Raw genomic sequence first — 55608 nt, forward strand, 5'->3', positions numbered from 1 at the left:
AGCGGATCAGCTATATGATCGCCGACGCAAAACCCCGCGCGGTCATCACCACCGAAAACCTCATCCCCCGCCTGAAATCCCTCGGACTGCCAGAGATCGCGATCCTCACAGCAGAGGCCGAAACCGCAGATCCCAACACAACAGACACAAACCCCAATCCACCCGCAAACCAAGACACCCTCGCCTATGTCATCTACACATCAGGCTCCACGGGAAAACCTAAAGGAACTATGGTCGCGCAGGCCGCCGTTTTGCGACTGTTCGAGACCACCCAGCCCGGTTTTGCCTTCGGACCTGACGATATCTGGACGCTGTTCCATTCCTACGCTTTTGATTTTTCGGTCTGGGAAATCTTTGGTGCGCTGCTGCATGGCGGGTCGCTGGTCATCGTGCCCTGGCTGACCTCGCGCGATCCCGAGACCTTCCATCGCCTGCTGCTGGACGAGGGGGTGACGGTGCTGAACCAGACACCTTCCGCATTCGCCCAATTGGCTGCGCAGCGGCTGGCGCAGAAGGAGCCGGGAAAGCTGGCGCTGAAATGGGTGATCTTCGGCGGCGAGGCGCTGAACCCGGCCAGCCTGACCCCCTGGTTCGAGGCGCATGGCGATCAGGCACCACAGCTGGTGAACATGTATGGCATCACCGAAACCACGGTGCATGTGACGTGGCAATGGCTGCGGCATCCGGTGCAGACCACAGGTGCCATCGGCCAGCCAATCCCCGATCTGCAAGTGCGTCTGCTGGATCCGGACATGGAGCCCCTGCCCATTGGCGTTCCAGGCGAAATGTTCGTGGCCGGGCCGGGCTTGGCGCGCGGCTATCTGAATCGCCCCGGCTTGACGGCCGAACGTTTTGTGCCCGATCCCTATGGTCCGCCCGGTGCCCGACTTTATCGCAGCGGCGATCTGGCGCGCGGGTTGGAGGATGGGCGGCTGGATTATCTTGGCCGCGCCGATCAGCAGGTCAAGATCCGGGGCTTCCGCATCGAAACCGGCGAAATCGAGGCGGCGCTGACGGCCCTGCCGGGCGTGCAGTCCGCCGTTGTGCTGGCCCGTGACGGGCGGCTGGTCGCCTGGCATTGCTCCGCGCTGACCGAGGCAGAGCTGCGCGCGGCCCTTGCGGCCCGCCTGCCCGATTACATGGTGCCTGCGGCCTTTGTCGCATTGGAGGCACTGCCGCTGACGGCCAATGGCAAGGTGGATCGTGCCGCCCTGCCCGCGCCGCAGGCCGAGGCACCGCCGGATTACACTGCACCCCGCACGCCGCGCGAGGCGGCTTTGGCAGTGATCTGGGCCGAGGTTCTGGGCCGCGACCGGATCGGCATCCATGACAATTTCTTTGCTTCGGGCGGGGATTCCATGCGCGCGGTCACCCTGGCCGCGCGGGCGCGGGATCAGGGGCTGCGCCTCAGCCTGGGCAGTCTGTTCCGCCATCAGACCATCGCGGCCCTTGCATTGGCCGAGGACTTTGAGACAGCACCGGCCAGCCTGCCGCCCCTGTCTGCATCCGACCTTGCCCTGATGCCAATGGATGCCGAAACACTCTGGCCAATGACGCGGCTACAGCTTGGCATGGCCTTCCATGCCGAGGCCGATAGCGCGGCTGCCGTCTATCATGATGTGTTCAGCTTCCATCTGCGCCTGTCATGGGATGAGGCGAGTTTCCGTCAGGCGCTGGCGCTGATCGTGGCGCGCCATCCGATCCTGCGCACCCGTTTCGATCTGATGCGTTTCGAGCGTCCGATGCAGGTGGTGCAGCGCCATGCCGAAGTGCCCCTGCAGATCATCGATCTGTCGGCCCTGCCCGCCCCGCAGCAGCGCAGCCGTCTGGACGCGGCGATTGCCGCCGAGAAGGCACAGCCCATTGCGCTGGATGCGGCACCACTCTTGCGCATTCTGGTCCATCTTCTGGGCCCGGAGGAGCTGGAGATCACCCTGGGGATGCATCACGCCATTCTGGATGGCTGGAGCGTGGCCAGCCTTCAGGCCGAATTGCTGACCGTCTGGTCGCGCCTGCGCCGGGGCGAAAGCGTGACGCTGCCGCCGCTTGCCTCGGATTTTGCGGCCAGTATCGCGGCAGAGATGCAGGCGCTGTCCGACCCGGCGCAGCGCGCGTGGTGGCAAGACCGGCTGGAGGGGCAAAGCCCCCTGATCCTGCCGCCATCCCGACAGCCCGATGCGGCCTTCGCGCCGATCTCGATCACGGTGGATCACGATCTGCAGATGCGGCTGCGGGCGCTGGCCGACAGGTTTGGGCTGCCGTTGCGCAGCCTTCTGCTGGCGGTGCATATGCAGGTTCTGGCGCAATGGGGGGCCACGCAGGATGTGACCACCGGCCTTGTCAGCCATATGCGGACCGAGGCCCCTGACGCCGACAAGGTGTTGGGGCTGTTCCTGAACACCCTGCCCCTGCGCCTGCGGCTGGTGCCGGAAAGCTGGCACTCCATGATCCGCCGTCTGTTCGAGGCCGAGCTGGATCTGATGCGCCATCGCTTCTATCCGCTTGCGCAGATCATTGAGGATCGCGGCCATCAGCCGCTGTTCGATGTGATCTTCAACTTCATCGACTTCCATGTGTTGTCGCTGGTGCAGGCCGATGACAGCGGCGTGCAGGGCGTCAGCAGCTTTGAGGCCACCAATTTCGCGCTTGTGGTCAATGCCATTGCGCAGGGTGGCGGGCTGGTCATGAACTTTGCGGCAGACCCGAGGCGGATTGATCCCGATGCGGTGCGGCGAATGGCCGACTCTTATCTGCGCGGCCTGCAACAGTTGGCCAATGACCCCGAAGGCCCTGCCACTACCGCCCTGCTGCCCGAGGATCAGGCGCATCTCGCGGCCTGGAATGCCACGGCGCGCCCTGACCTGGATCCGGGCCAGACGCTGGTCACGCGGATCGAGGCCTGTATGGCCGCCCGGCCCGAGGCGATTGCCGTTGACTATGCGGGCGAAACGCTCAGCTTTGCCGCGCTGAATGCGCGGGCCAACCGTCTGGCGCATCATCTGCGGGCGCAAGGGGTGGGGGCCGATCATGTGGTGGGTCTGTGCACCGACCGCTCGGTCGAGATGATCGTGGCGATCTTGGCCATCTTGAAGGCGGGCGCGGCCTGGCTGCCGCTGCCGCCCGATGCCCCGGTCGAACGGCTGGCGATGATGATCGAGGATGCGGGCCCGGTCCTGACCCTTGTGGGTCCGGGAGCGGAAGGCATCCCCCTGCCCGGTCCGGTTCTGCCGCTGTCCACCCCCCTCACAGGCCCCGACAACAACCCCGCCCCGCAGGCCGGGCCCGAGACGCTCGCTTATGTGCTGTTCACCTCAGGCTCGACCGGGCGACCCAAGGGGGTGGCGGTGTCGCATCGGGCCATCGTGAACCGGCTGCTCTGGATGGCAGAGGCCTATGAGATCGGCCCCGCCGACCGCGTCGTGCAAAAGACGCCCTATGGCTTTGACGTATCCGTCTGGGAACTGATCCTGCCCTTGATGACCGGCGCGCGCATGGTGATCGCCCGGCCCGGCGGGCATCTGGACCCGACCTATATGGCAGAGCTGATCCGCGAACGGTCTGTGACCGTGGCGCATTTCGTGCCGCCGATGCTGGATGTGTTCCTGGCCGTCACCGACCCTGCGCAAAGCACCAGCCTGCGCGCCGTGATCTGTTCGGGTCAGGCGCTGACCCGCGCGACGCAGGATCGCTTTCATGCGGCCCTGCCGGGTTGCGGGTTGCACAATCTTTATGGCCCGACGGAGGCCGCGGTCGATGTGACTGCCTTCACCTGCCAGCCCGGCGACAGCGGCCAGACCGTGCCGATCGGCCGCGCCATCGCCAATGTGCAGATGCATGTGCTGGACGAGGGGCTGAACCCGCTGCCGCCGGGCGTGGCCGGGCATCTGCATATCGGAGGCATTGCTCTGGCACGCGGCTATGCGCGCCGACCGGACCTGACCGCCGCCAGCTTCGTGCCCGATCCTTTCGGCCCGCCAGGGGCGCGGCTGTATCGCACGGGCGATCTGGCGCGGTTCCTGCCTGATGGCAATATCGACTATCTGGGGCGGGCCGACGATCAGGTGAAGATCCGCGGAATGCGCATCGAACTGGGTGAGGTGGAGGCCGCGCTTTTGGCCAATGGCGTCGCCGAGGCCGTGGTGATGGCGCGCCCGGACCCTGCGGGCGAGGCCATGCTTGTGGCCTGGCTGACCGGCTGGGATGGCGAGGACGCGGCGCTGCGTGCACGTCTGGCGCGGCACCTGCCCGATCAGATGATCCCGGCGCATCTGGTCGCGCTGACATCCCTGCCGCTGAATGCCAATGGCAAGGTGGATCGCCGCGCCCTGCCCGATCCGCTGCCGCCTGCGGTCACCTTCCTGCCCCCCAGGACCGAGACCGAGCGGCTGCTGGCGCAGATCTGGGCCGAGCTTTTGCAGATGGAGCGGGTGGGGCGCGATACCTCCTTCTTCGCGCTTGGCGGGCATTCGCTGAATGTGCTGCGAATGCTGGCGCGGGTGCAGCGCGATTGCGGCGTCGTGATCTCCTTGCGCACCTTCCTTGCTGCGCCCGATATTGCCAGCCTCGCGCAGGCGGTAGAGGGGATCCGCGATACGCTGGCCCCCGATCTTGACGAGTCTGAAACGGATATGATCCTGCTATGAGCCTTGCCGATCTTCTGCATGATGCCCGCGCAAACGGGGTTCACCTTTCCCTGCGAGACGGGCGTCTGGCTGTTCAGGCCAAGGGGGGCGTTCCGCCCGATCTGCTGGCGCGGATCAAGGGGCAACGTGACGCGCTGGTGGATTGGCTGACACGGCTGGCCGAAGATGCGGGTCAGCAGGATACGGCGATCCTGCCTGCCGCAGCATCGGAGGCAGAGTCCGGGGCGGATCCGGGGCCAGAGCCCCTGTCCTATTCGCAAAGCCGGCTTTGGGTCATCGACCGGATGGAGAATGCCGCAGGCCTTTACAATGTGCCCTTCACCCTGCGCCTCACCGGCCCGCTGGATCTGGCGGCGCTGGAACAGGCGCTGGCCCGGTTGCTGGATCGCCACGCCGTCCTGCGCACGGTGTTTGACGAAGGCCCCGGCGGCGTGACGCAGCGCGTGCTGACCGATTACACCTTTGCATTGCCGGTGCATCAGATGACACCGCAGGAATTGGCAAGCCTGACCGCCGCCGAGGCGCAACGGCCCTTTGATCTGACCCGCGATCTGATGCTGCGGGCGGTGCTGGTCCGGCTGGCACCCGAGGATCACCATCTGCTGCTGACACTGCACCACATCGCCACCGACGGCTGGTCGAATACCGTGCTGCTGGAGGAGTTGATCGCGCTCTATCATGGTGCGGCCCTGCCAGCGCCCGCGCTGCAATTCACCGATTACGCCCGCTGGCAACGCCGCATGTTGGCCTCAAATGGTGCCGCGCTGGCCGAATGGTGGCGCGCCACGTTGCAGGGCGCGCCGGATCTGCATGATCTGCCCTGCGATCACCCGCGCCCGCCGGTGCTGAGTGCGTCGGGCGGGCATTTGGCGGACCGCGTGCCGCCCGCGCTTGCCACCAGGCTGCGCGATCTGGCGCGGGTGCAGGGGGTTTCGCTGTTCACATTGCTTCTGGCGGCTTGGGCTGCTTTTCTGCACCGTCAGACCGGCACCGAGGATCTGGTGATCGGCACGCCCGTCGCCGGGCGCGAGCGCGACGAGTTGAAACAGTTGGTCGGTTTTCTGGTGAATACCTTGCCCCTGCGCTTGCAGCCACTGCCGGACCAGCGTTTTGTGGATTTTCTGGCAGATGCCAACCGTCAGACGACCAACGCATTGGCCCATCAAAATCTGCCCTTTGAAATGATCGTGGAGCAGGTGAACCCCCCGCGCAGCCTGTCACATGCACCTCTGGTACAACTGGCCTTCACGCTGGTGCAGCCGCAGGCCGGTGACAAGATCGCGCCCGGCCCCCTGCAATTCGAGGCGGTCGAAACCGCGATGAACAGCGCCAAGTTCGAGCTGTCGCTGGGTCTGGTGGACAGCGGGACAGACATGGGTCTGGGCTGGACCTATGCAACCGATCTTTTCGCCCCCGCCACGATCGCCCGCTACAATCGCGCCTTCCTGTCGCTGCTTGAGGGAATCGCGGCTGCCCCCGAGACGGTGCTGACCGATCTGCCTCTGGTTTCGTCGGCTGAACAGGCGCAGCTTCTGGCATTGGGCAGCGGTCCTGTGCGGGATGACGGGCCGAACCCGCCCGAGCCTCATGCGCTGGTCGCGCATTTTGCCGAAACCACGCCCGATGCGATTGCCGTGGTCTGGCAAGGGCAGCAATTGAGCTACGCCACCCTCAACGCGCGGGCAAACCGGCTGGCCCATCACCTGCGCGCCCTTGGTGTTCAGGCCGGGGATGCGGTGGCGGTGGCCACCGGCCGCAACGCCGCAATGATCGAGGCCATTGTCGCGGTGAACCGTGCGGGCGCGGCCTTCGTGCAGATGCCGGTCGACGCCCCGATGGACCGGGTGACCGGCATCTTGCAAGACAGTGCCAGCCGCCTGTTGCTGACGCTGTCGGATCGCCCCGATCTGATGGCCTTGCCCGGCGCGCTGGCGCTGGATGATGACACCATGTGGCGCGACCTGCCCACCACCGCGCCAGAGCCCTGGCACAATCCGATCAGCTATATCGTTTATACCTCTGGCACCACCGGCGTGCCGAAGGGCGCGTTGAACACCCATCTGGGCCTTTTGAACATGTGCCGCTGGCAGGCGGGCGATTTCGGCATGGATGCGCGCTGCAGCCAGACCGTTGCCGCCAATCCGGCCTTTGACGCGATCATGTGGGAAATCTGGCCCGCGCTGAGCGTCGGGGGTCGGCTGATCCTGTTATCGTCTGAAGATCTGGCCGATGTCGGCGCGCTTCAGACCGCGCTGGACCACCATATGCCCAGCCATTTCTGGCTGCCGACCGGGCTGATGGAGGCGATGTGTGGCGCGGGCCTGCGCCTGCCTGCCTCGGTCCGGTCGGTCTCGACCGGTGGCGATAGGCTGTAGGGCTATTGCCTGCCCGAAGGCTGCGGGCTGCCGCTTGCCAATATCTATGGTCCCTCCGAGGCGGCGGTGATCACGGTCTGCGCAGTCTTGCAGCCGCATGAAACCACGCAGGCCCCTATTGGCCGGCCAGTGCCCAATACCTGCGTCTATATTCTGGATGAGCGCGGGCGCCTTCTGCCCGAGGGCGCGGTAGGCGAGCTGTGCCTGTCCGGCCCCTTCCTTGGGCCCGGCTATCTGGGCCGCCCCGATCTGACCGCACAGAAATATGTGGCCAATCCCTTTGCCAAACCGGGACATGAAACGCTGTATCGCACCGGCGATCTGGCGCGGTGGCGTCCCGACGGGCGGCTGGAATGTCTGGGCCGCACCGATTTTCAGGTGAAAATCCGGGGCTACCGGATCGAGCCACAGGAAATCTCGGCGGTGCTGCTGGCGCAGCCCGGCATTCAGGCAGCCTTTGTCGAAGCGGTCGATCAGGGCACCCGCCATCTGGTCGCCTTCGTGGTGGCCGAACCGGGACAGGACAGCGCCCTGATGGAACCCGCGCTGAAGGCCGCGCTGGCCAAGGTTCTGCCCAGCTACATGATGCCACATCGCTATGTCTGGCTGGCCGCCCTGCCCCTGACGGATCGCGGCAAGATCGACCGCCGGGCGCTGGTGGCGCTGGCACCGGAACCGGGCCGTCAGGTCAACACGGCCAGCCCGCGCGATGATCTGGAACTGCGGCTTTACAACATCTGGTCCTCGGTTCTTCTGCACCCGAATATCGGCCTGCGCGACAATTTCTTCGATATTGGCGGCACGTCGCTTTCGGCCATCAAGATCGTGCATCGCATCAATGCCGAACTGGGAACCGCACTGGCGGTAACCGAGATCATCGCCCACCCAACCATCGAGGATCTGGGTGGGGTGCTGCGCGCGGGGCGCGAAAGGCAGCGTCCGCAGAACCCGATCTGCTTCCGCAAGGGCGGGGGGGCGGTGAATGTCGTCTGTATCCACCCGGGCGGCGGCACGGCCTTCGCCTATCTGTCTCTGGCCAAGGAACTGCCCGAGGATCACGGCGTCTGGGGGATCCAGTCCGTCGGGGTCTATCCGGGGGACGAGATGCTGCCCGATATCGGCGCCATGGCCGATCATTATATCGGTCTGATCGGTGATCTGCTGGATCGGCCATTGGTGATCACCGGGGCCTCGTTTGGCGGGATGGTGGCCTATGAAATGGTGCGCCGCCTGCATCTGGCCGGGCATGACACCGCGACGGCGGTGATGCTGGATGCGCTTGGGTCCGACGATCCGGCGATCACCGAGAACGAGACCCTTTCTGATGCCGCAGAGTTCCGGTCCAAGCTGGTCACCTATAACGGCATGTTCCCCGGCATCGACGATGCACAGATCGATCAATATCATCGGATCTACAATCACAACACATTGGCCTCGCGGCGTTGGAACTTCCGCCGCAATGACGGGCGTGTGATCCTGATTCAGGCCATCCGGGGCCGCAATCGTGCTCAGCTGCGCTTTTTGCGCTTTTTCTGGCACATGCGGAGCAAGGGGCGGTTCCTGTTCAAATGCACGGCAGGCGATCATTCGACCATGCTGGAGGGCGATGACGTGCGCCGCATCGCACAGATCATCACCAAGGTCTTGGCGGGGCGGCTGATGCCGACCGGGGGGAAATGATGACGGGTTTGTTGCAGCAATTCGCGGCGCAGGTCGCCAAGGCCCCGGATCATATCGCGATTGATGAGGCCGCCGCAGGACGCCTGACCTATCGCCAGCTTGATGCCGCCAGCGATGCGCAGGCCCGCGCGCTGATCGCGCAGGGCCTGCGCCCGGGCATGGTGGTGGGGTTGCGGATGCAACGTTCGGCTGCGCTGGTCGTAGCCATTCTGGCCGTGCTGAAGGCACAGGCGCTCTATTTTCCGCTTGGCGTGGCGCAACCTGCCACACGTCTGGCCATGCTGTTGTCGCGCGCAGGCGCAGCGTTCGTGTTGTCGGATGCGGACCAGCCCGCGCTGCCGCCGGGCCCGTGGGCAGAGCTGCGCAATCTGCAGGACGCACCCGAGGTGGCGCTGCCTGCCATCGATATGGGTCAACCCGCCTGCCTCTTTCATACTTCGGGCACCACGGGCCTGCCCAAGCTGATGCGGATCGGGCAGCCGGGGATCCTGCGGATGGCGCAGGCACCGGATTATGTGACGATCACCGCGCAGGACCGCATCGCGCTTTTGGCAAATCCCGCCTTTGACGCGCTGAATTTCGAGATCTGGGCTGCCCTGCTGAATGGGGCCACGCTGGTACCTTTTGGCCGCGATGCGGGACTTGACCCCGATCTGCTGGCCGTGGGTTTGGGTGCGCGCAGGGTGACCGGCGCCTTCTTCACGACCAGCCTGTTTCACCTTCTGGCAGAGCTGCGCCCCGATTGCCTGCTTGGGCTGGATTGGGCAGTTCTGGGCGGCGAGGCCGCGAGTGCGGCGCATATCCACCGCCTGTTCGCCGCGCAACCGGGTAGCGCATTGGTGCTGACCAATGGCTATGGCCCGACCGAATGCACGACCTTTGCAGTGGCGCATCGCATGACGGCGGCAGATTGGGCGCGGGCCGATCACCCCGCCCTGGTGCCGATCGGCCAGCCGCTGCGCGACACCCCGGTTCTGGTGGTGATGCCCGATACATTGGTGCCGGTGGCATCGGGGGAATGGGGCGAATTGCTGATCGGTGGCAGCGGTCTGGCCGAGGGTTATTTGGATCAGCCCGACGAGACCGCCGCGAAATTTGTGCAGCTTGACGGGCGGCGCTATTATCGCAGCGGTGATCTGGCGCGCTGGCATGAAGGCGTTTTGCACTGCGGCGGGCGGCTGGATCAACAGGTGAAGATCCGTGGCCACCGGATCGAACTGGCCGAGATCGAGACGCGTCTGCTGGCCCATCCGCAGGTCAATCAGGCGGCAGCCGCCCTGCAACATGGCAGGCTTTGCGCCTTTGTGGTGGCAGAGCCCGGCCTAACCGCCGCCGATCTGCGGCGCGACCTGGCAATCAGCCTGCCGGACTATATGCTGCCGCAAAGCCTGACCTTCCTCGCCCGCCTGCCCCTGACCGCAAATGGCAAGCTGGACCGCCGGGCGCTGATCACCGCCGAGACCCGGCTATGGGAGGGCGAGATCCCGCCCGGCCAAAGCCTTTTGCAGCTTGGGGGTGACTCGCTCATTGCGGCGCGGCTGGTGACAGAATGGCGCGCGCGCGGCCTGCAGGTCAGCCTGAGCGAATTGCTTTCGGCCCGCCCGCTGGCCGATCTGCTGCAAGACGCGCAGGGCAATCGACAGGCCGTATCCGAAGCCACCCTGCCGCCGCCGCGCCAAACCTACCCCGCCGCGTCTGAGCAGCGGCGGCTCTGGCTGGCACAGGAAATGCAGCCCGCCTCCACCGCCTATTCCATCCCGCTGCGCTTTGATTTCGAAACTGCGCCGGATCAGGCTGCGATGCAGCGGGCATTGACCACGCTGTTTGCCCGCCATGCCGTGCTGCGCGCCCGCTTTGCCGAGGTGGATGGCGCGTTGCAGGTGCAGATCAATCCGCCCCGCCCCCTGGCATTGGAGCATCCCGAAAGTGAGGCAGCCTTCTTTGGGCAGGCTTTCGATCTGGCCTCGGGGTGTCTTTTGCGCGCCGGTGTGATCGGGTCACGCTTGTTGGTGCTGGTGCATCACATCGTGGTGGATGGTGCCGCATTGAACATCCTGTTGGCGGATCTGGCGGCGCTTTATGACGGGCAGGATTTGCCGCCCGCCCCTGACTATTCCGGCTATCCGCTTTTGCAGGCTGCGGTATATGGCAGCCCCGCCTATCAGGGCCGGCGGCTGGATCGGCAGCGCAGCCTTGGGGCCGCCCCTGACAGAAACACCCCGGCGCTGCATTTGCCGGCGCCAATGGCAGGCCGGTTGCGGCATGTCCTGCTGCCGCCTGCGGTGCTGACCGCCTTGCAGGATCTGGCCAGATCGCGCGGGCAGTCGCTGTTTTCCCTGCTGCTTGCCGCCTATGCCCTGACGCTGGCGCGTGCGGGTCATGGCCCGCGGCTGTCGATCGGCCTGCCGGTCGGCCTGCGTCCGCCGGGCTATGAGGCGGTGGTCGGCATGTTCGTCAATACCCAGATCTGTCGGCTGGATCTGGACCCCGGCCTACGGCCCGAGGATGTGCTGACCCGCGTCGATGCCGAGGTGCAGGCGATGCGCCAGGGGCATGATGTGGCCTATGATCATCTGGTGGCCGATCTGCGGGCGGCGGGCCAACACGGCGCACCGTTCGAGACGATGTTCGTGCTGGAAAACACCGACTACCACCTGCCGGGGCTGGCGGCGCGCTTTGTGGCACCCGAAAAGGTGGATCCGCGTTTCCCGCTGACCCTGTTTGCCACCGTGACCGAGGCAGGTCTGTCCTGTCAGATCGAACATGATCTGGCCCTGTTCGATCCGGCGGCGGTGGACCGGATCGAGACCCTGTTCACCCAAACCGCGCGCGCGCTGGCCACAGGTCTGCCCGATCTGGCACAGCTGGAAGATCCACCCGGCCTGATGGCGCGGATCGGCCGGGCCATCGCCCTTTGGCCCGATGCCCCCGCCGCAATATCGGGGACGAAACAGCTCAGCTTTGCCGAGCTTGACCTGCAATCTGCGGCGCTTGCCGCCGCCTTGCAACAGCAGGGCGCGCAGGCGGGCGACCGCATCGGCCTGTCGCTGCGCCCCGGCCTGCCGCTTTTGGTCGGGCTGCTGGCGATCCTGCGGCTGGGGGCTGCCTATGTGCCGCTGGATCCCGATTATCCGCCCGCCCGTCGCAATTTCATGGTGCAGGACGCGGGCCTGCGTCTGGTGATCGCGACCGATGCCGAGGATCTGCCCGAAGGTTTGCGCATCGTGCAGCCTTTGGGACATCCGTCGCAACCGGGCCCGCAGCCCTGGCCCGCCGAGAGGCCGGAGGCCATCGCCTATGTCATCTATACCTCTGGCTCGACCGGGCAGCCCAAGGGCGTTTGCGTCAACCACCATTCGCTGGCCAATTATCTGGACCATGTCGCCGCCAGCTATTTCGCCCCCTTCCCGTTGCAAGGCGCGGTTGTCAGCACCTCGCTGAATTTCGACGCGACGGTGACGAGCCTGCTTGGCCCGCTTTGTCAGGGCCTGCCTGCGATCATCCTGCCTGCCGCCGATATGGCGGCGCTGACCGATCTGGCGCTTGGGGCCGAGCCGCTTCTGTTCAAGCTGACGCCCTCGCATCTGGTGGCATTCCTGTCCTACGCAGCGGGGCGCCGCTGCGAGACCGCGCATTTGTTGGTGGTGGGGGGCGAGCAATTGCCAACCCATCTGGCGCAATCCGTGCTGGATCTGCTGCCCAATGCGCAAATCGTGAATGAATATGGCCCGACCGAGGCCACGGTTGGCTGCATCACCGCCTGGGCCAGCCGGATGGCGGGCGTGCCCGATTGGCGCGGCGCCATGGTGATCGGGCGCCCGATGCAAGGGGCCGAGATCCGCTTGCTGCACCCCGATGGGCGCGAGGCCGCGCCGGGTGAGGAAGGCGAAATCGTCATCCGTGGCGTTTGCGTCACGCAGGGCTACCTCAACCGCCCCGATCTGACCGCGAGCCGCTTTGCCCCGCTGGACGGTCATCCCTGCTATCGCACCGGGGATCGCGCCATGCGCCTGCCAAATGGCGATATGGCCTATCTCGGGCGGTTTGATGATCAGGTCAAGCTGAACGGTTTCCGCATCGAACCCGGCGAGGTGGAGGCGGCACTATGCGCCTTGCCTGATGTGCAGGCCGCCGCCGTGATGGTGCATGAGGGGCAGCTTCTGGCCTTCTATACCGGCACGGCTTTGCCCGCCGATCTGCAAGAGCCGCTTGGCCAAGCCCTGCCTGCGCATATGCGCCCGTCGCGTCTGTTCGCGGTTGCGGCGATGCCGCTGACCCCGAATGGCAAGCTGGACAAGGCAGCACTGATCGCGGGCCTTGCCGCGCCGATCAGCTCGCCGATCAGCTCTTTGCCCATCAGCGGTTCCAGCGACACCCGTGAACGCTTGAGCGCCCTGTTTACGCAGGTTCTGGGCCATGCATTGGAGCCGGAGCAACATTTCTTCGATGCCGGGGCCGGGTCGCTGGCCTTGATGAAGGTCCATGCCCTGGCCCGACAGGATCTGGCACCCGATCTGGCCCTGGTTGCGTTCTTCCGCCATCCGACGCTGGTCCAGTTGGCCGACCATATCGATGCACAGCGTCCAGCCCCGATGCCAACCGCCCCGGCGGTCATGACGTCTGACGACCGCTCGGGTGATATTGCCATCATCGGCATGGCTGCAGGTCTGCCGGGGGCCGAGGATCTGGCAGATCTGTGGCAGATGATCCGCGAGGGACGTTCGGCCATCCGCCTTGGCCCGGCCAAGGGCCCGGGGCATGTGAATGCCGTCTCGTCGCTGGCGCGACCGCTGGCCTTTGATGCGGAGCATTTCCGCATTCCGCCACGCGAAGCCGGGTTGATGGATCCGCAGCAACGCCATCTGTTGATGGGGGCGGTGCAGGCGCTGGATCATGCCGGGCTGGATGCCGCAGGGCTGCGGATCGGCCTGATCGTTGGCAGCAGCGAAAACACCTATCACCAGACATTGCAGCGCAATGGGGCCGAGGATCTTTCGGCCTATGCGCTGGCATTGTTGCAGGAAAAGGACTTTCTGGCCAGCCGCATTGCCCATCTGCTGGATCTGCGGGGGCCGGCATTGACAGTGCAGACCGCCTGTTCCAGCTCGCTGGTCGCCGTGCATCAAGCCTGTCAGGCGCTGCGTGCCGGCGAGGCCGAGGCCATGCTGGCGGGTGGCTGCAACATATCCTTGACCACGCTGGAGGGTTATCAGCACCAGCCCGGGCATATCTTCTCGGCCGATGGCCATTGCGCGCCGTTTTCCGCGGCGGCGAATGGCACGGTGCCCGCGAATGGTTGGGGACTTGTGGTGCTGCGACCCTTAGCGGCGGCACAGACGGCGGGTGACCGGGTGCTGGCGATCATCAAGGGATCGGCCATCAACAACGATGGCAGCAACAAGGTGGGCTTCACCGCCCCCTCCGCCACCGGACAGACCGAGGTGATCCGCGCGGCCATGGCGCAGGCGGGGATCGATGCTGACCGGCTGGGCTATGTCGAGACGCATGGCACCGCCACAGCCCTTGGCGATCCCATCGAGGTGGAAGCCCTGAGCGATGCCTATGGGCCGGGGCCGCAGGGTGCCATTGCCATCGGCTCGATCAAAAGTCAGATCGGCCATATGGGGGCCGGGGCCGGGGTGGCCGGGCTGATCCGGGTGGTTCTGGCCATGCTGCATCAGACTCTGCCGCCGACATTGGGTTTTGTGGCCCCCAGCCCCGCGATCGACTTTGCCCGCCTGGCGCTGCGCGTGCAGGGCAGCGCCGCGCCCTGGCCGCAAGATCGGCCCTATGCGGGTGTGTCCAGCTTTGGCATGGGCGGCACCAATGCGCATCTGGTGCTGTCACCTGCCCCGGATACTGCGGCCCCCGCTCCGACCGGCGCGCAGGTGCTGGTCCTGCATGGGCGCACGGCAGCGCTGGTGCGGGCGCAGGCGCAGGCCCTTGCATTGCGGCTGGAACAGGGGTCCAGCCTGCCCGGTCTGGCCGCCGCCTGCCTGCGCGGGGCGCGCGACAGCGCCTTCCGCGCGGCGATCTGCTGCACCAATGTCGAAGACGCCATCGCCCTGCTGCATGGGGTGCAGCCGGTCAGCCCCGCATCTCAGGACGGGCCTATGCCGCAAGGTGCCCGGGCCGTCGCCGATGCCTGGTTGAACGGGCTTTCCGCCCGCCATCTGCCACGCCCGGAGGTGCCTGCCGCCTGGGATCTGCCGCCGCGCGCCTTTGAGCTGACGGATCATCTGCATCCCGCAGCCCTGCCCGGTGCCATAGCGACGGCCATGCCGGTGGCCACGTCGCGCCGTCTGCCCTGGTCCGACTGGTTCCAGACGCCGGTCTGGCAGCGGGTGCCAGCAGCCCCCGCAGCGCCCACCAGCCAAGCCGGTCTGGTGCTGGATGTCGATGACAATTGGCCCGAAACCCTGCTCCCGCTGCTGCGCGACAAGGGGGCAGCACTGGCCCGCGTTGGTCAAAGCCTGACGCTGCGCGCCAGGCCTGATGCGGATGGCCAGTTGCCCCCGGATCTGGCGATGCTGTCGGGCTTTCTGCGCGCGGTCGCGGCAGAGCTGCCGGGGCTCGCGCTGCGGCTGGTGGCGACAGATGCCGCGACGCCCCTGCCTGCCCTGCAGGGCAGCGGCTTTGCGCATTACCTGCATCAGCGAGGCAAGCTATGGCAGGCAGGTCACAGCGCCGCCGCCCCCACCCCCGAAAGCGGGCTGGCGATCCGGCCCGGCTGTTACCTGATCACCGGAGGCAGCGGGGGCATCGCACAATCATTGGCGCGCGGATTGCTGCAAACCCCCGGCACCGAGGTCATTCTGGCATCGCGCAGCGGGCGGGCCCTGCCCGGCACCACGGGCCTTGCGCTTGACATCACAGATGCGGCGGCGGTGGCCGCATTCGCCCGCGAACGGAACGGCCAGCCGCTGGCAGGGGTGATCCATGCCGCAGGGCTGCCCGGCGGCGGGGCGGTGCAGCTGATGACGCCTGCGGCACTGGCCGCAACCCTGGCCCCCAAACGCCAGGGGGCCGAGGCGATCATTCAGCACCTTGCGCCCTTGACCCAGGATTTCATCCTGTTCTGCTCGTCTCTTTCCGCAGTGGTGGGTGTGGCGGGTCAGGCCGATTATGCCGCCGCCAATGCCTGGCTTGACGCCCGGGCCGAGGATTGGTCAGCCGCCAGCGGCCCGCGCCTGCTTTCGGTGAACTGGCCCGCATGGCGCGGGATCGGCATGTCGGGCAAGCTGATGCAGGGCAGCGGCAAGATGGCCGATCTGGCCCGCGCGCTCGATGAGGGCGCGCTGTCCGAGGCAGAGGGTTGGCAGGTTTTCCAGCACGCGCTTCGGCTCGGGCTGCCGCAGCTCATCGTGTCGCCTTTGCCGTTGGCCCGCCTGCAATCGGCCCCCGCCGATGCCGCGCCCACCGTTGCGGCCCCGGAAAGTGAGGCCCTTGATATTGCCGATGTCTTCGCCCGCTTCCTTGGGCTGGATGGGATCGACCCCGAGGTATCGTTCTACGATCTGGGGGGAGATTCCCTGCTGGGCCTTGATGTGTTGGAGGCATTGGCGAACCAGGGGCATGATCTGCCCGCCAGCCTGTTATCGGGGCCATTTTCGGTGAATGTGGTCAGGGCGGCGCTGGCCATCCCGGCGCCGGCACAGGGCCCGGTTGTCCTGCGCAATGGCCTCGGCCCGCCCTTGGTGCTGATCCATCCGATTGGCGGGGATGTGGTGTCCTATCGTGCGCTTGCATCGCAGGTGGCGCCTGGCCGCCCGGTTCTGGCCATCGAGGATGCGGTTCTTGCCGATCCCGACGCGCCGGACCTTGATATCGACAGCCGCGCCCGCGCCTATCTGCAACAGGTGGAGGGGCGGTTTTCGCTGGCGGGCTGGTCCTTTGGCGGGCTGGTCGCCTTTGCAATGGCCCGCATCGCCCCCGATCGCGTGCTGGATCTGACGCTGATCGACCCGCCCGCACCGCAAGGGCGCGGCCCCGTTGACCCGCGACAGGCCGAGGCCGATTTTCTGGCCGAGATCACCCATCGCAAGCATCTGGGTCTGCTGCCCGAGGATCTGTCTGGCGACGCACCCGCCGCCAACCCCTATCTGGCTCGGCTGTTGCGGGCATTTGCGCGCAACAGTCAGGCGATGGCGCGCTGGCAACCGCAGCCCCTGCCCCAATCCGCTCCGCCCACCTGCCTGATCCTGGCCGACGGTCAGGGCGAGGTCGCGCAGCGACAGGCCGATTGGCTGCATCTGGTGCCCAAGGCCCGCACCCTTCGCCTCGCCGGAGATCATTTCTCGATCCTGCAACCGCCTGAGGTGGGCGCCCTGACCGATGCGATCAACAGCCTGCACCCGATGCCGGAGGTCACCAGATGAGCGACAGCCACGACCTGTTCAATGCCAGCGCGCAGATGGATGCCGCCGAAATCGACCGGATCAACCGCGATTTCTATGGCCGCTTCAATTATCCATGGTTGCCGATGGTGTTGCCGCAGATTGGTGACCCCGGCTTTTTGCCGCGCTTCATCGCGCAGGAACTGGGCGACTTCAGCGGCACGCGCATCCCCTCTGATGGCCGGATCTGGGTGGCGGGCTGTGGCACCAATCAGGCGGTGCTGACTGCGTTGCGCTTTCCCGGTGCGCAGGTTCTGGGCACCGATGTTTCGACCCGGTCGCTGGAGGTGGCGCGCAACACCGCCGATCAGCTGGGCCTCAAGAACCTGACGCTGGAGGAGGCAAGCCTGAACGATCCCCGTCACGAGGCTTGCTTTGATCATGTGATCTGCACCGGCGTCATTCATCACAATGCCGACCCCGAACGCCCGCTGGCCACGCTGGCCCGCGCGCTGAAACCGCAGGGCGTGATGGAGTTGATGGTCTATAATTTCTACCATCGCCAGCACACCACGGCCTATCAAAAGGCCATACGGCTGCTGTCTGGCGCGCGTGGTCATCAGGGCCTGCTGGAGTCCGAGCTGGCCATGACCCGTGATCTGATCGCCGATGGCCGCCTGCCCGGCAGCATGACCGGCTTTCTTGCGGCCCAGCGCGACCTGCCGGAACCTGCGGTGGCGGATTCCCTGCTGCAACCTGTGGAATACAGCTACACCGTGCAAAGCCTTGCCGCGATGTGCGCGCGTGCGGGGCTGCAGATCCTGCAACCTTGCGTGAACCAGTTCGACAAATTGTCCGGCCAGTTCAGCTGGGACCCGCCTCTGCCCGACGGCCCCGTCCGTGAGGCCTTTGACGCGCTGGAGGATCTGCCGCGCTGGCAGGTCGCCAATCTGCTGATGCAGGAAGCCTCGCCCATGCTGTGGTTCTATGTCCAGCGGCAGGGCCCGCGACGCAGCCGCCCCGAAATTGACGCGGCCTTTCTGGATCAACGGTTCCGCCCCGCCATGACACCTGTCCGCAGCTTCGTGCTGGGCGCAGATCAACGCTATTCCGACAGTGGCAGGGCTAGCCAATGGCCGGTGCCTGCCCTGCCCGCCGATCCGCTGGCGCGCGCGGTCCATGCGGCCTGTGATGGCACAACGCCCCTGCGCACCATCCTTGACCGGCTGTCGCCCGCCCCGGATCGCAGCCCGGCCGGTGTCACCCGGCTGCGGCAGATGTTGACGACACCGGCCTTCCCCTATCTGGTGGCGGCATGATCCTGTTTCCGCTGCTGACTGAAAACCCGTTTGGCCTGCCTGGCCTGTTCTGGCGCGAAGGGCGGTTTCAACCCGGCCCGCTTGCCACGCCCCTCTCTGGTCAGGCACCCGAACTGCTGTATCTGGGCGACCCGCTGGGACCGGCGCGCGCGACGCTGCCCGAGGCATTGCACAGTGCCGTGCCCAAACGTCAAAGCGAATATCTGGCGGGACGGATCTGTGCCGCACTTGCCCTGCGCGCCGCAGGCCTGCCCGAAGTGCTGGGCCTTCAGGGACGGGCGCCGGTCTGGCCTGCGGGTGCCGCCGGATCGATCAGCCATAGCGACAGCCGTGTGGTGGCGGCGGTCAGCCGCGATCATGCCGCCCTTGGCGTGGATTGCGAAACCATCATGCCCGAAGATCAGGCCCGCACCCTGACCGGGATGATCATGACACCGGCCGAAACCGCGCTGCGCCCCGAGACGATCGGGCTTGCTGCCTTCCTCACCTTGGTCTTTTCGGCCAAGGAGGCGCTTTACAAGGCCATATCGGCCCGCCATGCGCGGATGCTGGAATTTCACGATGTGCTGTTGACCGGCATCGCCGGTGACCGCCTGCATATGGCGCAGGGCAAGCAGGACTTTCAGGCCCGGTTTCAACTGGACCGGACCGAGGTTCTGACGCTGGTTCTGGTGCAATCATGATGGCCTTGATGACCCATCTGTTCCGTGCCGCGCCCCGGCAGGCGGCCTTGGCGGTCTTTTTGGGGCTGGCAAGCGGCGGCGCTGCGGCGGCAATGGCTGTCCTGATCAGCCGCGCCCTGCAATCCGAGACACGCAGCGCCAGCCTCGCGCTGTGGTTCTTTGCCGCCGCCGCCGCGCAAATGGGCCTGCGCATCCTGGCAGAGACCCGGCTGATCGCCATCACCCAGAAGGTGGTTCTGGATCTGCGCCTGTCGCTGGGGCAGCGCCTGCTGGCCACGCCGCAATTGCGGCTTCAGCAGATCGGGCGGCAGCCGCTGCTGACCATTCTGACCCGCGATATCGATGCCTTTGCAGGCTCGGTGCAGCTGATCCCGCTGATCCTTGGCAACGCGCTGCTGACCATCGGCTGCTTCGCTTATCTGGCGCAACAGGATCTGGGGATCTTTCTCTGGGTTCTGGCCAGCCTGATCCTTGGCGCCACCGGCTTTCGTCTGGCGGAACGCAAACCCTTGCAACGCCTGGCTCAACTGCGCGGCCATATTGACGAGCTTTATATCCATCAGCGCGCCCTGATCGAGGGCAGCAAGGAATTGCAGCTTAATCATCAGCGGGGCGCGCAATTCCTTGGTCGTATTCTCAGCCCTGCGGCCAATGCCGTGGCGCGCGAATATGTGGGAGCGATGTCGTCCTATGTCTGGGTGACCAATATCGGCAACAGCCTGTTTTATCTGGTGATCGGGCTGGTGCTGTTCGGCCCGACCGGGCTGCCCGGGCCGGAAACCCTGTCGGTCGTGCTGATCCTGCTATATCTGGTGCGCCCGGTTGCCGAGATTCTGATCTGCCTGCCGCCCCTGCGGCAATCCGCCGTGGCCCTTGCCCGCATCTCGCAACTGTCCAGCGATCTGCCCGGCGGCACCGCCGCCGCGCCCGAGCCGATGCACCCCGAAGTGATCTCTTTGCAAGGCGTGACGCATAGCTACCGTTCCGAGGCCGAAGACGGTGTCTTTACCCTCGGGCCGGTGGATCTGACGGTGCGGCGCGGCGAGATCTTGTTCCTGCTGGGCGGCAATGGCAGCGGCAAATCCACGCTGGCCATGCTGCTATGCGGGCTTTACGCCCCCGATCAGGGCCAGATCATCGTGGATGGCACCCCCCTGCCCGATGCCGCCCGCCCGGCCTATCGTCAGGCGTTTTCTGCCGTCTTTTCCGATTTTCATCTGTTCGCGCAATTGCCCGGGCGGGACGATCCGGGGATGGAACAGCGTGCCACCCATTTCCTGCAACGCTTCAAGATGGCACATAAGGTGCGGGTGGAGCACGGCAGCCTCTCGACCACCGATTTGTCCACCGGGCAGCGCAAGCGGCTGGCGCTGGTTGCGGCCTATCTGGAGGACCGGCCCTTCTATCTGTTCGATGAATGGGCCGCAGATCAGGATCCGGCCTTCAAGGCGGTGTTCTATAACGATCTGCTGCCGGAACTGCGCGCGCGCGGCAAGGGCGTCATCGTCATTTCCCATGATGATGCCTATTTCGGTGTTGCGGACCGGGTGATCAAACTTGCCGATGGTCAGGTGACAGGAGGCGTCGCATGACCTCGCCATGGCTGATCCGGGTGCCGAAACCGGGGGCACGCACCCGGCTTTACGTCTTTCCCTATGCCGGCGGCAATGCGGCGGCCTTTCTGCCCTGGTCGGCCCGGCTTGGGCCGGGGGTGGAGCTGTCGGTGATCAGCCTGCCCGGCCGCGGGCAGCGCCGAGTTGAGGCACCCTTGCAAGACATGCGACAGGCTGCCCTGCAGATCGCCGCCGCGATATCGGCCGATGGGGCCACGGATTTCGCGTTTTTCGGCCATTCGATGGGTGCGGTTCTGGCGCTGGAGGTGGCACGGATCTGCACATTGATGCATCTGCGCCTGCCGCGGCTGATGGTGGCCTCTGGCTGTCGCTGGCCCGGGGCGCTGGACCGTGAGGCGCTGCATGACTTGCCTACCCCCGCCTTTCTGGAACGGCTGCGCGCCTTGGGCGGCACCCCCGAGGATGTGCTGGCCCATGACGAGCTGATGCAGATCGTGCTGCCCGCTCTGCGCGCGGATTTCGCGATGTTGCATGGCTATGCCTATCGCCCCGGTCTGGCGCTGAAGCCGACGCTGCATGTCTTTGCCGGGCGGCAGGATCACCGTGTCGCCCCCGATGAACTGGCCGGCTGGCAGCAGGAAAGCGCGGCTTTCGGGCAAGTCCATTGGTTCGAAGGCGGGCATTTCTTCCTGCATCAGCACGAGGCCGAAGTTCTGGCCACCCTGACGGGCATGTTGTCGGGGGCAGCGCCCGCCCCATTCCATCCTTCCCACCACTAAGAGGCATATCATGACGAACGAACCACAATATCTTGTCGTTAAGAATCACGAAGACCAGTATTCGATCTGGCCCGAAGGCAAGGAGCTGCCCGCAGGCTGGGTGGCCGATGGCATGCAGGGTGACAAGGCGGCCTGCCTGGATCATATCAACACGGTCTGGACCGATATGCGCCCACGGTCCCTGCGCGAAGCGATGGAGCGTGAGGGCCTGCCGCGCGGCATCTGATCAGCCCCGCCTCCCCTGCCGCCGTCCGGTCGCAGGGGTTTGGCATAGACGCCCCCCCGAAAGGCCGGGGTTTTCCCGGCCCATTTCCTTGGCATTGATTTGCGAGGTCATGCAGGATGCAACCATTCTCGACATATGCAATCTCGATGGTCGCAGTTGCAAAGTTCACGGCGTGATGATTCACTTTGCGATAACAGTTAGTTAGGCGGATGGCATGAGCCAGCACAATCCGCCCTGCTCCCGTCACAAGCACTGGCCCGCGTGCAACCGCTCTTGAGCCGCGCGGGTCTATGTCGATCCTGATCGACCTCGAGATTCACGGGCTCGTGGAGCCAGCCGACAAGACCGGTAGGCGTGCGGTGCTCTTGGAACGTGGCGATCCAGCTCTGCCTTTCCGCCAAGGTTCTGTTCAAACCCCCGCTGCGCCAGGCGGTCGGCATGGTGCCGACGTTCATGAAGCTTGCAGGACTGGACTGGCCCATGCCGGACCATACCACCCTGTGCAGCCGCCAGAAGTCACTCGCAGTCCAAGTCCGTATCAATCGGCGCGCAGAACTGACTCTCTATCGGCGTCCAATTTTGGGTTTGACTCAAAGTTGGTGCATTTTCTGGTTTACGCCGGGGCGAGTAGCCGTGCCTTGAGCAAATCGATGTTGGCACGACCTTACATCTGGCGTTTGAGAGCCTTCAGCCGATTGATCTGCCCCTCTGTCTGGCCGTCCGACCAAGGTTCGCGCAGGGCGGCAGCAACGGCGGCGTAGTCGCTGCGGAGACCTCGGACAAAAGACGCGATCATGCTGCCTTCCGCCTCATCGAGCCAGCTGGCCAAGATATCCTCACGTCCGTTTCGAACCATCTCCGTGAACCTGTCGGTGAGCGCCCAAGCGGTCGGCAGGGCGGGCAATGCCGCTTCGATTTGCGCGACCTGAAGCGCATCGGCTCTGGAATGGTGAACCCGCCCCATGGTCAGGAGCCGCGCAATTCTGCGGGCAGGTGGCGATTTCCCCATCCCCCTTGGCATACCTTGCTCGGCGCGGCGCTGGCGTGTTGCCCATTCTCCGACGACCCGGAGACTGCCGCGAAAACCATCCTCCCTCAGCCGGTGCCATTCCGGCAGCCGCCGTTCCACTCCCGATCCAGCCGTGGCAGCCAGGGTGTCAGACTGCTTTCGCGGATGCGGAAGAGATCTTCGCGTTCGCCACGCAGGATCTGGCGAACGAGCTTGCGGCTGAGGTCGGTCGCGCGGACGATATCCTTGATGGGGAGGTCCTCACCGGCCATCTTCCTCACCATCCGATTGGTTTGCTGGCGACGCCGAAAGCCTTCGTATGGCAGCCCTTCCGCTGCCGTCCGCAGCGCGGGATCGAGCGTCTTCGCCCCGATCGCCCTGCGGATGACGGGCATGCTGCGCTGTAAGGCCGCCTAGGAATGCGGCGCTTGCATTTTCCAGCAGATGCCAGCGATCGGCGACCTGAAGCGCCTCTGGCAGGGCACGGGTGGCGGCCCCGCCATAGCCGCCGTTACGGTCGCGGGCAGTGATCCGGATGTCGGGATGTGCGCGGAGCCAGGCTTTCACGGTGGCAGGCTCACGATCGGGCAGCAGGTCGATCACCTGCCGCCGTTCCAGATCGCAAATCACCGTGCCGTAACGCTGACCCTTGCGCCATGCCCAGTCATCGATGCCGATCACGCGCAGGGGTTCGGAGGCGGGGCCCACCATCGTCCGCGCCCCACGCAAGAACCTGTCCTTGCTTGCCGGCACAAGTAGGCGCCGGGCGAGCGCCTGAGCCGGTCGTCCGCCAAGGGCAAGACCGAGGTGACGCACAAGATCCTGCAAGCGCGAGGTGCGTCGCATATGTGGTCGGGTGATGCCGAGCGGGAACCGCTCAGCGAAGATCCGGGCCGGACAGCCGGGCGCGCGGCAACGAAGCGCCGAACCTGCAAGATAGTTTCTACGGCGCGCCCATGCGCAGGAACATCGGCTGGCCAACGTCGATACCCGCTGTGGACATGGTCCGAAATGCTTGTGCAGTGTGGACAGGCGGCTGCGGTCGACAAGGAGCGGACATGGATACGGATCGTATTGCCATCGAGCTAGACTTGATCGGCCGTAAGCCCTGCCGGCAGAAAATCTCGGCGTGAAAGCCATGACGACATCGGTAACCTCCCTGAAAGAAGGCCGAAATGTAGAGAGTTAGAAGCTCAACTGCACCAAATCCGCGTCAGGTGCAAGATCGCACGCCGAAACACAAACGGGAAAGCGGTGAAACCGTCACGAAACTGGAAACCCAGCCCAATCTGACGATGAAACCCGATCCAAAGATATCCCGAAAACTCGAAAATGGGCCGGATCTGGCAGATTACCGGTAGTCAGAACAGCGCGACGCCTCGATGACCCGTACTCAACCGAAGCAAGGGCGAGCGATATATAGAAGCAGCGAACCGACAAATCCGCCGCAGGGAGACGGCTTTGCCCCACCAGATCGGACTTGGCGCAACCTCTCGAAATGATCCGCAAAACACAAATGCGCGAGTGTTCGCACCGACAATATAGTATTATACGGTGGAAATGGTGGTTTTCAGGTGATTTTTAGGGATCTGGCATGTCTTCCGAACTCCCCAAGACCGTCCGCTCTGTTGAACGAACGCTGAAAATCCTCGAGCTGATGAACCGTATGCCAGTTGTCCGGGTGCAGTATCTTGCCGCAGAGGCGGATCTTCCCGCCCCCACTGTCGTGCGGCTGCTGGAGACACTGGTCGCGGCAGGATACGTGCATAAGCTGGGTCGGCAGTCGGGCTACAGCGTCACCGGGAAGGTAGCGGCCTTGGGGGCCGGGCATCACGGATTGCCACAGATCTTCGACCGCGCACGCCAGGCGGCAGAAGAGCTGACGCGGCGCACTCTCTGGCCCACGGCGCTGGCGACGCTGGATGTAGATGCGCTGGTGATCCGCTACAGCACGATCCCGCTCAGCCCGCTGTCGCATTACCAATCGACCATCAACCGGCGCATGACCCTGCTGGACTATGCCCATGGCAGAGCCTATCTGGCCTTCTGCCCAAAGGAGGAGCGCCAGCATCTGGTGTCCCTGCTGCAGCAATCGGCTGCAGATGAGGAGGAGGCCGAAGCCATCGCGGTCAAGGCAGAAGTCTTGGCCGCCCAGACCCGCGCCAGCGGCTTTGGCGAGCGGATGGGCAACATCCAGCCCGAGACGCATTCGCTGGCCCTTCCCCTGCGGCTGGGGGCCAAGATCGTGGGCACCTTCGGCATCACCTATTTCGCCCGGACGCAGGTCGATGTCGAAGCCTTGAAACGCGATCTTCGCACCACGGCCGAGGGCTGCATGGCGCAGAGCGGGCCGGCAGAGGCTCAGGTCATGGGATAGACCGTTCGGGCCCGGTGGTCATCCTTGCCCGAGGCGGTGATCCGCGGCACGGCATGGCGCAGGTGGTCGACATAAGCCTTGGCCGAGGCGGCCACGGCTTCGTTATCCAGCGCACGCACGCCGGTCAGGGCGAAATGCGGCAGGTAATGCATGCCGGTATGCTTGGCCATCAGCTCGAAGGGCGTGGTGATCTCCTCCAGCGTGCGGCCATAACGGCCATCAGGCGCATAGTCGCGGCCGTCCGAGCCGGTGGAGAAAGCGATGCCCAGCGTCTTCAGCCGCAGCGCCCGGCCACCAGGGCCATAGGCCCAGCCCCGCTTCATGATCTCGCCCTGCCAGCGCGACAGGAGCGGCGGGCAGGAATACCAGGTCAGCGGGAATTGCAGCACGATCCGGTCATGATCCATCAACCGCTGCCGCTCTGCCTCGCCGTCGATCTGGTCGTCAGGGTAGCGGGCATGCAGATCATGCAGCGTGATGTCCCCCGCCTTCAGGATTGCCTTGGACCAAGTGGCGTTTATCCGGCTGCCAGCCAGATCGGGGTGCGTCAGGATAACGAGGGTTCGGGTCATCTGGGTCTCCTCCGGCCTTACTGCTGTCACCGCGCGGAAGGGGGATCAAGCAAGCCACGGCTCAGTTCCGCCAGATGGAACGGCATCGGGTTTTCCGTGCGCCGCAGCCGATCCTGTGCGACCCCGGGCGCAGGAGAGATATAAGGAGCCCGCCATGTTCGATGACAGCGACCCGCGAAAGGCGCTTGCCCCCGCTCGCAAGGAACAGGGGTTTCCCGGGCCTTTTTGTGGGCCGGAGATTGGCGATCTGACCGGGACGGAACCGCAGGAACAGGGACCAGGATGGCAAGCCTGGGTTATGCGCTCCACCAACCTTGTCCTGCGGGTGGTCTCGCTGGACGGCACGGCGGTGTTCACCCGCAAAGGTCAACTTGACGAATACATGGTCTTCTCCACCGACCCCGGCCTGCGCTTCACCATCGGCACGGCGCAAGGATCGGTGGAGGACCATCCCGGCAACCACCTGTTCATCCTGCCCCCCGGTGACAGCCGCGTGGTGGTCTCGGGCAAAGGGACGGTCACCTTTGCCTTCACCACCCGCTCCGCCGATCTGGTGGCCCTGTGTAGCAACCCGGTGGTGGAGGCGAACTCGAACATCCCGCCCTTCCAGCCCTGGCCCGATCCGGTGGAGGGATTCCGCCTGCGCGCCTACGACCTGGACCTGCCCGAGGCACCGGGCCAATTCGGCCGGATCTTCCGCTGCACCACAATGATGGTGAACCTGATGCCCCCGTTTGCCGCCGCGCGCGATACCGGCCAGGTCTCGCCCCACCATCACGCCACATTCGAGCAGATCAGCCTGACCCTGACCGGCGATTTCGAGCATCACCTCCGCTGGCCCTGGACCCCGAACATGGCGCATTGGCGCGATGACATGCGGATCGCCTGCGCCAGCCCCTCGATCACCGTGCTGCCGCCACCCGCGATCCACACCACGCTTTGGCTGACGCCCGGGGCGCTGATCGTCGATCTGTTCTCCCCCCCCCGCATGGATTTCTCGCAGCGCGAGGGCTGGGTGCGGAACGGTCCGGACTATCCGACCGCAAGGACGGACACGGAATAGCTCACTCCGCCCCGATCTCTCCCAGGGCGGGCATGCTGGCAATCACGATGGTCTCATGCGCGATGGCGGGTAGGGCGGGAAGGGGGCGGTTGGCAATCTCATGCGCCACGGCGGGGGGCATGCCGAAGGACATCAGGATGTGTTCCGTGACCTCCTCGGGGTAGCGCGCAGAGGTGCCGCCCCGGGTGATCGACACCATGGCTGCTGAGACCGCGCCCATCAGGATGTCGCGCCCGATCTCGGCGGAAGAGATGTGGAACAGGCCCTCATCCCGTCCGCGCCGGATGGTGACCAGCGAGTTGTGCCAGACCGTCTCGCCAAAGGTGTGCCCCGGCGCGCTGGAATGGATCATTGCCCAGCCCCAGGCCGGGTTCTTCGCCGCCGCATGCAGGTAATAGCGGATCGCTACCGCGCTTTGTTCGGCTACGTTCTCCAGCCTTGCGAACATGTGGTGGACTGCGCGGTCGAACTCGCCGGTCATCGCTTCCAGCAGATTATACCGCAGCTGCTCCAGATCGTCGAAATGGTTGTAGAAGGTGCCCCGCGCCACGCCCGCCGCCTTGCAGACATCCTCGATCCGCACGAAGCGGCCGCCCTCGCGTCCGTAGCATTCGAAGGCAGCCGTCAGCAGGATATTGCGCGACTTCGCCCGCCGCGCCGCTCCGATCTGCGCCCGGCGCTCCAGATGGGCCATGCGGTATCCTATGCGGGCCATTGCCTCATCCGCCTCGGTCGCGCTTGACCTTTCTCCCATCGCCTCCCCCGACAACCTGCGGTTCCCTCCCCATTATGAAGGCTTCGCGCCGCAGGTTCCAGCCTGAGCCATCGCCAGACTCAAGAATTCCACATTGCGGAATAAGTAAAATGACCATTTGTGCAAATTACATCCTGTCATAATCTGATCCCAAGGCGGCAGGAGGGCCGCCCCAAGGCAGAATCGGCTTGGGAGAGCCGGAGGGAGAACCACAAGCATGACACCTGCCCCCTGGCCAGACCCGATAGGTCTAACCCAACGGAGCCATTCCGTCGTCTGACCCGGGGCGCCAGCCCTTTCATCCGAACCCGTATTCCCGGCGATGCACCGCATTCGCCGCCAGAAGATCCATTGCTTGCAGAAAAGGACCATCCCATGGGGATAAACCGCATCGACCATGCCGCAATCTATGTCGGCGATCTGGGCAAGGCGCTCACCTGGTATCAGGACGTCCTCGGCCTGACCGTCCTGTCGCGCTCCGAGGACACTGTCCACCTCGCCTGCCGGGGCAAGGCCGCCGACCTGACGCTCGTGAAGGGCGTCAAATCGCTGGAACACTTCACCTTCGGCGTCGATGACGAGGAAGATCTGGATCGCGTCGCCGGCATCCTGTCCCGCGAAGGCGTCAAAGCCGAGCGCCGCGCGGGCGACAGCCGCCCCGGCGAAGGTGCCACGCTGAAATTCCATCTGCCCTCGGGCCATGAGCTGCGGCTTTGCACCGGCGGGGCCGAGCGTCGCGCGGGAATTTCCGACTTCGACGCCAAAGGCTCGCATGTGCCTTCGGACATGGATCACATCAACCTTCTGGGAGAGGTCGAGCCCGAGGTGATGCGCGACTTCCTGATGACAATCGGCTTCAAATCGTCGCTGAACATCTCCGTGGGCGGGCAGCTGGCCGGGATCTGGCTGCGTGGCTCGGCCTATGACCATGACATCGCCTATATGAAATCCATCCGCCCGACAGACCGGCTGCATCACGTCGCCTTCGCGGTCGAGGATGGAAACCATTACTTCCGCCTGTCGGACCGGCTGATGGAAACCGGCCACCGCTGGGAGTTTGGACCGGGCCGCCACAATGCGGGCCTCGGCAAATCCACCGGCTTCGGGACGAACAACTACGCTGTTGAGTGACACCAATAACTGCAGGAACCCGGAAGACCCCGAAAGAACCCGGAAGACCTCGGAAAGCCCAATCAAATAAGGGCTTTACAGGAGGTTGCGATACGGGTGGCACGCTGTGCGCGATGTCTTGCAGTGGACCTGAAACCAGCCACTTATGGTGCGGTATCGGCGCGAGGGCGGCATTGGTGCCGGCCATGCGCTGCGCAGGGAACAGGGTAAGAAATCAATAAGTTAAAGCCACCGCGCGGCACCGAAACTGTGCAGGGTGATTATCGGAACTGGGACGTTTTGCGCCCGGTTCTCCGCGGGCGTCCCAGTTCGATGTATGTCTTTGGAAAGTAAAGAAATTCGGCATCCCGGCGGATTGAGGCGATCAGATCGAACCGGGACGCGATTTTCAGGTCATTCGATGGTTTGGACGGTTGGGGCGCAAGATTGGTTGTCAAACGTTCCGCTCGCTTTTCCGCGAACCACACCGCCGAATCCGTTCTTTGCCCGAAACATCATCAATATGGCATTCTGGCCATCCTCACGAACAGGCCATGTTCTGGTCTCGTCGTGCTCAAAGCTATCGGGGTCATTCAGTTGAGCTTTGACCGCAGCAACAAAGTCCCGATGGCTGCCATCCCAGCCACTAAGGCAGTGGAAACCATGCTTTGCTTCATGGGCCTTCTCAGCCGCCAGCTCTGCGGCTTGTGCCGCCTCAGTTGCGGCAAGCTGCTCGGCCTCTGCCCGCGCAGCAGCGTCAACTTCTACAGGTTCCACTTCACTTTGTGCCGCCACTTCTGCCGACACGACAGGTAAGACCTGCTCTGCTACCAGCTCTTCATCGCCGGTCAACCAATGCCAAGCAACGTAGCCAAGCACGAACAAGACCGCCAACCCTAGCATGCCATCTCGAAACTCTTGCAGTTTCGATTGTGGCTTCTTCTCTGGCATCTTGAAAATTGCCAACTCAGTCTCCTAAAAACAGCTTTCAATCTCGGTTTGTATGGCCCCACCACATCACTTTTCCAATGACTGTGATGTCGCTCGCGCGTGCAAATTGCGGCCCATAATCTGGGTTGTCCGACAGAAGCAGCAACTCGCCTTCGGCCGGTCGTTCTATCCGTTTGATCCGTGCGTGGCCGTCTTCCACGAAGGCGTAAATGGAACTTCGCCGCGCCTTGGTCTCAGTCTTCCGAACCGGCAAATCAGCCCTGGTTCGATCTATGAGTACGAGGTCCCCCGCCCAGATCGTCGGCTGCATGCTATTCCCATCGGCCCGAGCCAGCACCGCGCTTGACGGTGAAACTCCGACCCGGCGCAACCAGTCTCGTCGAAAGGCCAGATAGTCGATCACCGCTTCTTGGTGGTTCTCATGTCCGTGGCCAGCAGAAAGAGAGGCGGCGTGAAGAGGGATCTGGGCAAAGCTCTCGCCTCCCAGGGCGACGCTCTCGACCGGCCCCGTCTCTCGTGCCGGCCCAAAATAAAACTCCCAGCCGACAGCCGCGCATAAAGCTGCGAGCTTCTCGGCAGATGGGGACGACCCGCGCCGGAGCGCTTGGAAGGCCGAGTTGTCCGGCTTGCCAAACGCACGAGCGCCAACATCGGCTTGGGATAAGCCGAGTTCCAACCGCCTTGCCTCTAGGGCCTCATATATCTCGTTGGGTGTCGGCATGGTGTAAAAATGCACCAAATTAGGCCGCCGCACAAGTCGATGTAAATTTGCACAGTCTGTTTCCAAAATGATGTAAATTAGTATTGCCGTGATGATGCAAATATGCATTATTAGGGCATGGAGTATTCACACCTCACCAATCTTGCCACCCTGCTAGGTGAACACCTGGGCCGTTCGGACCTTACGGTTGCGAAATGGTGTGGCGTGCACTCGCGGCTCTTCCTTCGGCTGAAAGCCGGTGGGGGCTGCCGCGTGGATACGTTCAAGGAGGCCCTGCGGGCCTTCGATGCTCTGTGGCCGGCCGATCTGGAATGGCCACGCGAGATCCCCAGACCCTCAAAATCGAAGGAGGCCGCATGATGGCCATCCGTTCCATACCGCAGCGGTCGGTTGGCCCCTGCCGTGGCGGGAGCCGCCCTGATTTGTCCGGGATGGCAGCCCCGGCGGATCAGGGCGTGCCGCGCCGCTCGATCTGGCAGCGCCTGCGGGCGCTGGATGATCGGATCAACGACTGCTGGATCGGGGACCTTTTGGGCGTCGTCCTGCTGTTCCTGATCCTGTTCGCGACCCCGGTCGCACTCCCGATCCTTGTCATCATCTTTGGAGGTAACCCGTGAAGGACATCATCGAACCGCTGTCGAAGTGCGGGCAGCTTGAGGCCTTGTCTCACGCGATCCGTGACACGCGCGAAGCCATGGGTCGGGCCGATTCGGCGCGCCAGCTCGGTGAGGCCGTCGCAGGCGAGATCGCTGTCGAAGATGCAACGGAGGCGCTGGCCCGCCTGCTGGAAGCCTTCAGCACCGCAGAAAAGACCGGCCTCATGGACGAGTTGGCGGGCTATCTCGCCACCACCTATGGGGGCTGACATGACGGTCCTGCTTAGCACCTATCGCCCGCGTTATGAGGTTGAGCGCATCGGTGGCAGCTACTGCGTCCGCGATCCGAATGGCGCGTTGCTACCCGCCCGTTACGCGAGCCGTCAAGCCGCACTGATGAGCCGCGAGGACCTCCAGCGTGAAGCCGACCGTAAGGCCAAGCGCGGGCCGCGTGCCTGCATGTGCTGCGGTGCCACTTTCCAGTCTGACGGCATCCACAACCGTCTTTGCACAGACTGCCGCGCGCCCGGCTTTGCCACCTCGGCAACGGCAGGCAGCACCTCCACCGGAAAGATCCGCCGCGCCGCAAGGGCGTGACGGCAGAAGATCACAGGGGCCAAACCGTGAAACAACCGACCTTGATGCAACAAAACCGGGTGAAGGTGGCAGAGATTGATGCTCGCCAGCGCCTGCGTCCGGTATCGGAGGCAGGCGTGCAGAGCCTGATCGCGTCGGTCAACGAGACCGGGGTGATGAAGGATGCGATCCATGTGCGGCGCAAAAAGGATGGCAGCCTTGTCCTGATAGCGGGCGCACATCGTCTGGAAACGGCCCGGCAGCTTGGCTGGGAAGAGATAGAGGCGAAGATCTGGACAGACGTGACCGACGACTGGGCACGCCTGATGGAAATTGACGACAATCTGGCTGGTGCGGAAATGAACGCGCTCGACACCGCTGTTTTTCTGGCGGCGCGGAAGGCCGTTTACGAGCGTATGCACCCGGAGACCAAGCGGGGCGTGGCCGGTGGTCTGGCAAGGCAGGGCTTAGCAACCGACATCATGTCGTTTGCTGCCGCGACAGCCGACAAGTTTGGCTGCACCACGCGCCACGTAGAGCGCATGGTTGCAGCAGGCTCCCGCCTCGGCCCCGATCAGGTGCATGCCCTGCGGCAGGCCCCGCGACAGATCACGCTCAAGGACCTGACCGAGATTGGCAAGATCAGTGAACCCACAGCGCGCTATGCGGTTGTGGACCGGCTCGCGGCCGGCCGCGCGAAATCCGCCGCCGATGCCCAGCGCGGTTTGAAGGCGGAAGGTGCCGCTGAAGCCCCTGTTAAAGACCCGATTGAAGAGCAGTTTATTGCCGCCTTGAAGGTTTGGAACCGTATCGGAATGGCCGCGCGCAAGCGGATGGTGGCAGCGGTCGAGGGTGACCTCAGAGATATCCTCGCCGATCTGGACCGGGGGGACGCATGAACGCCGCACCTGAACAGGAATGGTGGAGCGCGCAAGAACTCGCATCCGCAGTGCTGCCGGATCTGCCCACGACAAAGCGCCGTGTAAATGCACTTGCAGAGCGGATGAGCTGGAATGCCCAGACCGGCCTCGCCCGCCGCCGTGCAGGTCGCGGCGGCGGCTGGGAATACAATTGGCGCCTTTTACCTGTCCGCGCGCAAAGCGCGCTTCTGAAGGCCATGCCCCGCAATCTTACCGGCGAAACCTCGGGCCGGATGGGCCGGGACGAGGCTTGGGCGTGGTTCGATGGCTTGCCCGAGAAGATCAAGGCCACCGCACGGGAACGGCTGGCCATCATTCAGCAGGCCGAAGGGCTGGAAGCCCCGATGGGCAAGAACCTCGCGATTGATACGGCCGCCCGTGGCGCGGGCGTTGCACAGCGCACGGTCTGGAACTGGGTGGCGATGATCGAGGGCGTCGATCCCGCAGACCGTTTGCCCTATCTCGCGCCGCGCCACCGCGCCGCCGCGCCCAAGCGCGAGCGCGCGGTATGCAGCCAGGAGTTTCTGGACCGCATTCGGGCAGACTATCTACGCCTTGGCGGGCCAAGCCTACGGTCTGCCCATCGCAGGGTCGCTGATTGGTGCAGCCGCCACGGCCACGCCTCGCTTGAATACCGAACCACATTGCGGTGGTTCGAGGAAAATGTACCGCGCGTTACACAGGTCTTCGCCCGTGAGGGAGAGAAAGGTCTTGCCCGCTGCTTTCCGCCGCAGATCCGGGATCGGTCCATGTTGACGGCGCTGGAAGGCGTTGTCGCGGACTGCCACAAGCTGGATGTGTTCGTGCAGTGGCCCGAAATCGAAAAGCCGGTGCGGGTGCAGATCGTCGCCTTCACCGACCTCTATTCGAACAAGATCCTGTCGTGGAAAGTTGACCTTGACCCGAACAAGGTGGCCGTCATGTCGGCCTTCGGTGAGTTGGTCGAGACTTGGGGCATCCCGCGCCATTGCCTTTTCGACAATGGACACGAGTTTGCCAATAAGTGGCTCACCGGCGGCACACCCACGCGCTTTCGGTTCAAGATCCGCCCAGATGACGCCCTGGGCGTGTTGCCGCAGATGGGCATCAAGGTTCACTGGGCCACGCCCGGCCATGGTCAGGCAAAGCCGATTGAGCGGTCTTTCCGCGACCTTGCGGATGATCTTGCCCGGCACCCCGCCTTTGCCGGGGCCTATGTCGGCAATCGCCCCGATGCCAAGCCCGAGGATTACGGCAGCCGCGCGGTGCCGCTGGCCGATCTGCTGGAGGTCACCGAACAGGTGATTGCCGCGCATAACGCCCGCCCGGGCCGTCTGACCGACAATGCCAAGGGCCGCAGCTTCGATGAAACCTTCGCCGAAAGCTATGCGAAATCGCGGATCATCAAAGCCACGGCGGAGCAGCATCGTCTTTGGCTGATGGGCCAAGAAGTCCGCAAGCTGCACAAGCAGCACGGTGCCTTCAAGCTGTTCGAAAACAGCTACTGGTCCGATTGGATGAACGAGCATGTCGGTGAAACGGTGGTCGCCCGCTTTGACCCTGAAAACCTGCATGCGGGTCTGTTCATGTACTCGCTCGCCGGTGAATTCCTTGGCGCAGCAGATTGCCGCGAGAAGGTCGGTTTCTTCGATCTGGTCGGCGCGCGCCTCGCCGCCCGGCTCAAGCGTCAACGCCGCGCGGCGGAAAAGAAGCTGCTGGACTTGCACCGCCCGGTCAGCGTCGGGCAGTGGGCCGCCGAATTGCACGCGGCACCGCAGATCGACACGCCGCTTGTCGAGGCCAAGGTGGTCGAACTGGCCCCGGCCCGCATCCGCAGGCCGGTGATCGAGCGCCCGCTGCCGGTGCCGGATACCACGGATGAAGAACGGCTGAAGGTCTTCACCGCGAATTTCAGCAGGCCAGTTGTGGAGGAACCCGCCCCGGAAAGCACCGCCGACCGCTTTCGGCGGATGCTCGATATCGAGCGCAGATCGGAGGCCGGTGAACCCGTGTCGGAGGCCGAGGCAGAGGAATGGGCACGCCTGCAGCGTCTGCCCGAGTTTCAGGCGATGCGCACCATGTTTGCCCGCTTCGGCGATGAATTTGGCGATGCGGCAATCGGATGAGGAAACCGCCGGGGGCGTGCAGGCCCCACGGCGGCTGGACGAAGTGAGGAAAGAATGATGGACGGAGCAGTCAATATCAATACCGCTGGCAGCGTCGCACCTTTGCGGAACGTGCTGCTTTTGAACGCCCTGATCGCGCGGGTGCAGAACCGGGACTTTGACTTGCCAGGGCTGGCCTGCTTTTTCGGGCCAAGCGGCTATGGAAAGACCAAGGCCGCGACCTGGAACGCGCAGGAGACCCGGGCATACTGGGTCGAGGTCAAATCGACCTGGAGCCGCAAGAAGTTTGCGGAAATGATCCTGCGGTCCATGGGCATCACGCCCGGTCGCACCATTGGCGACATGGTCGAGCAGATCGGGGATCAACTGAGCAAATCCGGTCGCCCCCTCCTGATCGATGAGGCTGACCTTGTCGCCAAGGACGGCATGATCGGCATCATCCGCGATATCTATGAAAGCAGCCAGGGCACCGTCATCCTGATCGGCGAAGAGAACCTGCCACAAACCCTGCGCCGCTGGGAGCGCGTGCACAACCGCATGCTAGACTGGGTTGCCGCCCAGCCAGCCGATCTGCGCGAGGTCGATCTGCTGGCCCGGATGAAGTGCCCCGGCCTCGAGATTGAACGCGAAGTCATGCAGCATGTGCTTGAGGTCTCGCAGGCGCGGGCGCGCCGTATCGTGGTGAACCTGCGCCAGATCGCGGAATGGGCGCTCACCAACAACACGACAGTCATCACGCCGGTTGAAGCCAAGAAGATCACCTTCTTCAGCGGAGAGGCACCGTCTCCCCGGAGGGGCGTGTGATGACCCGTAAACCCGTAGATCAGGCAGGAGCCCCGCGCGACGCCATCTGGGCCGCTGTGCGCATGATCGGTGGCGCCGGTACCGCTTTCACCGTGTCTGATATCGCCGCCCAAGCGCAGGCCAAGGATAAGACCGTGCGCGACTACCTGAAAGGCCTGACCGCCTCGGGGTATCTGCATCAAGACAACACGGTTGTCGGCTTCGAAGCCACGCGGTGGGTGCTGGCACGCGATATCGGAAATGAGGCACCCCGTGTCAGGGCGGATGGCTCGCCGGTGACACAGGGCACGATCACAGAGCAGCTCTGGCGCGGCATGTACATGCTCAAGGAGTTCACGTTCGAGGACCTGATCGAGACTGCAACAGTCGAAATCCCTGTCGATACCGCGAAGGCCTATTGCAAGATGCTGCTGACGACCGGCTACCTGCGAGTGTTGCGTAAGGCAGAACCCACGAGCGGCCGGATCGCACGATATCGCCTGATCCGTTTTAACGGGCCGAAGCCGCCGCAGATCCAGCGTGTGAAACGGGTCTATGACCCGAACTCGCGCGAGGTCTTCATGCCGGGGGCGCAGGCATGAGTGGCCCACTTGCCATTGCGCGCGCAGCTTGGGGCGACGAGATGCCGGACTATGTGCGGTGCCTCGCAGATGAATGCGCTCTTACGAGCCAGAACAAGGTAGCCCTGCGCCTTGGCCGCTCGGCCGCGCTTGTCTCTTGCGTGCTGCGCAACAAGTACAAGGGCGACATGGCGGCGGTGGAAGACCTCGTCCGTGGTCAGTTTATGAGCGCGACCATCCGGTGCCCCGCCCTCGGCGAGATATCCACGGCTGTTTGTCGCGGCTGGATGACCCTTGCAAAGACTTACTCCAACGAAACCAGCGAGCGGGTGCGCATGAACCGCGCCTGTCGTGCCTGTGCCCGTAACAAAGTCACCCCTCAAGCCCCTGAAAAGGAGACCCGAAATGTCTGATGAAATGTGGATCAACGGTCAGGGGCACCATGTTCCCGCCTCCATGGTCAGCGATGCTGACAAGATGAAAGAGGAGCTGGTCAACCGACTGCATGCGGGGGCCGATGCCACACAGGCTGTCCTCGCAGCCTTCAAAAAAGCGGCCTTCGACGAGGTCTATGCCGCGCGGGAGCTTCTGTTCGAGAAATACGGCGCCAAGGTCGGTGGTGCGAAGGGAAATTTCACGATCACGAACTTCGCTGGCACGAAATCGGTGGAGGTCAAGGTCTCTGACCGGATCTCGTTCGGGCCGGAGTTGCAGGCCGCCAAAGCCTTGATCGACGAGTTTGTCGAGGAAAACGCGGAGGGCGTGAACGACAATGCACGCGTATTGCTGGAGCATGCGTTCCAGGTCAACAAAGCAGGCCGGATCGACACCAACCGCGTTCTCGGCCTGCGGAAACTCCAGATCAAAGGCCCCGATGGCGGTGCGCACCCCAAATGGGAAGCGGCCATGCAGGCGATCACCGACGCGCTGCAGATCAACGGCACCTCGACCTATCTGTTGTTCAAGGAAGCGGATGAGCGCGGCGTGATGGTGACGAAGTCCCTGGACTTCGCGGCACTGTGAGGCCTAGTCCATGGATAGCATCAAGCAGAAGATCGCGGCACTGCTGAAGATGACCACGGCTTCGGGCTGCACCGAGGCCGAGGCGCTTGCCGCCGCCGCAAAGGCTGCGGAGCTGATGCGGGCACATGGGTTGTCCGAGGCCGATATCACCATCGGTCAGGCCTCGGCCGTCACCGCCAGCAAGGGTCGCAGCGTCCGTGATCCTCTTTGGAAGATTGTCGCCTATTGCACCAACACCGCCGCGACCTTCGCACATGTGCCCGGGAAACGCGGATCTGAGCTGGTCTTTATCGGCCGCGATCCCGGCCCCGAGATTGCGGCCTATCTGGTCGCGGTTTTCAATCGTGCGCTCGATATCGGGATTTCGGAATTCAAGGCTGGTGCGTTCTACCGCCGCCGCAAGACCGACGCGACCCGCCGTGCGGCTGTGAGGGATTTCACGGATGGTATGGTGACGCGGCTGTCGTCACGGCTGATCAACATCTTTGGCCCCGGCATTGATAAAGCGGCAAATGCCCTGGCGGTGGCCGCACGCGCGGAACGCTTCGCGGCATCGGTCCCGGTGAAGCAAAAAGACAGCGGAAAACCCCGGTTTGATGAGGCCACGTGGTCAGGCTGGTGCGCAGGAAGCAAGGTCGGCATCGCCCACGGTGTAACCGGTGCCGGTGCCACCCGTGCATTGGGTCGCCCCTGATGCCCCGGCCTCTCGATAGCCTCAGCCCTTTGCAGCGCATTCGCCGTGTTCGGCGGCTGGTGCGCGAAATGCAGGGGCAACGCGCCCTCTTGCAAAGCAGCCTGGAACCCCGCGATGCGGCGGATGCACGGACACGGCTGGTTGAGGCGTCGGGTGACCTCTTTGCCGAACTGATGTGGCTCGAAGGCGCCGGGATCATGGCGGCGGTCGAGGAATGCATCGTGACGATCTTCGGGTGCCATCGGCCTCCGGTGATCCCCTCTGAAACCGCATTTTAATACGAGGGTTAAATGGCCACCTCCGAGAGCCTCAGAAAACTGGTCCACCTCGGCTGTAAGCAGATCGGCCTGGACAATGACACCCGGCGCGACCTGCAATTGGTCGCGACTGGCAAGGCCAGCATGGCCGACATGACCGATGCGGATCTGCTGCGTGTTGTCGAGGCGCTTAAACAGCGCGGGTTCAAGGTCGGTTTTCCGGGGCGCAAGCCCGGTCGCCACCCCGTCGCGCCCCGCGCTGATTTGCGCCTGATCCATGTGCTGTGGTCCAAGCTGGGCGATGCTAACGCGCTGGAACGCCCAGGGCGCGATGGCCTGAACGCTTTCATCCGCAGCCGCTTTGAAGGCAAGTGGCAGGCCGTGCCCATTGATGTTGATACCCTGCGCGACAGCGATCAAATCAACGATGTCATCCGCGCACTGAAAGACTGGTGCAAGCGCAAGGAGGTGCCCTTGCAATGACCCAGCCTGTCGTCATCACGGATCACGCGGTCCTGCGCTATCTTGAGCGTGTGGGTGGCTTCCAGATCGAGGCGTTGCGTGCCGCCTTGGCCGCGCGCCTCCAGCCCGGTGCCGCCACCGGTGCCGGAGCGGTGGTCATCGACGGTTATGCCTATGTCATCGCCCGCCGTGATGACGAAGCGCCCGCTGTCACCACGGTCATCAAAGTGCCCCCGTACCCCAAATCCTTTTTGAACAGGGGGAAGGAATGACGACCTTTCCGGGGATCGCAGGCCAAATCGAGGAAGCCATCGGGGTTGAACTGACCACGCTGCTTCTGCGGCGCTGGGGCGGATGCGAGGTTTCGATCCCGAAACATGCCCAAGGCACGAAGCTGGCAGAGGTGATTGGGATGGAAGCGGCGGAAATCCTGATCCGTGAAATAGGCCACGGCAAGCTCGTCTTGCCTTGTGCCACCCTGCGCGGGGCAAAGCGCCGCCGTGCCGAAGCGATAGCGCTGCTGCGCCGAGGTATGTCCGCCTCACAGGTGGCGTTGGCCTGTGACCTTCACACCCGCACCGTCCACGCCTACCGCGCAGCCTTGACCGCCGAAGACAATGCCGCCCAATTGCAACTGCCGTTTGACATCTAGCCCGTCCGTCTGCGACAGTATGGCCTGCCCAAATCCAGCCCCGACGCGCCGCCCCTGAAACCCTTCAGGGGCGCTTTTGTTTGGCGCGCTTGCGACTGTTTCCCCAGAAAATAGCGGGGCAACAATGTCGAAACCTCACATCATTCAGATCCAGAACGGGCTTGCCGGGCTGGGCTATCAGCCGGGTGCGGCAGACGGTATTGCGGGGCCGCGCACGCTTGCGGCAGCGGCTGCCGCTCTGGCCAATGACCTTCGCCCTGCGGCGGCGGCCATCAAGCCCGAAACCACCTCCATCATCTATCAGGGCAGCGCGCGCTATCCGGTAGCAGAGATTGCCGTGCATTGCTCCGCCACCGTGCCCGACTGGATGCGCGACGCAGGACTTGCTGCCCAGAAGGCCGAGATCCGGCGCTGGCATCTGGCCAACGGCTGGCGCGCTGAAGGCTATCACTGGTTTGTCGGGCGCGAGGGTGACGTGCTGTCGGGCCGTGCGGAAACGGAGATCGGTGCCGGGATCGAAGGCCACAATCGGGGGGTCATTCATATCTGCCTGATCGGTGGTCACGGATCTTCGGAGACCGACCCCTTCAGCCGCAATTTCACGCAGCGGCAGGATGCGGCCCTGCGCCAGTTGATCCAGGGCATCGGCATGCGCACCCGCATCACCCGGATCAGTGGCCACAATGAATATGCCGCGAAATCCTGCCCTGGCTTCCAGGTGGGCGCATGGCTGAAGGAGGCCGCATGATGCAGCAGGTTCTGCAAGCCATGTATGCCGAACTCCTGCCGGTGCTGCTGCAACTGATCGCGGCGATCCTCGGCATGGTGCTTTTGCGCGCGGCCGAGGCTGCGCGCCGTCGCTGGGGGATCGAGATCGAGGCCCGGCACCGCGAGGCCCTGCATGCCGCGTTGATGACCGGGGTCAGCGCGGCATTGGCGCGCGGCCTTCAGGGCACCGCTGCCATTGACGCGGCCACGGTCTATGCCCGCACGAGCGTGCCGGACGCCATTGCCACGCTGAAACCTGACGCGGTGCTGATGCGCAATCTGGCTGCTGCCAAGCTGCATCAGGCCCAGCCCTTGCTGTTTGCGGAGGCAGCCCAGTGATCCCGCCGACACCCCCTGCCTTTGATCTTGGCCCCGCCTTGGCGTTGACCCTCGCGGCCCTGAACATCATCAACATCCTCTACACTTGGTGGCGCACCCGCGATCAGAATGTCGAGACCCGCTTCCGCGCCGGATCGGAGCGGATGGATCGGCTCGACCAGCGGTTGGCCAGTGTTGAACAGACCTTGCGGGCGCAGCCAACCAAGGAAGACATGCACGCCCTGCACCTCGCCATGAAGGAAATGCAGGGCGAGATGAAAACCATGGCGGCGGTGATGGAGGGCAACAACAAGATCATGTCGCGCCTTGAGGACATCGTTGCCCGCCACGAAAACCACCTGCTGGACGGAGCGAAGTGATGAGCGATTACGGCACCACCCTGCGCAAGCATCGGCGGCTGGCCATGCTGCGCTTCCTGAAGGACTGCGACGGCTACAGCGCCAACGGCTCGATCATCCGCGATGTGGTGAACGGGGTGGGCGTGACCTCGACCACCGATCAGATCACCACGGAACTGGCCTGGCTGAAGGAACAGGGTCTGATCACACTGGATGATCTGGGCGGCCTGTTGCTGGCCACCGCGACAACGCGAGGTGTCGAGATCGCGCAAGGGCTTGCATCCCACCCGGATGTGCAGCGCCCCAGCCCGAGGGCCTGACATGCCGCCGCCCCGCAAGATCGACCTGCTGCCCGCCGAAATGCGCGGGTGGTTGCAGGAGGAACTGCGCGCCGCTGGCTTCGCGGGCTATGAGGATTTGGCCGAAAGGCTGAACTTCCGGCTTGAAGCCGAGGGCCTTGAGCTGCGCATCCGCAAATCGGCGATCCATGCCTACGGCGTGGAATATGAGGCGATGGTGCGGGCGCAGGAAGAGGCCAGCGCTTGGGCGGTGGGCTGGATGCAGGACGAAGGGCTGGCTGATGAAGCCAAGCGCCATTCCGTCCTGTTCCAGATGATCACGACGCTCGCGTTCAAGGTGATGAAATCGCAAGCCCTGAAAGAGGGCGACGAGATCGACCCGAAGGAGCTGCACTTCCTCGGCAAGATGCTGAAGGACGTCATGTCATCTTCCGGCATCCGTGAGCAGACCATCGCCGCCGACCGCAAGGCGCAATCGGCCAAGCTCGAGGCCGCTGTTGCCTCTGGTGATATCGACGCCGAAGCCGCCGCCAAGGCGCGCAGGATCATGGGGTTTGCGTGATGGATGATCGCGCCACCGGCAATCTGATCCTGCTGGCCCAACTGAACTATCAGCGCGCGGGCTGGCAGACGCTGGCCCTCGCCTGGGCGCTCGGGCGCCATCGCATCATCCGGCATCTGGGTCGTGTCGGCCGCGTCAGCTTCTGGCGCGGTCAGCCCTACCTTCTCTCGTTTCGTGAAACCCTGTGAGGACAAATCCATGTTTCGACTGAGACCCGTTGACTTCCTGCTGGTATTGGCAGCCTTGATCGTCCTGACCCTGTGCCTGCTGGCACCGTCGCCGGTCGCAGCCCAGACCCTCGACATTGCGACCGGCAAGGCGAGCGGTGGTTATGACCGCCGAGCCAAACAGATCGTACAGCGCCTTGAACAGCGCGGCATCCCGACCACCCTGACCAATTACAACGGCTCCGACGAAATCTCGTTGGCGCTCTGTGGCGGGCGGGCCGGTCTCGGCATCCTTCAGATTGACGCCATCTATGCCCGGTCCCTTGAGGGCTGCCAGATGAAGGCGGTTGGCTCCTATGGCGCAGAGGCCGCGCTGATCCTGTTTCCGCCCCGTTCCGACTATGATGAACTGTCCGACCTTGGGTCTGGTACTGCCGTCCTGGTCGATACGGTCGGCAGCGGGTCCGATCTGTTCTGGCGCACGATCACCCGTGTTGAAACCGGCGAAGATGGATCTGGGGATGATTGGGCCTCGGCCCGTGTCGTCAATGATCCGCTCGAGCTGGCAAACACCTCGGCACAGATGGGCGAGATCCACGCGGTTGTTCTTGTCCGCAAGCCCGACAGCCCGGATGTGCAGATCCTGCTGGGGCAAGGCTGGACGATTGGCGAGCTTTGGGACCGCGATATCAATGCCCTCGTTTTCAACGGCGCCCCGCTTTACCGCTCTGCCAAGTTCATGGTGCCCACGCCGGGCGGCTCGACCGTCAAGGCATGGGCCTATGAGGTGCGCAGTTTCATCGCGGTGACGCGGTCCATTGCGGATGGCGACCGCCAGCGCTTTGCGGCTGTGACCGCCGCCGCGCAGTGACGACGCCGTGATCAAGCGCACAGGGGGCACCATGAACAAGATTGGCCTTACACTTGGCAGCGATTGTGAACGCGCTGCCTTTGACGCCGAGAAGATCGCGGCGGCTGGCTTGGATGATGCCACCCTTTGCGACCTGCTGACCCGATGCCTCAATCCTCTCGCCCGCCTTCTGAAGGACGGCTGCGGCGTCGGAGTCACGGTGAGTGCCGGGCAGGCACATATCTTTGGACTGGAAACGGCGGAGGTATCAGTACCGCCTGAAGCCGCCCGGCTATGAGCGCCCTAAACCCCACCTCGCCGGTGATCCGCTTCCTGCCTTACCAGAAGGCGTGGATTGCGGATCAGTCGCGCTTCAAGATTGGCATGTTCAGCCGCCAGACGGGCAAGACCTTCTCGACCGGGGGCGAATGCGCCGACGATTGCTTCACCGCATGGGCCGAGGATCGACGGGCGCGGTGGGTGATCCTTTCGCGCGGGGAACGGCAGGCGGCCGAGATGATGACCGAGGTGATCAAGCCGTTCACCAAGGCCTATTATGAGGTCTATAACACCCTGCTTAAAGGCGGCGAGCCGACCTTCCACGAAGGCGAGTTCCGCGCGCCCCAGGAGAAGGGGCCGGATGCGGTTTACAAGCAGCTCGAGGTGGCCTTCCCGAATGGCAGCCGTATCACCGCGCTGCCCGCAAATCCCGACACCGCGCGCGGCTTTTCGGCCAATGTGATCCTCGACGAATTCGCCTTCCACGCCAAATCGCGCGAGATCTGGGCGGCGCTGTTTCCGGTGATTTCCAAATCCGGCCTGAAGCTGCGGGTGATCAGCACGCCCAACGGCAAGGGTAACAAGTTCTTCGAGCTGATGACCGCCGAGGATACGGTCTGGTCGCGGCATGTGGTCGATATCTATGAGGCGGTGCGGCAAGGGCTGGACCGCGATATCGACATGCTGCGCAAGGGCATGGCCGACCCGGATGCATGGGCGCAGGAATATGAGCTGCAATGGCTGGATGAGGCCTCAAGCTGGCTCGACTATGACCTGATTGGTGCCTGCGAGCATCCGGCAGCCGGGCTGCCCGGGCTGTATCAGAGCGGGCCCTGTTTTGTCGGTGTCGACATTGCGGCACGCAACGACCTGTTTGTGATCTGGGTCATGGAACTGGTGGGCGATGTGCTTTGGACGCGCGAGGTCATCACGCGGCGCCGGGCCTCGTTTTTTGAGCAGGATCAGCTGCTGGCCGAGGTGATGCAGCGCTATCATGTGGTGCGCTGCCGGATGGACCAGACGGGCATGGGCGAAAAGCCGGTCGAGGATGCCAAGCGCCGCCATGGTGACAGCCGGGTTGAAGGCGTCCTGTTCTCGGCCGCCATCAAGCTGGACATGGCGACTGCACTGAAGGAGGCAATGCAGGACCGCAAGGCACGCATCCCGGCGGGCGATGTGCCGTTGCGCGCGGATCTGCATGCCATCAAGAAACAGGTCGGGGTGACCGGCACACCGCGCCTGATTGCGGACGGCGACACTGATGGCCACGCCGACCGCTTCTGGGCCGCCGCCATGGCGGTCTCAGGCGCCCAGGTCACCTATCAACCGTATGCGTATCAGCCTGTGCCGATGGGCGGCGGGCAGGATTTTGACCGCGAGATCGCCACCACGGGCGGGTTTCGTGTTGGGAAAGGACTATTCTGATGGCACTGCTCGATGCCTATGGGCGACCGATCCGGCCGCAGCAGCTGACCCGACCGCAGGCCGAACCGGGGATGACCGGCATCCGGCAAATTTGGAACGGCTCGACAGCGTCAGGCCTCACGCCACAGCGCATGGCGGCGATCCTGCGCGCCTGTGATCAAGGCGACATGCACGAGTTCCTGACGCTCGCGGAGGAGATGGAGGAGCGTGACGCGCATTACCAGTCCGTCATGGGCACCCGGAAGCGCGTGATCAGCGGCATCACCCCGATTGTTGTTCCGGGGGGCAAGGATGCGCAGTCGAAAAAGATTGCCGATGCGGTTCAGCGCGAGATTGCCGAACATGACGGCTTCCCAGATATGGTCGAGGATCTGCTTGACGCGCTCGGCAAATCCTTCTCCGTGGTCGAACTGGATTGGCTGCGCGAGGGGCGTGGCTGGTCGTTTGCCGAGTTCATTCGCCGCGACCAGCGCCACTTTACTTTTGACCGGGCGACCGGGCGCGAGCTGCGAATGCTGGATGAGGCGGCACCGGTCGACGGGCTGACGCTTGAGCCCGCCAAATTTGCCATCCATCGTGCCCGGATCAAATCCGGCCTGACCTATCGCGGTGGTTTGGCCCGCGTCGTCTCTTTTGCCTGGATGTGCAAGCAGTACACGATGAAGGACTGGATTGCCTTTATCGAGACCTATGGCCTACCGCTGCGCCTCGGCCGCTATGGGCCTGAGGCCACCGTTGATGACGTGCGCAAGCTGTTTATGGCGGTAGCCAATATCGGCACCGATGCGGCGGCGGTCCTGCCCAAGTCCATGGAGATCGAATTCCAGAACGGCACCGCCGTCACCGGCGACCGTCTCTTTGAAAACTTCGCACGCTGGGCGGATGAACAGATTTCAAAGGCGGTTCTGGGGCAGACCATGACGGCCGATAGCGGATCGTCCGAGGCCCAAGCCAAGGTGCATAATGACGTGCGCCACGACATTGCGGTGTCAGACGCGCGGGCGGTATCCGGCACGATCAACCGCGATATCGTGCGTGCCTATGTGGCTCTGAACTTTGGTGAGCAAGACATCTATCCGCGCCTGCGTCTGGTCATCGAGGAGCCGGAAGACGCCAAGGCAAAGGTTGACGGAGCGGTGGCGCTGGCCGGGATCGGCGTCACCTTCCGCGCGTCCGAGCTGCGCCGCACGCTGGGCTATTCTGATCCTGAGCCGGGGGAGGAGGTGGTGGGTGGGCCGCCTGCGCCCCCTGCACCTCCGAAGGATGGGGACGCCCTGAACCGTCTGCGCCAGACCCTGTTGGCGCTGAACACCCCGACCGCCCCTGACACGGCCGACCAGATCACCGATGAGGCGCTGGAAGATTGGGAGGATCTGGCCAACCAGATGCAGTCGGCCATAGCCACGGCGGTGGACGGCGCGCAAAGTTATGAGGAGCTGCTGGCGCGGCTGCCTGAAGCGCTGTCGCTTATGCCCACATCACTGACCGTTGAAACCCTCGTAAAGGGGCTGTTCAAGGCCCGGGCGCTTGGGGATCGGGTGGATGGCTGATCCGCTTGATCGCCCGGAATACAGCTTCAGTCCCGGGCCGCCGCCCGAGGCCAGCCGGTTCCTGAAGAACAAGGGGCTGCGGCCTTCATTCGGGTTTGAGGATGTTGAACCCGAAGAACATGCCGTCGCATTCGCCGTGGCCAAGGTTATGGAGGTCGATCTTCTGGAGGCCATGCAAACCGAGATCCTGCGCGCGTTGGATGAAGGCTTGCCGCTGGCGACCTTCCAGAAGAGCTGGCGCGCTAATCCGCGTCTCGCCGAGTGGTGGGGCAAGCGCGAAATGACCGATCCGCTGACCGGGGAAGTCAAACTGGTGCAGTTGGGCAGCCCCCGCCGCTTGCGCACCATCTATAATGCGAACATCCGCAGTGCGCGTGCGGCGGGGCAATGGGAACGGATCGAGCGCACAAAAGCCGCTTTCCCCTATCTGGAATACCGCACCGGCCCCAGTGAGCAGCATCGGCCGCACCACCTGGCGAAAGCCGGAACCATCCTGCCGATCGACAGCCCGTTCTGGGATGACTGGATGCCGCCGAATGGCTGGGGCTGCAAATGCTGGGTGCGTCAGGTGACCAAGGCGGAAGCCACGCGGCGTGGCGTATCGCCCGAACCGGATGTGCCGGATCGTGTGGTGCCGAACGAGCGCACCGGGGACACGCGCTTCATCCCGCTCGGCATTGATCCCGGCTGGCAGCGCAATCCCGGCAAGCTACGCCTGCAGCACATGGACATGCTGTTGCGCGAGAAGATTGAAAACCTGCCTGAAGCCGCGCGCAAAGTGGCATTGCGTGACATTGCCACCAGTTGGCGGGTCATGCGCATCTTGCGCGATGGCGCTCCTGGTAAAGCCCCGGTCGCCATGCTGGAGCCTGCGCTCACAGAGCGGCTTGGCGCCCGGACCAGCCTGATCGATGTATCCTCTGCCACCATCGAGAAGCAGCGCGGCCGCCATCCCGAGCTGACGCCGGAAGACTATGCCCGCCTTGTCGATCTGCTGGAAAAGGGCAAGGCGATTGCGCAGAGCGAGACGCACCTTGCATTCGTCGAACCGGCGTCCGACCTACCATGGGTCGCTGTTCTCAAGCGGACACTGGACGGGCGAGAGGTGTTTCTCGTCAGCCTCTACAAATCATCATCAATGCGCTACATCAGCCGTCTGATCGAGCGTGGCGAGATATGGAGGGAGTGAAGCGCCTGGGAGGACGTCAGATCCTCCGCGACACGAGGCCGGTTCGACGGGATACTTGGCTCAGGCGCATAGCCAATATGGTGCAAATCGGGGCGGATTTCAACGGCCCCGCTCTCACCCACCGCCGCCCCGCCGTGCAATAGGCGCGAACTGCCCCGTTAAATACCCTTTTAATACCCTCGACAGGTCACCGGGTCTCTCGATACTGTAGAGCGGCGGTGGCCCCTGAGCGGCCCGCAAAATCACCCCCCCCGCATACCAGCCCGACACATGCCCGCCCCTGAAAGGTATCAGGGGCGATCCCATGCGCGCGGTTTGCGATGGTGCGGGCATGAAACCTCGCGCCCCATTCCTATCCGCCATCGCCCTGAACGCTGCCGAAGGCGTGGCACCCGACTGGGTGCAATTGACCCCGCCCGGTCCGCAAATCCTCGGCCGTGACGGGCGGTGGTGGACGCTGACTGATCCGCAGGCTGTGGCCGCGCGCTTCGATCCGACGAAGGAGCCGCAGATCGACATCGAGCATGCCAGCCAGCTGCAGGCGCCGCAGGGGCTACCTGCGCCCGCAGTGGGCTGGATCAAGGAGATTGCGGTGCGGGATGCCGCGCTTTGGGGCCGGGTCGAATGGACGCCGGTCGGGACCGCACTCGTGACCGAGCGGGCCTATCGCTATCTCAGCCCCGCCTTCAGCTTCGATCCGGCAACCGGCGAGATCCTCGAGATCGTCTGCGCTGGCCTGACCAACACCCCCAACCTCGAACTGGCGGCGCTGAATGCCGCCCAACCGGAGACCTTTGATATGGACAAAGCGGTCCTTGAGGCCCTTGGCCTCGCGGCCACCGCCACGGCGACCGAAGCGCTGGTGGCGATCAATGCCCTCAAATCCGAAAAGGCGGTGGCGCTGAACGCAGCGCAACACCCCGACCCGGCGCAATTTGTGCCGCGTGCCGATCATCAGCTGGCGCTGAACCGGATCACGCAATTCGAGACCGAAGCCAAGGATCGCGGCGAAGCGGAAGCGGTGGCGGCTGTGGATGCGGCGATCACGGCTGGCAAAATCGCCCCGGTCTCGCGCGATTACCACCTCGCCACCTGTCGGGCCGATGGCGGCTTGCAGCGGTTTCGCGATTTCGCGGCCGCGCAGCCGGTGATCGCGCCGCCCTCCGGTCTTGATGGCAAGCCGCTGCCCAAGGCCGATGCCAAGACCCTCAGTTCCGAGGAACTGGCCGTCTGCCGCCAGATGGGCATGAGCGCCGACGACTTCATCGCGGCCCGTGCCGCTGAAAAGCAGGAGTAACGCACATGGCGCTTATCAACGCCGCAATCCTTCAGGCGCTCAATACGGGCGTGAAAAAGAACTTCCAGGACGGCTATGGCCAGATGCGCGCCGCGTCGTTCTGGGAAAAGGTCGCAACGCTTGTGCCGTCGACCACCGCTTCCAACACCTATGGCTGGCTGGGCGACTTCCCCAAGCTCCGCGAATGGGTGGGCGACCGTGTTGTCAAAGACATCAAGGAGGCCGGGTACACCATTACGAACAAGCTCTTCGAGGGCACGCTCGGGGTGCAGCGCACGCAGATCGAAGATGACCAGTTCGGGCATTACGCCCCCATCGCCATGTCGATGGGCCAAGAGGCCGCGCAACATCCTGACCGGCTTCTGCAGGCCCTGATCAACGGCGCGGGCGCTTCCCTTTGCTATGATGGCCAGTATTTCTTCGATACGGACCACCCGGTCGCGCCCAATGAGGACGGGTCCGGTGTTGCGGTCAGCGTCTCCAACTTTGTCACCGGCGCAAATCCGGCATGGTATCTGCTGGACTGCTCGAAGGTCTTGAAGCCGTTCATCTTCCAGGAGCGCACCAAGCCCGAACTGGAAATGAAATTCGACCCCTCGACCTCGGACTCCGTCTTCAAGTCGGATCGCTTCGAATGGGGCATCCGGTATCGCTGCAATGTCGGCTTTGGCTTCTGGCAGCTTGCCCGCAAGTCGCAGGCCACGCTGGATGCTGCTGCCTTCACGGCCGGACGGCAGGCTATGCGCGAACTGAAAGGCGATGGCGGGCGGCCGCTGGGCATTGTGCCCAACATCCTGATGGTGCCGCCCTCGCTCGAGGCCGCTGCGGACGCCATCGTCAGTGTGCGCACCCTGCCGCAGGGCGGTGACAACCCGAACTTTGGCAAGGCCAAGGTCGTGGTGATGGATTGGGCATGATCATGGGTCAGAAATTGTTGATCGCCGCCGTCGCTGCCATCAGTTTCCGCCGTTGCGGCCGGACCTTCCCCAAAGAAGGGGTTGTCGTCGATTACCCGGACGATTTTTCCGAAGAGGAATGGGGTGTGCTGCGGGCCGAGCCGATGCTGCATATCAGCGTGGCACCCGAAGAGGCAGAGATCGCCGCCGATGCCGCGAATGACCTGAAGGCGCAATTGCGCCGTGTTGTCGCCGGGCTGGCATCCGAGGATTTCGGCGAAGACGGCGCGCCACTGGCCGAGGCGATCCGCAAGGCTCTGCCCGGCACCAGCGGCATCACCAAGAAGCTCGTCGCCGAAGTCTGGGCCGAGCTGAAGGATCAACAGCCCTGATACCCCAAGCCCGCCGCGCGTGACGCGGCTGGCAAACCAGCCCGGGTCACTGCCCGGGCGCCTTGCAAGGGCGGCGCACTATCCCCGCCGCCCTTGTCCTTACCCGGAGCCGCCCATGCCCTATGCCAGTCAGTCCGATATCGTGACCCTCTACGGCGCCAATGCGCTCGTGGTGGCCGATCATGACCGTGATGGCGTGCCGGATACCGAGGCGGTCACCCGTGCCCTCGACCTAGCATCCGCTGAAATCGACACCTATATCGGCCGCCGCTACAACCTGCCTCTGCCGGTCGCCAGCACGCCCCACCTGATGCAGCTCTGCGTCGATATTGCGCTGTATCGTCTGGCGCTGTCGCAGGACGTGGCCTCCACCGAACACCGAACGCGCTATGAAGACGCAATCACCACACTAGTGCGGATTGCCGATGGCCGCGCCGCTCTGGTGTTGCCGGCCCAGCCCCCGGCCGAGGGCGAAGAAGGCCCCAGCCCCGAGGTCAGCGGCCCGCAGCCCATCGTCGCGGGCGGCCCCCCGCGTCTCTTCAGCCGCGAACAGATGAGGGACCTGTGATGACCGGCGTTGCAGTTGAAGCTGACTTTTCGGTTGCCGCCCGCGCGCTCGGCCGGTTGACCGACGAGCAACTGGCTTTGCTGGCCTATGAGATCGGGGCACTGGTTGAAGATCAGACCAAATTGCGCATCGCGGACGAAAAACGCGCGCCCGATGGCACGCCATGGGTCCCGTGGTCCGAGGCCTACGACAATACCCGCAACCATGCCAAGCACTCGCTGCTTGTCGGCGAAGGCAATCCCGGCCTGCTGGAAAGCATCCAGAATTATACCACCGGCTTGCAGGCGGTGGTCGGCACCCCGTTGATCTATGGCGCGATCCATCAATTCGGGGGGCCTGAGGGTGCCCGCGATCCTGACTTGCCTGACGGCGCTGCTGGCAGTGGCATCCCGGCACGCCCCTATCTTGGCCTCTCCACAGACAACCGCACCGCCATCGAGGATCTGGTGATCGGTCGCCTTGAGGATCTGCTTCAATGAGCCTTTACAACACCCCTGAAGACCTGCTTTCCGGGCTGCCCGACCGGGTGGCGGCCGAGATCCGCACCATCTTGCCGGGCCTGCGCACCTGCCGGGGCATGGCCGGTCGGCTGGACGTCAAGACCATCAAGGCGCTCGGCATCGCGGCACCCGCCGTGCTGGTGACCCGCCTGCGCCTGCGGCAAGACCAAACCCGCAGCGGCCCGCATCATACCTTCCGCGCGCAGATGGCAGCCTTCATCCTGTGCAAGGATGAGCTTGCTCTGCCGCGTGACGTTGGCGTGTCGAACATCGCGCAAGTCTTGCTGACACGGCTGCCCGATACGGATTGGGGCGCACCGGATCACCTTGGCCCGGCCGAGGCCATGACCGAGGAACCGCTTGTCAGCGCCGAGAGCCAAGGCCTTGCCATGGCGTTGACGGCCATCACCTGGGATCAGGTGATTGCGTTTGAGCCATGGCCTGAGCCGCCGTCGATCACACCCACCCTCTATCTGGGCCAGGCCCCGGCGATCGGCGCAGATCATGAGGCGGATTATACGCTGATCGGGGGTGGCCAATGACCTATTCGGCAGCCGAGACAGACCGCCAGATCGGAAATGCGCTGCATGTCGGTACGATTACCGCCATAGATAACGCGACCGGCCGCGCCCGCGTGCAGATCGGCGATCTTCTGACCCCTCCGATACAGATCATGCAACTGCGCTCGGGCACGATCCGAATGCACTGGATGCCCAGCCTTGGCGAGCAGGTCACGATTGCCGCCCCATCAGGCGACATGGCCCGCGCCTTCGTCATGGGGTCATTGCCTATCGACGGCAACATGGTTGCCCCCGATGAGGGCAGCCCGACCATGGACCTGGGCGGCGGCACCCTGCGGCTGATCGGCAACCTTTACATCGACGGCGATGTTGAAGTGACCGGCGATGTGGTCGCCTCGGGCATCAGCCTGGTCACGCACACCCATGGCGGCGTCATCCCGGGCGGTGCCAATACCCAGGAGCCAAACGGATGACAGAACAATCGTATATTGCGCGCGCAGCCGGATGGATTGCAGGCCGCCGCGTGAAAGCGGGCGAGCGGCTGACCATGACGCCTGCGGCCGCGCGCTATGAGCCGGTCGATATGGCACCGCAGGGCGCGCAGACCAAGCGCGCGGCGCGCAAGTCCAGTAGCCCGATTGCCGACGCACCCGCCGACCAGGGCGAAGCGGAATGACCGGCATGTCGAGGCTGACCGGCCGCAGCATTTCTGGCGGCAGCCATCTTGCGCAATCGATCACGGATATCCTGTCCACGCCCAAGGGCAGCCGCGTCTTGCGCCGTGACTATGGCTCCCGCCTGCCGGATTTGATCGATGCGCCGATGAACGGCGAAACTATGGTTGATCTGTTCGCGGAGACCGCTGAGGCGCTGGACCAATGGGAACCCCGCCTGAAGCTGCGCCGCGTCGAGGTGAGTGCTGCGCGCCAAGGTGAGCTGCGCATGGTGCTTACCTGCGATGTTCAAGGCGTAAACACGGCGGTCCAGGTGGAGCTGATGGCATGAGCACCCCGATTGATCTCTCTAGGCTCAGGACTCGTTGTGGATCATAGCCAGAACAGGACGATTGCGGCGAGGAGGATGGCCGAGAAGAAGGTCTGTGGACAGCGGTCGTATCGGGTGGCGACACGCCTCCAATCCTTCAACCGCCCGAACATGATCTCGATGCGGTTGCGCCGTTTGTAACGCCTCTTGTCGTATTTCACGGCCTTCTTGCGAGACTTTCGGCCGGGGATGCAGGCCTTTATCCCCTTGTCATTCAATGCTTCTCTGAACCAATCGGCATCATAGCCCCGGTCCCCCAGCAGCCACCCTGCCTTCGGCAGGCTACCCAACAGCGCCGCTGCGCCAGTGTAATCACTGACCGGCCCGGCGGACATGAAGAACCCGATGGGACGTCCCTTGGCATCGGCAACGGCGTGCAGCTTGGTGTTCATGCCGCCTTTGGTGCGCCCGATCTGGCGCCCGCGCCCCCTTTTTTAACCCCAAGGCTTGATGCCGTGCGGTGCGCCTTGAGATAGGTCGCGTCAATCATGATCGTCTTGTGTTCGGCGCGCTCTGCGGCCAGGCCGACCATGATCCTGGCGAAGACGCCGTTGTCACTCCAACGTTTCCAGCGGTTGTAGAGGGTCTTCGCCGGGCCGTATTCAGTTGGAGCGTCACACCAGCGCAACCCATTGCGATTGACGAATATTATGCCGCTGAGGACGCGGCGATCGTCGACGCGGGGCTTCCCATGACTCCTGGGAAAGAACGGCTTCAGGCGTTCCATCTGGGCATCGCTCAGCCAGTAAAGATTGCTCATCGATCAGGTCTCCTTGCGGAGCCTGAATCACGCCAAACGCCTGAAATCAATGGGTCTGGAGCCTAGAGAGGTTTCACGTCGTACACATGGGGGCGAGGCCGAACAGTGGGCGGCTGAAGCCGCGACACACCTGCGCTTCATAAAAAACGCGTGGAGAAATCAAGCTATGCATCCGCGCCAGACCTATGACGAGGACAGGGCTGTGGCGATTTTCGACAATGCGCGATCCTTTATGCAGCACATTTCCGAAAAGCTCAGCGAGGATGACTTGCTCGACTGAGAAGTCGCCAGATCTACTTCTGGGTTGCCCTCAGCGCGTGGCAAATTTCATTGAGAAGAGCACTCTGCCTCGCCACGCAAACCTCATGTTGTAACGAAGTCTCGTTCTGCGCTTCTGTGGGTGAGGTGATTCCACTTTGTTCAAGAAGGGAGGCGAGAAATGGCAGTTAAGGAAGTATTCGTGCGAGGCTATGGCGTCATAGATGAGGCACGTCAACTCAGCATGGAGAGACCGGACTGGCAAGATATCCGTTCGCGTCTCAACCGACAAATCCCCGGCACTCTAGCACATTGTTTCGGGTGTCATGAGCCAGTATTCCTTCGCGCCGGGAAACCAAATAGCTCAATGCGGCCTCACTTCTCTCACTTCAAGGACGGCGGGATAGGGTGTCCTTGGGGACAAGACACGACTAGACCGCTAGACCGAATCCGCGCTGGCATTTTCACAGGGAATCAGGAGTCAGAACTTCATCGGCACATGTGCGAGCGCGCCTTGGAACTGATCGAAGCAGATGCTCGATATGTTGCAGGCTCAGGTGCGGTTGACAGTTACATGAAGTCGAAAGACGGGTATCGGGGACGATGGCCGGACGCAAGTTTTGATATCGACGGGTTAGGAAAGTTCGCCATTGAGGTGCAGTTTGCACCGAGCTTGGCACCGGAAGTCATCGGCCGATCCGACTTCTACGCCAAAGAAGGCGTCAACCTGATCTGGCTTTTGCCGTGGTATAGCTTCGAACAAGTGCAGCGAGCATATGCTTCCGATATTGCGCAAGAAGCCCGTGGTAACTTCTTTGTCCTAGATCAAGAAGCAGAACGGGAATCTCGTGTCCGAGGCACCCTCGTAATTTGGGCAGCGTGGATAGGCGAACGTAGTTTTGAGAGGAAGCTCGTCTCTCTTGACGACCTGACATATCCTAAAGGCGGTCATCCCTTCTTCGTCGATGCAGTCACGCCTGCCATTTTTCGCACAGCAGAACGAAGACGACAGCAAATCTCACTGGATCTCTTGGAAACCAAGGACGACATCGTTCCCAAGCGCAAAGTTATCTTTGACCTCGATGAGCAGCCAGATGAAGAAGGATCGCGCCTGATACGCAGCGCCATCTCCATTTGGTCTGCAGCGAAAGGCGAGTATATCAACTATTCGGGTCATAGTGACAAACTCACTGGCCAAATTGATGCCTACCTCAACTCCAATGATGGCCGACGGCGTGCGGTGATCATCAATCAGATGCTTGTGTCAACCCAAGCAAGACCCTGTATCAAACGGTCCGTGTGGGAGAAAATAGAGCGAGCGGACCTCCACGACCAGCTCGACGATAGCGACCGTTGGGTTGCCTACGTCCATTCTCTGTTCCCAGAAGTGTTCCGTGTGGATCTAAGAAGTGAGGCCCTAGTCGCGGGCAGCCTTCCGACTTGGGCAATCCCCGCTGGGTGAACAGGTGAGACTGGCGGGTGCGCAGCTCGACCTTTCTAGCGCGCCTTTCACCTTACTTAGCCCAACAGAACTTTCCTGCCACCATCAGCTTCCCAAAATCGCACTGCTGCAAACCTTCGTGTCACGCACTGCAAAAATTCGTGTCGCGCTACATACGCCTATATCTTCGACCCCTTCGGCAACCGGAACGAGTTCTCCTCGGGCATGGAGCAATTCGCCGATGACGCAAAGCCGCTGAGCGTAGACATCGCCCCCCAGCAGCTGGCCGAGGTGATGAGCGGCTGGGGCTACGAGATGGCCGAAACCTTCATGACGGTCGGATCGTGAGCGGGTCGGCATACCTCGCGGCGCAGGATCTGATCCTGCGCTTCTGGGCGGTGATCGACGAGGTGGAGGACACCCCCGGCCCGTCCCTGTTCATCGAAACGGGCGCATTGGCGATCGAGAGCTTCCGGGCAGAAGGACCCGAGGAGCTGACCCGTTACTTCACCGCCCGCCGGATGCTGTCGGTGGAACGCCAGCGCGCCACGCGGCACATCTGCAGCAACCTGCGGCTTCTGCCGGGCGAGGGCACGCGGCTGGCCGCCACGATCACCGTCTTCTCGGGCAGCGGGGCACGTCCCCTGCCTCTGGGCACCCCCTCGACGCTGGCCGATTTCACCTTCGACTGCGTCGAGACCGCCGAAGGCTGGAAGTTCCGGGAGGTCTGGGGCGCGGTGGTTTTCGCCGGGGCCGACACGCCGGATCTGAAGAAGGCCGCCGCTGCGGCGAAAGGGGAAGCGGCATGAAACAGGTTGCGCTGATCCATGGCTGGGGCGGCTCCTACGCCGCCACCTGGGAAACGGCGGGCTGGAATGCGGCGCTGCGCGCGGCGGGGTTCGATCCGGTCGGGGTGAACATCGCCGGGCATGGGCCCGAGGGCGGCTCGCATGATCCGGCGGATTATGGCGATCTGGCCGGAGATCTCGCCCAAAAGCTGCCCAAGGGTCTACATGGTGCCATCGGCTTCTCGCTGGGCACCAAGCTTCTGTTGGAGCTGGAGGTGCGCAACCCCGGCGCCAATGGGCGCTTGGTGCTGGGCGGGATCGGCGACAACATCTTCGCGCCGGAAACCATTGGCCCGGCGCTGGTGCAAGCTCTGCGCGGTGTCTCCGGCGAACAGGCCCCGCAGGTGGCGGCCCTGTTGGCCTATGCCGCGAAAAGCGGGGCGGACAACCTGTGCCTCGCCGCCGTGCTGGAGCGGCCCGCCAATCCGGTCCTGCCCGAAGGCCGGCTGATCAAGGCCAAAGCCCCGATTCTGATCTTCAACAGTCGCGACGACGC

General features: G+C 63.8%; 56 protein-coding genes and 2 pseudogenes (1 of these 58 only partly in view). 52 read left to right on the top strand and 6 right to left on the bottom strand.

Annotated elements, in window-relative coordinates; all coding sequences use genetic code 11:
- The first annotated feature begins 14 nt into the window (after nt 1-14).
- The 10 genes and pseudogenes from GBJ34_RS15810 (at nt 15) to GBJ34_RS21245 (ending at nt 22257) form a co-directional block, all read left to right on the top strand.
- Nucleotides 15-4643, top strand: a complete 4629-nt coding sequence (locus tag GBJ34_RS15810; RefSeq protein WP_226341228.1) for a non-ribosomal peptide synthetase — start codon at nt 15-17, stop codon at nt 4641-4643.
- Nucleotides 4640-7645: pseudogene (locus GBJ34_RS15815) on the top strand (non-ribosomal peptide synthetase); the annotation flags it as partial. The gene GBJ34_RS15810 and the pseudogene GBJ34_RS15815, both read left to right, overlap by 4 nt.
- 30 nt (nt 7646-7675) lie before the next feature.
- Nucleotides 7676-8698: a thioesterase domain-containing protein gene (locus GBJ34_RS20875; RefSeq protein ID WP_404811436.1), complete on the top strand. Its 1023-nt coding sequence runs from the start codon at nt 7676-7678 to the stop codon at nt 8696-8698.
- On the top strand, nt 8698-17076 hold the full coding sequence (locus tag GBJ34_RS15825; RefSeq protein WP_192931253.1) for a non-ribosomal peptide synthetase: 8379 nt from the start codon (nt 8698-8700) through the stop codon (nt 17074-17076). Before GBJ34_RS20875 ends, GBJ34_RS15825 begins: the two co-directional genes overlap by 1 nt.
- A complete protein-coding gene (locus GBJ34_RS15830) occupies nt 17073-18353 on the top strand; it encodes a class I SAM-dependent methyltransferase (RefSeq protein ID WP_151720175.1) in 1281 nt (426 codons plus the stop codon). The genes GBJ34_RS15825 and GBJ34_RS15830 overlap by 4 nt, the downstream gene beginning before the upstream one ends.
- The gene (locus GBJ34_RS15835) at nt 18350-19036 is read left to right on the top strand and encodes a 4'-phosphopantetheinyl transferase family protein (protein ID WP_151720176.1); all 687 of its coding nucleotides are present in this window, start codon (nt 18350-18352) and stop codon (nt 19034-19036) included. Before GBJ34_RS15830 ends, GBJ34_RS15835 begins: the two co-directional genes overlap by 4 nt.
- Before the next feature lie 8 nt (nt 19037-19044).
- The gene (locus GBJ34_RS15840) at nt 19045-20628 is read left to right on the top strand and encodes a cyclic peptide export ABC transporter (protein WP_192931254.1); all 1584 of its coding nucleotides are present in this window, start codon (nt 19045-19047) and stop codon (nt 20626-20628) included.
- Nucleotides 20625-21389: a thioesterase II family protein gene (locus tag GBJ34_RS15845; RefSeq protein ID WP_151720178.1), complete on the top strand. Its 765-nt coding sequence runs from the start codon at nt 20625-20627 to the stop codon at nt 21387-21389. The genes GBJ34_RS15840 and GBJ34_RS15845 overlap by 4 nt, the downstream gene beginning before the upstream one ends.
- A 10-nt stretch (nt 21390-21399) precedes the next feature.
- On the top strand, nt 21400-21615 hold the full coding sequence (locus GBJ34_RS15850) for an MbtH family protein (RefSeq protein ID WP_151720179.1): 216 nt from the start codon (nt 21400-21402) through the stop codon (nt 21613-21615).
- Nucleotides 21616-21987: 372 nt separating this feature from the next.
- Nucleotides 21988-22257 carry a transposase gene (locus tag GBJ34_RS21245; RefSeq protein WP_192931255.1) on the top strand — a complete coding sequence of 90 codons (270 nt, stop codon included), beginning with the start codon at nt 21988-21990 and terminating at the stop codon, nt 22255-22257.
- A gap of 22 nt (nt 22258-22279) precedes the next feature.
- On the opposite strand, the pseudogene GBJ34_RS15860 reads toward GBJ34_RS21245, so the two are convergent.
- Nucleotides 22280-23772: pseudogene (locus GBJ34_RS15860) on the bottom strand (ISL3 family transposase).
- A 446-nt stretch (nt 23773-24218) separates the two neighbouring features.
- Here GBJ34_RS15860 and GBJ34_RS15865 point away from each other — a divergent pair.
- The gene (locus tag GBJ34_RS15865) at nt 24219-25001 is read left to right on the top strand and encodes a DNA-binding transcriptional regulator (protein ID WP_151720181.1); all 783 of its coding nucleotides are present in this window, start codon (nt 24219-24221) and stop codon (nt 24999-25001) included.
- Here GBJ34_RS15865 and GBJ34_RS15870 read toward each other — a convergent pair.
- Nucleotides 24986-25573 (bottom strand): NAD(P)H-dependent oxidoreductase, encoded by a 588-nt coding sequence (locus GBJ34_RS15870; protein ID WP_151720182.1) that lies wholly within the window; start codon nt 25571-25573, stop codon nt 24986-24988. The genes GBJ34_RS15865 and GBJ34_RS15870 overlap by 16 nt on opposite strands.
- 154 nt (nt 25574-25727) lie before the next feature.
- Between GBJ34_RS15870 and GBJ34_RS15875 the strand changes: the two genes are divergently transcribed.
- Nucleotides 25728-26636 carry a cupin domain-containing protein gene (locus GBJ34_RS15875; protein ID WP_151720183.1) on the top strand — a complete coding sequence of 303 codons (909 nt, stop codon included), beginning with the start codon at nt 25728-25730 and terminating at the stop codon, nt 26634-26636.
- Nucleotide 26637: 1 nt separating this feature from the next.
- Here GBJ34_RS15875 and GBJ34_RS15880 read toward each other — a convergent pair whose 3' ends face one another.
- Nucleotides 26638-27351 (bottom strand): TetR/AcrR family transcriptional regulator, encoded by a 714-nt coding sequence (locus tag GBJ34_RS15880; protein ID WP_226341229.1) that lies wholly within the window; start codon nt 27349-27351, stop codon nt 26638-26640.
- Nucleotides 27352-27765: 414 nt separating this feature from the next.
- On the opposite strand from GBJ34_RS15880, the gene GBJ34_RS15885 reads away from it, so the two are divergent.
- The gene (locus tag GBJ34_RS15885) at nt 27766-28521 is read left to right on the top strand and encodes a VOC family protein (RefSeq protein ID WP_151720185.1); all 756 of its coding nucleotides are present in this window, start codon (nt 27766-27768) and stop codon (nt 28519-28521) included.
- Nucleotides 28522-28914: 393 nt separating this feature from the next.
- Here the strand turns inward: GBJ34_RS15885 and GBJ34_RS15890 are convergent, their stop codons facing one another.
- Both GBJ34_RS15890 and GBJ34_RS15895 read right to left on the bottom strand, forming a co-directional pair.
- Entirely contained in the window at nt 28915-29466 is a 552-nt protein-coding gene (locus GBJ34_RS15890) for a hypothetical protein (protein WP_151720186.1), read from the bottom strand.
- 22 nt (nt 29467-29488) lie between these two features.
- Complete coding sequence (locus tag GBJ34_RS15895; protein WP_226341236.1) at nt 29489-30187, bottom strand: S24 family peptidase; 699 nt, start codon at nt 30185-30187, stop codon at nt 29489-29491.
- Between the two features lie 344 nt (nt 30188-30531).
- Here GBJ34_RS15895 and GBJ34_RS15905 point away from each other — a divergent pair, with 344 nt between their 5' ends.
- The 34 genes from GBJ34_RS15905 (at nt 30532) to GBJ34_RS16070 (ending at nt 51766) form a co-directional block, all read left to right on the top strand.
- A complete protein-coding gene (locus GBJ34_RS15905) occupies nt 30532-30789 on the top strand; it encodes a hypothetical protein (RefSeq protein ID WP_151720187.1) in 258 nt (85 codons plus the stop codon).
- Nucleotides 30786-31037, top strand: coding sequence for a hypothetical protein (locus GBJ34_RS15910; RefSeq protein WP_151720188.1), 252 nt, complete (start codon nt 30786-30788; stop codon nt 31035-31037). The genes GBJ34_RS15905 and GBJ34_RS15910 overlap by 4 nt, the downstream gene beginning before the upstream one ends.
- A gap of 1 nt (nt 31038) precedes the next feature.
- Nucleotides 31039-31365: a hypothetical protein gene (locus GBJ34_RS15915; RefSeq protein WP_151720189.1), complete on the top strand. Its 327-nt coding sequence runs from the start codon at nt 31039-31041 to the stop codon at nt 31363-31365.
- 26 nt (nt 31366-31391) lie between these two features.
- Nucleotides 31392-32243, top strand: coding sequence for a ParB/RepB/Spo0J family partition protein (locus GBJ34_RS15920; RefSeq protein WP_151720190.1), 852 nt, complete (start codon nt 31392-31394; stop codon nt 32241-32243).
- A complete protein-coding gene (locus GBJ34_RS15925; RefSeq protein WP_151720191.1) occupies nt 32240-34369 on the top strand; it encodes a transposase domain-containing protein in 2130 nt (709 codons plus the stop codon). Before GBJ34_RS15920 ends, GBJ34_RS15925 begins: the two co-directional genes overlap by 4 nt.
- A gap of 54 nt (nt 34370-34423) precedes the next feature.
- The gene (locus GBJ34_RS15930) at nt 34424-35173 is read left to right on the top strand and encodes an AAA family ATPase (protein WP_151720192.1); all 750 of its coding nucleotides are present in this window, start codon (nt 34424-34426) and stop codon (nt 35171-35173) included.
- A complete protein-coding gene (locus GBJ34_RS15935; protein ID WP_151720193.1) occupies nt 35173-35754 on the top strand; it encodes a hypothetical protein in 582 nt (193 codons plus the stop codon). Before GBJ34_RS15930 ends, GBJ34_RS15935 begins: the two co-directional genes overlap by 1 nt.
- A 41-nt stretch (nt 35755-35795) precedes the next feature.
- Nucleotides 35796-36146 (top strand): hypothetical protein, encoded by a 351-nt coding sequence (locus GBJ34_RS15940; RefSeq protein ID WP_226341230.1) that lies wholly within the window; start codon nt 35796-35798, stop codon nt 36144-36146.
- Complete coding sequence (locus GBJ34_RS15945; RefSeq protein ID WP_151720195.1) at nt 36139-36756, top strand: DUF3164 family protein; 618 nt, start codon at nt 36139-36141, stop codon at nt 36754-36756. The genes GBJ34_RS15940 and GBJ34_RS15945 overlap by 8 nt, the downstream gene beginning before the upstream one ends.
- Before the next feature lie 10 nt (nt 36757-36766).
- Nucleotides 36767-37450 (top strand): DUF7168 domain-containing protein, encoded by a 684-nt coding sequence (locus tag GBJ34_RS15950; protein WP_151720196.1) that lies wholly within the window; start codon nt 36767-36769, stop codon nt 37448-37450.
- Nucleotides 37450-37728 carry a hypothetical protein gene (locus GBJ34_RS15955; RefSeq protein ID WP_151720197.1) on the top strand — a complete coding sequence of 93 codons (279 nt, stop codon included), beginning with the start codon at nt 37450-37452 and terminating at the stop codon, nt 37726-37728. The genes GBJ34_RS15950 and GBJ34_RS15955 overlap by 1 nt, the downstream gene beginning before the upstream one ends.
- Before the next feature lie 12 nt (nt 37729-37740).
- Nucleotides 37741-38190, top strand: a complete 450-nt coding sequence (locus GBJ34_RS15960) for a gp16 family protein (protein ID WP_151720198.1) — start codon at nt 37741-37743, stop codon at nt 38188-38190.
- Entirely contained in the window at nt 38187-38441 is a 255-nt protein-coding gene (locus tag GBJ34_RS15965; protein ID WP_151720199.1) for a hypothetical protein, read from the top strand. The genes GBJ34_RS15960 and GBJ34_RS15965 overlap by 4 nt, the downstream gene beginning before the upstream one ends.
- Entirely contained in the window at nt 38438-38821 is a 384-nt protein-coding gene (locus tag GBJ34_RS15970) for a helix-turn-helix domain-containing protein (protein WP_151720200.1), read from the top strand. Before GBJ34_RS15965 ends, GBJ34_RS15970 begins: the two co-directional genes overlap by 4 nt.
- Nucleotides 38822-38945: 124 nt before the next feature.
- The gene (locus GBJ34_RS15975) at nt 38946-39569 is read left to right on the top strand and encodes an N-acetylmuramoyl-L-alanine amidase (protein WP_151720201.1); all 624 of its coding nucleotides are present in this window, start codon (nt 38946-38948) and stop codon (nt 39567-39569) included.
- Nucleotides 39566-39928, top strand: coding sequence for a hypothetical protein (locus tag GBJ34_RS15980; protein ID WP_151720202.1), 363 nt, complete (start codon nt 39566-39568; stop codon nt 39926-39928). Before GBJ34_RS15975 ends, GBJ34_RS15980 begins: the two co-directional genes overlap by 4 nt.
- Nucleotides 39925-40287: a DUF2730 family protein gene (locus tag GBJ34_RS15985; protein WP_226341231.1), complete on the top strand. Its 363-nt coding sequence runs from the start codon at nt 39925-39927 to the stop codon at nt 40285-40287. Before GBJ34_RS15980 ends, GBJ34_RS15985 begins: the two co-directional genes overlap by 4 nt.
- On the top strand, nt 40287-40586 hold the full coding sequence (locus GBJ34_RS15990; RefSeq protein ID WP_151720203.1) for a VpaChn25_0724 family phage protein: 300 nt from the start codon (nt 40287-40289) through the stop codon (nt 40584-40586). Before GBJ34_RS15985 ends, GBJ34_RS15990 begins: the two co-directional genes overlap by 1 nt.
- Nucleotide 40587: 1 nt before the next feature.
- On the top strand, nt 40588-41127 hold the full coding sequence (locus tag GBJ34_RS15995) for a phage protein Gp27 family protein (RefSeq protein WP_151720204.1): 540 nt from the start codon (nt 40588-40590) through the stop codon (nt 41125-41127).
- Nucleotides 41127-41315, top strand: coding sequence for a hypothetical protein (locus GBJ34_RS16000; RefSeq protein WP_151720205.1), 189 nt, complete (start codon nt 41127-41129; stop codon nt 41313-41315). Before GBJ34_RS15995 ends, GBJ34_RS16000 begins: the two co-directional genes overlap by 1 nt.
- Before the next feature lie 10 nt (nt 41316-41325).
- A complete protein-coding gene (locus GBJ34_RS16005) occupies nt 41326-42165 on the top strand; it encodes a TAXI family TRAP transporter solute-binding subunit (protein ID WP_151720206.1) in 840 nt (279 codons plus the stop codon).
- 31 nt (nt 42166-42196) lie between these two features.
- Nucleotides 42197-42442, top strand: coding sequence for a hypothetical protein (locus tag GBJ34_RS16010; protein ID WP_151720207.1), 246 nt, complete (start codon nt 42197-42199; stop codon nt 42440-42442).
- Nucleotides 42439-43848, top strand: coding sequence for a terminase large subunit domain-containing protein (locus GBJ34_RS16015; protein ID WP_151720208.1), 1410 nt, complete (start codon nt 42439-42441; stop codon nt 43846-43848). Before GBJ34_RS16010 ends, GBJ34_RS16015 begins: the two co-directional genes overlap by 4 nt.
- Nucleotides 43848-45398: a DUF935 domain-containing protein gene (locus GBJ34_RS16020; RefSeq protein WP_151720209.1), complete on the top strand. Its 1551-nt coding sequence runs from the start codon at nt 43848-43850 to the stop codon at nt 45396-45398. The genes GBJ34_RS16015 and GBJ34_RS16020 overlap by 1 nt, the downstream gene beginning before the upstream one ends.
- Before the next feature lie 148 nt (nt 45399-45546).
- Complete coding sequence (locus tag GBJ34_RS16025; protein ID WP_226341232.1) at nt 45547-46587, top strand: phage head morphogenesis protein; 1041 nt, start codon at nt 45547-45549, stop codon at nt 46585-46587.
- Nucleotides 46588-46918: 331 nt separating this feature from the next.
- Nucleotides 46919-47884: a phage protease gene (locus tag GBJ34_RS16030; RefSeq protein WP_192931256.1), complete on the top strand. Its 966-nt coding sequence runs from the start codon at nt 46919-46921 to the stop codon at nt 47882-47884.
- Between the two features lie 5 nt (nt 47885-47889).
- Entirely contained in the window at nt 47890-48801 is a 912-nt protein-coding gene (locus GBJ34_RS16035; RefSeq protein ID WP_151720212.1) for a Mu-like prophage major head subunit gpT family protein, read from the top strand.
- A gap of 2 nt (nt 48802-48803) precedes the next feature.
- Nucleotides 48804-49172, top strand: coding sequence for a hypothetical protein (locus GBJ34_RS16040; RefSeq protein WP_151720213.1), 369 nt, complete (start codon nt 48804-48806; stop codon nt 49170-49172).
- 115 nt (nt 49173-49287) lie between these two features.
- Nucleotides 49288-49740, top strand: a complete 453-nt coding sequence (locus GBJ34_RS16045; protein WP_151720214.1) for a gp436 family protein — start codon at nt 49288-49290, stop codon at nt 49738-49740.
- Nucleotides 49740-50219 (top strand): phage virion morphogenesis protein, encoded by a 480-nt coding sequence (locus GBJ34_RS16050; RefSeq protein ID WP_151720215.1) that lies wholly within the window; start codon nt 49740-49742, stop codon nt 50217-50219. The genes GBJ34_RS16045 and GBJ34_RS16050 overlap by 1 nt, the downstream gene beginning before the upstream one ends.
- A complete protein-coding gene (locus tag GBJ34_RS16055) occupies nt 50216-50782 on the top strand; it encodes a hypothetical protein (RefSeq protein WP_151720216.1) in 567 nt (188 codons plus the stop codon). Before GBJ34_RS16050 ends, GBJ34_RS16055 begins: the two co-directional genes overlap by 4 nt.
- Entirely contained in the window at nt 50779-51234 is a 456-nt protein-coding gene (locus tag GBJ34_RS16060; protein ID WP_151720217.1) for a phage baseplate assembly protein V, read from the top strand. The genes GBJ34_RS16055 and GBJ34_RS16060 overlap by 4 nt, the downstream gene beginning before the upstream one ends.
- Nucleotides 51231-51437 carry a hypothetical protein gene (locus tag GBJ34_RS16065; protein WP_151720218.1) on the top strand — a complete coding sequence of 69 codons (207 nt, stop codon included), beginning with the start codon at nt 51231-51233 and terminating at the stop codon, nt 51435-51437. The genes GBJ34_RS16060 and GBJ34_RS16065 overlap by 4 nt, the downstream gene beginning before the upstream one ends.
- 5 nt (nt 51438-51442) lie before the next feature.
- Nucleotides 51443-51766: a GPW/gp25 family protein gene (locus GBJ34_RS16070; RefSeq protein ID WP_226341233.1), complete on the top strand. Its 324-nt coding sequence runs from the start codon at nt 51443-51445 to the stop codon at nt 51764-51766.
- 41 nt (nt 51767-51807) lie between these two features.
- Here GBJ34_RS16070 and GBJ34_RS16075 read toward each other — a convergent pair.
- Nucleotides 51808-52565 (bottom strand): IS5 family transposase gene (locus tag GBJ34_RS16075; RefSeq protein WP_151720220.1). Its coding sequence is split into 2 segments (ribosomal slippage): nt 51808-52229 and nt 52229-52565, totalling 759 coding nucleotides; the frame shifts between segments, so codons are not numbered across the junction.
- 13 nt (nt 52566-52578) lie between these two features.
- Here GBJ34_RS16075 and GBJ34_RS16080 point away from each other — a divergent pair.
- The 5 genes from GBJ34_RS16080 to GBJ34_RS16100 all read left to right on the top strand — a co-directional run.
- Complete coding sequence (locus GBJ34_RS16080) at nt 52579-52845, top strand: hypothetical protein (RefSeq protein WP_151720221.1); 267 nt, start codon at nt 52579-52581, stop codon at nt 52843-52845.
- Between the two features lie 492 nt (nt 52846-53337).
- Entirely contained in the window at nt 53338-54285 is a 948-nt protein-coding gene (locus GBJ34_RS16085; RefSeq protein ID WP_151720222.1) for a competence protein CoiA family protein, read from the top strand.
- Nucleotides 54286-54489: 204 nt separating this feature from the next.
- The gene (locus GBJ34_RS21105; RefSeq protein ID WP_264177072.1) at nt 54490-54612 is read left to right on the top strand and encodes a hypothetical protein; all 123 of its coding nucleotides are present in this window, start codon (nt 54490-54492) and stop codon (nt 54610-54612) included.
- Complete coding sequence (locus tag GBJ34_RS16095; protein ID WP_226341234.1) at nt 54609-55073, top strand: nuclear transport factor 2 family protein; 465 nt, start codon at nt 54609-54611, stop codon at nt 55071-55073. The genes GBJ34_RS21105 and GBJ34_RS16095 overlap by 4 nt, the downstream gene beginning before the upstream one ends.
- On the top strand, nt 55070-55608 hold the 5' portion of the coding sequence (locus GBJ34_RS16100) for an alpha/beta fold hydrolase (protein ID WP_151720224.1). 136 nt of this gene lie beyond the right edge of the window; 539 of the gene's 675 nt are visible here — the first part of the coding sequence; the start codon lies at nt 55070-55072; the stop codon falls past the right edge of the window. The genes GBJ34_RS16095 and GBJ34_RS16100 overlap by 4 nt, the downstream gene beginning before the upstream one ends.

This window comes from Gemmobacter serpentinus (genome assembly GCF_008973825.1).
GTDB lineage: Bacteria > Pseudomonadota > Alphaproteobacteria > Rhodobacterales > Rhodobacteraceae > Gemmobacter > Gemmobacter serpentinus.

Excerpts from the sequence above, each read along its gene's own strand:
- GBJ34_RS16055 (WP_151720216.1), top strand. The coding sequence starts at position 50,216 with ATGAGCCTTTACAACACCCCTGAAGACCTGCTTTCCGGGCTGCCCGAC.
- GBJ34_RS15955 (WP_151720197.1), top strand. The coding sequence starts at position 37,450 with ATGCCCCGGCCTCTCGATAGCCTCAGCCCTTTGCAGCGCATTCGCCGT.
- GBJ34_RS16070 (WP_226341233.1), top strand. The coding sequence starts at position 51,443 with ATGTCGAGGCTGACCGGCCGCAGCATTTCTGGCGGCAGCCATCTTGCG.
- GBJ34_RS15950 (WP_151720196.1), top strand. The coding sequence starts at position 36,767 with ATGGATAGCATCAAGCAGAAGATCGCGGCACTGCTGAAGATGACCACG.
- GBJ34_RS15850 (WP_151720179.1), top strand. The coding sequence starts at position 21,400 with ATGACGAACGAACCACAATATCTTGTCGTTAAGAATCACGAAGACCAG.
- GBJ34_RS21105 (WP_264177072.1), top strand. The coding sequence starts at position 54,490 with ATGGAGCAATTCGCCGATGACGCAAAGCCGCTGAGCGTAGACATCGCC.
- GBJ34_RS16060 (WP_151720217.1), top strand. The coding sequence starts at position 50,779 with ATGACCTATTCGGCAGCCGAGACAGACCGCCAGATCGGAAATGCGCTG.
- GBJ34_RS15830 (WP_151720175.1), top strand. The coding sequence starts at position 17,073 with ATGAGCGACAGCCACGACCTGTTCAATGCCAGCGCGCAGATGGATGCC.
- GBJ34_RS16000 (WP_151720205.1), top strand. The coding sequence starts at position 41,127 with ATGGATGATCGCGCCACCGGCAATCTGATCCTGCTGGCCCAACTGAAC.
- GBJ34_RS16020 (WP_151720209.1), top strand. The coding sequence starts at position 43,848 with ATGGCACTGCTCGATGCCTATGGGCGACCGATCCGGCCGCAGCAGCTG.
- GBJ34_RS15845 (WP_151720178.1), top strand. The coding sequence starts at position 20,625 with ATGACCTCGCCATGGCTGATCCGGGTGCCGAAACCGGGGGCACGCACC.
- GBJ34_RS15965 (WP_151720199.1), top strand. The coding sequence starts at position 38,187 with ATGACCCAGCCTGTCGTCATCACGGATCACGCGGTCCTGCGCTATCTT.
- GBJ34_RS15995 (WP_151720204.1), top strand. The coding sequence starts at position 40,588 with ATGCCGCCGCCCCGCAAGATCGACCTGCTGCCCGCCGAAATGCGCGGG.
- GBJ34_RS15870 (WP_151720182.1), bottom strand. The coding sequence starts at position 25,573 with ATGACCCGAACCCTCGTTATCCTGACGCACCCCGATCTGGCTGGCAGC.
- GBJ34_RS15840 (WP_192931254.1), top strand. The coding sequence starts at position 19,045 with ATGACCCATCTGTTCCGTGCCGCGCCCCGGCAGGCGGCCTTGGCGGTC.
- GBJ34_RS16005 (WP_151720206.1), top strand. The coding sequence starts at position 41,326 with ATGTTTCGACTGAGACCCGTTGACTTCCTGCTGGTATTGGCAGCCTTG.
- GBJ34_RS15930 (WP_151720192.1), top strand. The coding sequence starts at position 34,424 with ATGATGGACGGAGCAGTCAATATCAATACCGCTGGCAGCGTCGCACCT.
- GBJ34_RS15970 (WP_151720200.1), top strand. The coding sequence starts at position 38,438 with ATGACGACCTTTCCGGGGATCGCAGGCCAAATCGAGGAAGCCATCGGG.
- GBJ34_RS15935 (WP_151720193.1), top strand. The coding sequence starts at position 35,173 with ATGACCCGTAAACCCGTAGATCAGGCAGGAGCCCCGCGCGACGCCATC.
- GBJ34_RS16045 (WP_151720214.1), top strand. The coding sequence starts at position 49,288 with ATGCCCTATGCCAGTCAGTCCGATATCGTGACCCTCTACGGCGCCAAT.
- GBJ34_RS16010 (WP_151720207.1), top strand. The coding sequence starts at position 42,197 with ATGAACAAGATTGGCCTTACACTTGGCAGCGATTGTGAACGCGCTGCC.
- GBJ34_RS15960 (WP_151720198.1), top strand. The coding sequence starts at position 37,741 with ATGGCCACCTCCGAGAGCCTCAGAAAACTGGTCCACCTCGGCTGTAAG.
- GBJ34_RS16040 (WP_151720213.1), top strand. The coding sequence starts at position 48,804 with ATGGGTCAGAAATTGTTGATCGCCGCCGTCGCTGCCATCAGTTTCCGC.
- GBJ34_RS15835 (WP_151720176.1), top strand. The coding sequence starts at position 18,350 with ATGATCCTGTTTCCGCTGCTGACTGAAAACCCGTTTGGCCTGCCTGGC.
- GBJ34_RS15865 (WP_151720181.1), top strand. The coding sequence starts at position 24,219 with ATGTCTTCCGAACTCCCCAAGACCGTCCGCTCTGTTGAACGAACGCTG.
- GBJ34_RS15905 (WP_151720187.1), top strand. The coding sequence starts at position 30,532 with ATGGCCATCCGTTCCATACCGCAGCGGTCGGTTGGCCCCTGCCGTGGC.
- GBJ34_RS16065 (WP_151720218.1), top strand. The coding sequence starts at position 51,231 with ATGACAGAACAATCGTATATTGCGCGCGCAGCCGGATGGATTGCAGGC.
- GBJ34_RS15940 (WP_226341230.1), top strand. The coding sequence starts at position 35,796 with ATGCCGGACTATGTGCGGTGCCTCGCAGATGAATGCGCTCTTACGAGC.
- GBJ34_RS15915 (WP_151720189.1), top strand. The coding sequence starts at position 31,039 with ATGACGGTCCTGCTTAGCACCTATCGCCCGCGTTATGAGGTTGAGCGC.
- GBJ34_RS16025 (WP_226341232.1), top strand. The coding sequence starts at position 45,547 with ATGGAGGTCGATCTTCTGGAGGCCATGCAAACCGAGATCCTGCGCGCG.
- GBJ34_RS15990 (WP_151720203.1), top strand. The coding sequence starts at position 40,287 with ATGAGCGATTACGGCACCACCCTGCGCAAGCATCGGCGGCTGGCCATG.
- GBJ34_RS15810 (WP_226341228.1), top strand. The coding sequence starts at position 15 with ATGATCGCCGACGCAAAACCCCGCGCGGTCATCACCACCGAAAACCTC.
- GBJ34_RS15980 (WP_151720202.1), top strand. The coding sequence starts at position 39,566 with ATGATGCAGCAGGTTCTGCAAGCCATGTATGCCGAACTCCTGCCGGTG.
- GBJ34_RS15975 (WP_151720201.1), top strand. The coding sequence starts at position 38,946 with ATGTCGAAACCTCACATCATTCAGATCCAGAACGGGCTTGCCGGGCTG.
- GBJ34_RS15945 (WP_151720195.1), top strand. The coding sequence starts at position 36,139 with ATGTCTGATGAAATGTGGATCAACGGTCAGGGGCACCATGTTCCCGCC.
- GBJ34_RS16015 (WP_151720208.1), top strand. The coding sequence starts at position 42,439 with ATGAGCGCCCTAAACCCCACCTCGCCGGTGATCCGCTTCCTGCCTTAC.
- GBJ34_RS16030 (WP_192931256.1), top strand. The coding sequence starts at position 46,919 with ATGAAACCTCGCGCCCCATTCCTATCCGCCATCGCCCTGAACGCTGCC.
- GBJ34_RS16050 (WP_151720215.1), top strand. The coding sequence starts at position 49,740 with ATGACCGGCGTTGCAGTTGAAGCTGACTTTTCGGTTGCCGCCCGCGCG.
- GBJ34_RS15885 (WP_151720185.1), top strand. The coding sequence starts at position 27,766 with ATGGGGATAAACCGCATCGACCATGCCGCAATCTATGTCGGCGATCTG.
- GBJ34_RS15880 (WP_226341229.1), bottom strand. The coding sequence starts at position 27,351 with ATGGCCCGCATAGGATACCGCATGGCCCATCTGGAGCGCCGGGCGCAG.
- GBJ34_RS15825 (WP_192931253.1), top strand. The coding sequence starts at position 8,698 with ATGACGGGTTTGTTGCAGCAATTCGCGGCGCAGGTCGCCAAGGCCCCG.
- GBJ34_RS16035 (WP_151720212.1), top strand. The coding sequence starts at position 47,890 with ATGGCGCTTATCAACGCCGCAATCCTTCAGGCGCTCAATACGGGCGTG.
- GBJ34_RS15925 (WP_151720191.1), top strand. The coding sequence starts at position 32,240 with ATGAACGCCGCACCTGAACAGGAATGGTGGAGCGCGCAAGAACTCGCA.
- GBJ34_RS15875 (WP_151720183.1), top strand. The coding sequence starts at position 25,728 with ATGTTCGATGACAGCGACCCGCGAAAGGCGCTTGCCCCCGCTCGCAAG.